We start from the raw sequence: 56,551 nt of genomic DNA on the forward strand, positions 1-56,551 counted from the left end.
GGCGTCCTGTCGCCGTTCGCCCATCCGCTGTTCAGCTCGATGATCGGGGTGGCCGTCGCGTACGCGGCCCAGCGCGAAGGGCCCGAGCGGGTCTTCCTGGTGCTGGCCGGCTGGTCGGGGGCGATGATCCTGCACGGCCTGTGGAACGGCCTGGCCTCCTACGGCGGCTTCCCCGGGCTCGTGGTGGCCTACCTGGCGCTGCTGGTGGTGCTCGTCGTGCTGATCGGCGTGGTGTTCAGGGACCGGCGGCGCATCGTCGCGCTCATCCAGACCTACCTGCCGCCGTACGAGCCGACCAAGCTGGTCGGGGCGGCCGACATCTACATGTTGTCCACGTTCGCCAGGCGCCGCCAGGCCAGGCAGTGGGCCAGGGCCTACGGCGGCAAGAAGGGCGTGCGCGCGATGCGCGACTACCAGCTCGCCGCCACCGAGCTGGGCCTGCTGCACGAGCGGGCGGCCCGCCACATGGTCGACGAGCAGGCCTTCCACGAGGAGCAGCGCGCCCTGCTGGAGTGCATGAGCACCGCCCGCGCCGACTTCCCGGTGCCGCCCGTGCACGCCCGCCGCATGTCCAGGGGCACCCCGCCGCCCGGCTACGCGCCCGGCGCGCCGCCGCCGCGCTGAGCCAAGATCTCGGTCAGCGAGACCTCGCGCGGCCCGGGGTAGACCGGGTCGGAGTGCAGCAGCAGCGCGTCGACGACGGCCTTGCCGGTGGCCAGCAGCTCGCGGGTGGCGTAGACGTACGTGGTGGCCGCCCACTGGCGGGTGGAGTCGTCGCCCACGCCGAACGTCTCCAGCCCGGCCGTCCGGCACAGCGCCACGGCCCTCGGCAGGTGGAAGACCTGGGTGACGACGGTGACGCGTTCGGCGCCGAACACCCGGCGGGCCCGTACGCAGGAGTCCCAGGTGTCGAATCCGGCGTAGTCGAGCACGATCACGCCCGCCGGCACGCCCCTGCGTACCAGGTAGTCGCGCATGGCGGTGGGCTCGTCGTAGTCCTTGCGGCTGTTGTCGCCCGACAGCAGCAGCGCGCGCACCTTGCCCGCCCGGTAGAGCTCGGCGGCGACGTCGAGCCGCCGGGCCAGCATGGGCGTGGGCTGCGCGCCCCACAGGCCCGCGCCGAGCACCAGCGCGGCCTGCGTGGACGGCACCCGGCCCAGCCAGCCGCCCGTGTCGGCCACCACGCGGTGGGGCGAGCTGTCGAGCCAGGCCCACGTCATGGGCGCCAGGGCGAGCACGCTGACCAGCACCAGCCCCTGGTACGCGCGGCGCAGCAGCCTGCGCGAGAGCCTAGGAAATCGCAGCACACCCCATACCCTCGCACAAGGGGTCAGACCGTGGCGGGCGCTTCCGCAGGAGCGGCGGCGGCCGGGGCCTCCAGCGGGCCTCGGGTGCGCAGCGCGGTGACCACCCGCAACGCGGCGATCCACACCAGCGAGGCGCCGAGCACGTGCAGCAGCACCAGTGCGGCCGGCACGGCCAGGAAGTACTGGGTGTAGCCGATCACGCCCTGGGCCAGCTCGACCGCGAACAGCCCGAGCGCGGCCCGCCTGGCCGGTCGCGGCGCGCCGGTCACGCGCAGCGCGAACAGCAGCGCGAAGGTCAGGCCGACGACGACGTAGACGATGTCGGCGTGCAGCCGGGCCACGGTCTCGATGTCGAAGCCGAACCGGGAGGCGATGACGTCGCCCGAGTGCGGGCCCGTGCCGCTGACCACCACGCCCGCCACCAGCAGCACGGCCGTGGCCGCGAGCAGCGCGTAGCCGAGCAGCCGGATGTCGCGGTGGGCGACCCCGGCGGCCGGGCCGTCGCCCTCGCCGGCGCGGGCGTAGAGCATCCAGCAGGCGGCGATCAGGGCCATGGAGATCAGGAAGTGCATGCCGACCGTGAACGGGCTGAGCGCGCTCCTGACCACCAGCCCGCCCCACAGGGCCTGGGCCAGCACGCCCGCCGGTTGCAGCAGCGCCAGGCGCACCAGCGCCCGCCGGCGGGGGGCCAGGCGCAGCGCCGCGAGCACGCACGCCGCGCCCACCGCGAGCACCAGGAACGTCAGCAGCCGGTTGCCGAACTCGATGAGCATCGTGAGCATCGACATCTCGGGATGGGCGATCGGCACGAAGCTGTCGGGAGTGCACCTCGGCCAGGTCGGGCAGCCGAGCCCGGAACCGGTCACCCGCACCCCCGCGCCGGTCACCGCGATGCCCGCGTTGGCCACCACGGAGGCCAGCGCCCAGCCGCGCATCGAGCGCGTGGTCGGCGCCCAGAACGAGCGCAGGGCGCGGACGAGGACGTTGGGGCGGCCGGTGGATTCCTTCACGTCAACGATGGTACGGGCCAGGTGGGACGGTCCCGTCAGGGGCTTCTCCACAGCCTGACAATGTGACATGTTACTCCTGGCGGCTTCCTCGACCCGGCCCGGAGGGGTTCACAAGGTGATCACTACTGTCGACTACCACACGGGCGGCGAGCCGTTCCGGATCGTCACCGCGGGCGTGCCCGAGATCCCCGGCGCGGACGTGCTCACCCGGCGGGAGAACGCCCCCGGCCACGCCGACCACGTCCGGCGGCTGCTGTGCCACGAGCCGCGCGGGCACGCCGACATGTACGGCTGCTTCCTGGTCCCGCCCGACGACGCCGGGGCGCATCTGGGCGTGCTGTTCTGGCACAAGGACGGCTTCTCCACCGCCTGCGGGCACGGCACGATCGCGCTCGGGGCGTACGCGGTGCACGAGGGGCTGGTCGAGGCCGATCCCGACGGGGAGACCGACGTGGTGGTGGACGTGCCGTCGGGGCGGGTCAGGGCCCGGGTGCGGTGCTCGGGCGGACGGGTGGAGGGGGTGACGTTCGTGAGCGTCCCGTCGTACGTGATCGCGCGGGACGTGGAGGCCGCCGGGAGCAAGGTTGACATTTCATATGGCGGGGCGATTTATGCGTCTGTTTCGGCGAGGTCGCTGGGGTTGTCCGTCGAGCCGCGCCATCTGACCGCCCTCGTCGAGCACGCCCGCCGCCTCAAGACCGCCCTGGCCGGCCACCCCGCCACCCGCCACCCGCGCGACGACCGGCTCTCCGGCGTCTACGGCGTGATCTTCCACGAGGACCTGCCGGGCGACGAGCCGCCGGACGCCGCCGGGAGCGTCCGCCAGCGCAACGTCACCGTCTTCGCCGACGGCGAGGTGGACCGGTCGCCGTGCGGCTCGGGCACCGCCGCCAGGATGGCGCTGCTGCACGAGGAGGGCCTGCGCGGCACGCTGGTCCACGAGAGCATCGTCGGGTCCGTCTTCCGGGCGCGCGTGGCCGGGGTGACGCCCGAGGGCATCGTGCCGGAGATCGAGGGCATGGCCTACCGCACCGGCAGGCACGTCTTCGAGCTCGATCCCGCCGACCCGATCGGAACGGGGTTCACGCTGCGATGAGCGACCTGCCCTACATCGACGGGGAGACCCTGGAGCGTCTGGTGCCGGTCGGGCGCGCGGTGGCCGTGCTCGAACAGGCCCTGCGCGCCGGGCTCGACCCCGAGCTGACGCCCCGGCGGCCCGTCGTGGACCTGCCGGCCGGGCAGCTCCTGCTCATGCCCGCGGCCGCCGGGCGCTACGCCGGGGTCAAGGCCGTCACCGTCACGCCCGCCAACCCCGGACGCGGGCTGCCCCGCGTCCAGGGCACGTACCTGCTGCTGGACGGCGACACCCTGGCCCCGCTGGCCGCCCTGGACGGCATCGCGCTCACGTCCCTGCGCACGCCCGCCGTCTCCGCGCTGGCCGTCGCGCACCTGGCCGAGCCGAACGCCCGCCGCCTGGTGGTGTTCGGCAGCGGGCCGCAGGCGTACGGCCACGTCCTGGCCCTGCGCGAGGTACGTCCCGTCGAGCACGTCACGGTCGTCGGCCGCGACCCCGCCCGCGCCGCCGCCCTGGCCGGCCGCTGCCGCGACCTGGGCCTGACCGCGCAGGCCCATGGCGCGGACGCCCCGGCGGCGGCGGACGCGGTCCGGGCCGCCGACCTCGTCGCCTGCTGCACCACCGCCGCCGAGCCGCTGTTCCCCGGTAAGCTCGCCCGCGACGGCGTCACCGTGGTCGCGGTCGGGTCGCACGAGCCCGGCGTCCGGGAACTCGACGGCGACCTCGTCGCCCGCGCCACCGTGGTCGTCGAGGCCAGGTCGGCCGCCCTGGAGGAGGCCGGCGACGTGATCATCCCGATCCGCCACGGTACGATCACCTCTGGTCATCTCGCCGGAAACCTCGCCGAGCTGATCGCCGGAGGGGTGGTGGCCGGTCCCGGCCCGCGGGTGTTCAAGAGCACCGGCATGGCGTGGGAGGACCTGGTGGTGGCCGCGGCCGCGTACGAGGCGTGGAAGTAGGAGGGAAGGCGGATGACTGCCGAGGACCGGCTCGACCTGCCCATGGTGGGGGAGCGGCAGAGCCTGCGCGAGCAGGTCGCGCATGCGCTGCGGGCCGCGCTGATCACCGGTGAGATGCGGCCAGGGGTGGTCTACTCCGCGCCCGTGCTCGCCGCGCAGTTCGGCGTCTCGGCCACGCCGGTCCGCGAGGCGATGCTCGACCTGGCGAAGGAGGGCCTGGTCGAGGCCGTGCGCAACAAGGGCTTCCGGGTGACCGAGCTGTCCGACCGCGACCTCGACGAGCTGACCCAGATCCGCGAGCTGATCGAGGTGCCCACCGTCTCGCGGTTGGCCGACAGCGCCCGTGCCGAGGAGTTCGAACGGCTGCGCCCGGTCGCCCAGGAGATCGTCTCGGCCGCCGACCGGGGCGACCTGCTCGCCTACATCGACGCCGACCTGCGCTTCCACCTGGAGCTGCTGGCCCTGTCCGGCAACGTCCACCTGGTGGGCGTGGTGCGCGACCTGCGCAACCGGGCCCGGCTCTACGGCCTGTCCCAGCTCGCCGAGCGCGGCTCGCTGACCGACTCCGCCCGGGAGCACCTGGCCCTGCTCGACGCGCTCAAGAGCGGCGACGGCGCGGCGGTCGGCCACCTCATGGGCGAGCACATCGGCCACGTCCGGGGCATCTGGGCCGAGCACTGACCCGGCCGCGATTCTTTGCCGTCCGAATTTAGAAGGTTTGTCCGTTTTGGGGTAATGTGTTTGTGAAAGCTTTCACGAACTGATCTACGTGAAGCTGCACAAGCCCGGTCACGCGGAAGCCCGCTCCGCTGGCCTTCCCCGGGCTCGGCGACCCGCCCACCTGAAGCCGAGCCCTCCGCCGCGCGCCCGAGAGAACCCCATCCCCGCGGGCGCGCGGCGGCACCCTATCGCCCGTTCATCCGGGTGGAGCCCAGGCTCGCGGCCACGACGCACACGATCGCCGCCCACTGCTGCACGTGCAGGACCTCGCCCAGCACCAGCACACCCGCCATCGCCGCCACCGCCGGTTCGAGGCTCATGAGAATGCCGAACACGTGCTTGGGCATGCGCCGCAGCGCGTGGAGCTCCAGCGAGTACGGGATCACCGACGACAGCAGCCCCACGCCCAGCCCGATCAGCAGCAGGGACGGCTGCAACAGGTCGGCGCCGCCGGTCGTGACGCCCACCGGCGCGATCACCAGCGCAGAGACGATCATCGCGAACGACAGCCCGGTGGTGCCGGGGAACCGCCCTCCGGCCGCGGCCGACAGCAGGATGTAGCCCGCCCAGCACGCGCCCGCCACCAGGGCGAACCCGATGCCGATCCACCAGCTCGCCGACGCCTGCTGCCCCCAGGGCGCCAGCAGCGCCACGCCGAGGCCCGCCAGGCCGATCCAGGCCAGGTCGAGCCTGCGCCGGGAGGCGGCCACGGCCACGCCCAGCGGGCCGAGGAACTCGATCGCCACCGCGACGCCCATCGGCAGCCGCGACAGGGCCTCGTAGTAGGACAGGTTCATCAGGGCGAGCGTCAGGCCGAAGCCGACCCCGACCGCCCAGTCGCGCCACGCCAGCCCCTTGAGCTTCGGCCTGGCCACCGCCGCCATGATCAGACCGCCGGCGGCGATGCGCAGGAACACCACGGCGCTCGGCGGCAGGACGGAGAACAGCTCCTTGGCGAACGCGGCGCCGAGCTGCACCGAGACGATGGACAGCAGGACGAGCGACGAGGGCGGGATCGAGTCCGCGGCCTGGCGCAGCAGGCGCCCGGGCCGGGGCAGCGCCTGCCGGCGATCGAAGGGATCGTCGAGGGCGAAGTCGGTCACGGAACACCTCGGAGGAAGCTGGGACAGTCGTCAGAGAGTACTGACCTCGTACGACATCTCCGCACAGGGGGGTGGCGCGCCCCTCACTCCCAGCGGAACAGGCGCGAGACCAGGGCCAGGGTCAGCACGGCCCAGCCGGCCAGGACGAGCACGGGCCCCAGCGGCAGCGCCGCCCCCTGGGCGAGCACCGCGCGCAGGCCGCCGGTCAGCGCCGAGATCGGCAGCAGCTCCAGGACCGGCCGCGCGCCCTCGGGGAACTTCGACAGCGGGAACACCACCCCGCCCGCCCCCAGCAGCACCAGGTAGACCAGGTTGGCCGCGGCCAGCGTCGCCTCGGCCCGCAGCGTGCCCGCCATGAGCAGCCCGAGGCCGCTGAAGGCCGCCGTGCCCAGCACGACCAGCACCGCGGCGGCCAGGAACGACCCGTGGGGCCGCCAGCCCAGCGCCAGCCCGACGGCCACGATCACCGCGGCCTGGATGACCTCCACGGCCACCACCGCGCCCGTCTTGGCCAGCATGAGGCCGGCCCTGGACAGCGGGGTCGCGCCCAGCCGCTTCAGCACGCCGTAGCGGCGCTCGAAGCCGGTGCCGATGGCCTGCCCGGTGAAGGCGGTGGACATGACGGCCAGCGCCAGCACGCCGGGGACCAGGAAGTCGACCCGCCGGCCGCCGCCGACGTCGACCAGCGGCGCCAGCGAGAAACCGACCAGCAGCAGCACCGGGATGATCAGCGTGAGCAGGAGCTGCTCGCCGTTGCGGAGCATCGTGCGGACCTCGGAGCCGGCCTGCGCGAGCACCATGCGCGGGAAGGGCGCGGCGCCCGGAGCGGGCGAGAGGTCGAGCGCGGGCGTCATCGCAGCTCCCTGCCGGTCAGTTCGAGGAAGACGTCTTCGAGGGTGCGGCGCTCGATGCGCAGGTCGTCGGCCGTGACGCCCTCGGCCGCGCACCAGGCCGTGACCGTGGCCAGCAGCTCGGGCCCGACCTGGCCCTCGATGATGTAGTGGCCGGCGGGCGACTCCTTGGCCGCGCTGCCCGCCGGGAGCGCGTTGAGCAGCTCCTCCAGCGTGAGCCCCGGCCTGGCCCTGAACCTGAGCTGCCGCTCGGCCCCGGTCAGCGAGGCCGGGCTGCCCTCGGCCACCACCCGCCCCCTGTCGATGATCACAACGTGGTCGGCCAGCCGCTCGGCCTCCTCCATGTGGTGGGTGGTCAGCACCACCGACACCCCGGCGGTGCGCAGCTCGCCGACCAGCTCCCAGCAGGCGTGCCGGGCCTGCGGGTCGAGACCGGCGGTCGGCTCGTCGAGGAAGACCAGCTCCGGCCTGCCGATCACGGCCGCGGCCAGCGAGAGCCGCTGCTGCTGCCCGCCCGAAAGCCGCCGGTAGGCGGTGCGCGCGTGCTCGGCCAGCCCGAGCCGGGTCAGCAGCGCGCCGGGGTCGTGGGGACGGGCGTAGAAGCGCGAGACCAGGTGCAGCCACTCGGCGCAGCGCATCGCCGGCGGCACCCCGCCGGCCTGGAGCATCACCCCGACGCGCGGGCGCAGCTCGGGCAGCGTGGGCGACAGGCCGAGCACCCGCACCGTGCCGGAGTCGGCCTTGCGGAACCCCTCGCAGATCTCGACCGTGGACGTCTTGCCCGCGCCGTTGGGCCCGAGGACGGCGGTGACCGCGCCGCGGCCGGCCCGCAGGGTGAGGCCGTCGAGGGCGGTCCTGCCGCCGTAGCGTTTGACCAGGTCGACGATCTCGACGGCTGGGGAATCCATGGCACGAGTTTAGGGACTGCGCCGGGCGGTCCGGCCCCCAGGTACGCGCCCGGCGAACGGGGGGCGGGCCCCCTGCCCGGAAATGGACGGCTCTTGACCGGACCGTTCCCCGCGAAGGCGTGAGAACGGGGGGAAGCGCGGCGATGAGCTCCACGTCTGAGGAGGTTGCATGTCGCGACGCAGTGAGTACGACCCAGGAGTCCCGTGCTGGGTGGACCTGGCCAGCACCGACGTCCCCGGCTCGGTCCGGTTCTACGGGGACCTGTTCGGCTGGCGGGCCGACATGGTGGACGACCCGGCGGCCGGCGGCTACGGGATGTTCGTCCACGAGGGCAGCAAGGTCGCCGGGATCGGCCCCGCCCGCGACGGCGGCCCCGCCTCGATGTGGAACACCTACGTCGCCACCGACGACGCCGCTGCCCTGGCCGGCCGGGTCAGGGACGCCGGCGGGACCGTCGTGGCCGAGCCCATGGCGATCTTCGAGGAGGGCACCATGACCGTCCTGCTGGCCCCGGACGGCTCCTACGCCGGAGCCTGGCAGGCGGCCGCCCACGCGGGGGCCGAGCTGGTCAACGAGCCCGGCGCGTTCTGCTGGAACGAGCTGTACACGCGCGACGTGCCGGCCGCCGAGCGCTTCTACGCGGCGGTCTTCGGCTGGACGTCGCGCACGTCGGACCTGGGCGGCATGGCCTACACCGAATGGACGGCGGGGGAGACGGGCGTGGCGGGCATGATGCCGATGCCCGAGGAGGCCCCGGCGGACCTGCCGTCCTTCTGGCTGACCTACTTCGCGGTCGCCGACCTCGACGTGGCCCTGCACACCGCCGCCGACGCGGGCGCGGACGTGCTCACCTGCGTGACCGAGGCGCCGCCCGGCCGGTTCGCGCAGCTGATCGACCCGCAGGGCGCGGCCTTCGGGGTCATCCAACTGAACGAAACAGCATGAAATATCTGATAACCGGGAATTAGGAGGACCGAATCCCGGTTTGATCCCTCGGCCCTCGTGGGTCATCGGCCTGCGAGGGAGAGGGGTTCGGGCATGTCCGTGGCAGAAGCCGCGTCCGCCGCCATTGGAAGCAAGGGCGAGGCCAAGGGCGGGAGGCGGGGGCTGCTGTTGGTCATCCTGGGCGCGCTGTCGGCGATCGGCCCGCTGTCCATCGACATGTACCTGCCCGCCCTGCCCGCCATCACCGAGGAGATGCTCAGCGCTCCGGCGCAGGTCCAGCTCACCCTCACCGCGTGCCTCATCGGCGTCTCCGTCGGCCAGGTCGTCGCCGGGCCGGTCAGCGACGTGCGCGGGCGCCGCGTCCCGCTGATCGTGGGCGTGGCCGGGTTCATGGTGGCCTCGCTGCTGTGCGCGTTCGCGCCCTCGGTGCCCGTGCTGATCGTGCTGCGGCTGCTCCAGGGCGTCCTGGGCGGTGCCGCGCTGGTCATCGTGCGCGCGGTCGTCCGCGACCTGTACGACGGCGCCGCCATCGCCCGCATCTTCGCCACGCTCATGCTGGTCAGCGGCCTGGCCCCGATCCTGGCCCCCATCGCGGGGGCCCAGCTGCTCGCCTTCACCTCCTGGCGCGGCGTGTTCGTGGCGCTCAGCCTCGCCGGGCTCGTGCTGCTGCTGGCCGTGCTGCCGGGCGTGCGCGAGACGCTGCCCGCCGGTCAGCGCGAGAGCGGCGGGCTCGCGCATACCGTGCGCACCTTCTGGCAGCTTCTGCGCGACCGCTCGTTCATGGGCTGCGCGCTCACCGCCGGGCTGGCCTTCGCGGCGATGTTCGGCTACATCTCCGGCTCGCCGTTCGTGCTCCAGCAGGTGTACGGCGCCACCCCGCAGCAGTACTCGCTCATCTTCGGCCTCAACGCGCTCGGCCTGACCGTGATGGCTCAGGTCGGCGGCCGCCTGTCGGGCCGCGTGGAGCCCGCCCGCCTGGTCGTCGCCGGGCTGGTCACCGCCCTGGTGGGCGCGGGGCTGCTGCTGACCGCCGCGCTCAGCGGGCTCGGCCTGGCCGGCATCGTGGCGGGCCTGTTCGTGATCATGCTGGGCCAGGGGCTCGTCCTGCCCGGCACCGGCGCGCTGGCCCTGGCCGGGCAGCCCGCCCAGATCGCGGGCAGCGCCTCGGCGCTGCTCGGCGTGATGCAGTTCGCGCTGGGCGCCGTGGCGGCCCCGCTGGTCGGCCTGGCGGGCGAGGGCACGGCCCTGCCGATGGCCTGCGTGATGCTCGGGCTGATCACGTGCTCGGCGCTCGCGTTCGCCCTTCTGGGACGCCGAAAGGTTAGGTAAGCCTAACCTGCGTGAGGAATTCCATTGGTGGCCTGCTCCGATTCGTTTGTGAACCGGGAAGGAATTACGGCACACTGATGTTGTGAAAAACATGCCCACGATCGAGCCCGGTAGCGAGCGCAGCACACGCGCGCGTGTCGCCAGGCTGATCCTCGAGCATGGTCCCGTGACGGCCGCCTCGCTCGGCGAGCGGCTGGGGCTGACGCCCGCCGCGGTGCGCAGGCACCTCGACGCGTTGCTGGCCGAGGGAATGATAGAGCCTCGCACGGTCAGGCCGCGCGGTCAGCGTGGGCGCGGACGGCCCGCCAAGCTGTTCGCCATCACCGACGCGGGGCGCAGTGCTTTCGAGCACGCCTATGACGACCTCGCCGGGAGCGCACTCCGCTTCCTGGCCGAGCGCATGGGGCGAGAAGCCGTGACCGACTTCGCCCGCTCGCAGGTGTCGAGCCTGCTGACGCGGCTGGAGCCGGTCATGCGGACGGTGCCGGCGGACCAGCGCGTACAGGTGCTGGCGCAGGCGCTGTCGGCAGAGGGGTACGCCGCCTCGGCCAGCAAGGCCAAGTCGGGCGGCGACCAGCTCTGCCAGCACCACTGCCCGGTGGCTCACGCGGCCGCGGAGTTCCCGCAGCTCTGCGAGGCCGAGACGGAGGCGTTCGCGCAACTGCTCGGCACCCCGGTGCAGCGCCTGGCCACGATCGCGCACGGCGACGGGGTCTGCACGACCCACGTGAGCCCGAAGTCGCTGGCTGAATCCGCACACAGAGACAAGAGCAAGGAGACCGGAAGGTGACTGTCACCGACCGCCCGGAGCTGGAAGGCCTCGGGAATTACAAGTTCGGCTGGGCCGACCCGGATGCCGCGGGCGCGGCGGCCAAGCGTGGCCTGTCCGAGGAGGTCGTCCGCAACATCTCCGCGCTCAAGAACGAGCCGGAGTGGATGCTCGACCTTCGCCTGAAGGGCCTCCGCCTGTTCGACAAGAAGCCGCTGCCCACCTGGGGCTCCGACCTCACCGGCATCGACTTCGACAACATCAAGTACTTCGTGCGCTCGACCGAGAAGCAGGCCGCTTCCTGGGACGAGCTGCCCGCCGACATCAAGAACACCTACGACAAGCTCGGCATCCCCGAGGCGGAGAAGCAGCGCCTCATCGCCGGCGTCGCGGCCCAGTACGAGTCGGAGGTCGTCTACCACAAGATCCGTGAGGACCTTGAGGAGAAGGGCGTCATCTTCGTCGACACCGACACGGGCCTGAAGGAGCACGAGGAGCTCTTCAAGGAGTACTTCGGCTCGGTGATCCCGGTCGGCGACAACAAGTTCGCCGCGCTCAACACCTCCGTGTGGTCCGGTGGCTCGTTCATCTACGTGCCGCCGAACGTCGAGGTCGAGATCCCGCTGCAGGCCTACTTCCGGATCAACACCGAGAACATGGGCCAGTTCGAGCGGACCCTGATCGTCGTGGACGAGAACTCCTACGTCCACTACGTCGAGGGCTGCACCGCGCCGATCTACTCCTCCGACTCGCTGCACAGCGCGGTCGTCGAGATCATCGTGAAGAAGAACGCCCGCTGCCGTTACACGACCATCCAGAACTGGTCGAACAACGTCTACAACCTGGTCACCAAGCGCGCCGTCGCCTACGAGGGCGCGACCATGGAGTGGATCGACGGCAACATCGGCTCCAAGGTCACGATGAAGTACCCGGCCGTCTACCTGATGGGCGAGCACGCCAAGGGCGAGACGCTGAGCGTCGCCTTCGCCGGCGAGGGCCAGCACCAGGACGCCGGCTCCAAGATGGTGCACCTGGCGCCCAACACCAGCTCCAGCGTCATCTCCAAGTCGGTGGCGCGCGGCGGCGGCCGCACCTCCTACCGCGGTCTCGTGCAGATCGAGGAGGGCGCCCACGGCAGCGCCAGCACCGTCAAGTGCGACGCGCTCCTGGTCGACCAGATCAGCCGCTCCGACACCTACCCGTACGTCGACGTGCGCGAGGACGACGTCTCGATGGGCCACGAGGCCACGGTCTCCAAGGTCAGCGAGGACCAGCTCTTCTACCTCATGAGCCGCGGGCTCGGCGAGGACGAGGCGATGGCGATGATCGTGCGCGGCTTCGTCGAGCCGATCGCCCGTGAGCTGCCCATGGAATACGCGCTCGAGCTCAACCGGCTGATCGAGCTGCAGATGGAAGGAGCCGTCGGCTGATGGGCCTGAACGAGAAGCCCCTGTCGACCCTGCACGAGAAGGCGTCCTTCGACCTGGGCGACTTCGAGGTCCCGAACGGGCGCGAGGAGTCGTGGCGCTTCACGCCGCTCTCCCGCCTGAAGGGCCTGCACAACGGCAAGGCCGACCCCGTGGGCCACGTGCGCCTCGACGTCGAGGCCGCGCCCGAGGTCGTCGTGGAGACGGTCGGGCGCGACGACGCCCGCGTCGGCAAGGCGTTCACGCCCACCGACCGGGTCAGCGCGCAGGCGTGGAACAGCTTCGAGAAGGCGACCGTGATCACGGTGCCGCGCGAGGCCGTCACGTCGCGGCCGACCGTGCTCACCCTGACCGGTGAGGGCGACGGCGCCGCCTACGGCCACATCGTGGTCAAGGTGGAGCCGATGGCCGAGGCCGTGGTCGTGCTCGACCACAAGGGCAGCGCCGTCTACGCCGACAACATCGAGTTCGTCGTCGGCGACGGCGCCGACCTCAAGGTCGTCAGCCTCCAGGACTGGGACGACGACGCCGTCCACGTCTCCCACCACCACGCCCAGCTCGCCAAGGACGCCACCTTCCGCAGCTTCGTGGTGACCCTCGGCGGCGACCTGGTCCGGCTCTCGCCCAGCGTGGCCTACACCGCGCCGGGCGGCGACGCCGACATGTCGGGCGTCTACTTCGTCGACGCCGGCCAGCACCTGGAGCACCGCCTCCTGGTCGACCACTCCCAGCCCAACTGCAAGAGCAACGTCGACTACCGCGGCGCGCTGCAGGGGCAGGACGCGCACGCCGTCTGGATCGGCGACGTGATCATCAGGGTCGAGGCCGAGGGCACCGACACCTACGAGCTCAACCGCAACCTCCTCCTCACCGACGGCGCCCGCGCCGACTCGGTCCCCAACCTGGAGATCCTCACCGGCGAGGTCGCCGGAGCCGGGCACGCCTCGGCCTCGGGCCGCCTCGACGACGAGCACATCTTCTACCTCCAGGCCCGCGGCATCCCCTACGACGAGGCCCGCCGCCTGGTCATCAGGGGCTTCCTCGGCCAGCTCATCGAGAAGATCCAGATCGAGGAGATCCGCGACCGGGTGCTGGCCGCGGTGGAGGCGGAGCTCGCGCGATGAGTTTCGAGAAGGTCTGCCAGATCGCCGACATCCCCGACGGCGGCGTCATCGGCGTCGAGGTCGGGGAGACCCCGGTGGCGCTGGTGCGCAAGGGCGACGACGTCTTCGCCCTGCACGACGTCTGCTCGCACGCCGAGGTGAAGCTCAGCGAGGGCGAGGTCTACGACGGCACGCTGGAGTGCTGGCTGCACGGCTCGTGCTTCGACGTGCGCTCCGGCAAGCCGACCGGCCCGCCCGCCACCAAGCCCGTGAACGTCTACACAGTCAAGATCGACGGCGATGACGTCCTCGTCTCGCTCTCGAAGGAGTCATAACAACATGTCCACCCTAGAGATCCGTGACCTCAAGGTCGCCGTCGAGGACAAGGAAATCCTGCGCGGCGTCAACCTGACGGTGAAGTCCGGCGAGACGCACGCCATCATGGGCCCCAACGGCTCGGGCAAGTCCACGCTCGCCTACGCGATCGCCGGTCACCCCAAGTACACGATCACCGGCGGCCAGGTGCTGCTCGACGGCGTCGACCTGCTGGAGCTGTCGGTCGACGAGCGCGCCCGCGCCGGCCTGTTCCTCGCCATGCAGTACCCGGTCGAGGTCCCCGGCGTGTCGGTGTCGAACTTCCTGCGCTCGGCCGTCACCTCGGTCCGCGGTGAGGCGCCCAAGCTGCGCGAGTTCGCCAAGGACCTCAAGGCCGGCATGGACGCGCTGTCCATCGACGCCGCCTTCGCCCAGCGCAACCTCAACGAGGGCTTCTCCGGCGGCGAGAAGAAGCGCCACGAGATCCTCCAGCTCGAACTGCTCAAGCCGAAGATCGCCGTGCTCGACGAGACCGACTCCGGCCTCGACGTCGACGCGCTGCGCGTGGTCTCCGAGGGCATCAACCGCTTCCGCTCCACGGGCGAGACCGGCGTGCTGCTGATCACCCACTACACCCGAATCCTGCGGTACGTGAAGCCCGACTTCGTGCACGTCTTCGCCGGCGGCCGGATCGTCGAGGAGGGTGGGCCGGAGCTGGCCGACAAGCTTGAGGCCGAGGGCTACGAGCAGTACACGAAGGCGTCTGCATGACTTCCACCAGCTTGGACGTGGAGAAGATCAGGAAGGACTTCCCGGTCTTCTCCCGCGAGCTGCCCGACGGGCGACCGCTCGTCTACCTCGACTCGGGCAACTCCTCACAGAAGCCCAACCAGGTCATCGACACCATGCGCGACCACCTGGCGCTGCACTACAGCAACGTCGGGCGGGCCATGCACGTCCTCGGTGCGGAGTCGACCGAGGCGTACGAGGGCGCGCGCGACAAGGTGGCGGCGTTCGTCGGGGCGGGCTCGCGCGATGAGGTGATCTTCACCAAGAACGCCTCCGAGGCCCTCAACCTCGTGGCCTACTCCTTCGGCAACCCCGCCAACACCGACCCCCGCTTCGCCCTCGGCCCCGGCGACGAGATCGTCATCTCCGAGATGGAGCACCACTCCAACATCGTGCCGTGGCAGATGCTCGCGCAGCGCACCGGCGCGACGCTGAAGTGGTTCGGCGTCACCGACGACGGGCGGCTCGACTTCGACCCGGCCGTCGTCACCGAGCGGACGAAGATCGTCTCGATCGCCCACCAGTCGAACGTGCTCGGCACGGTCAACCCGGTCGCCGCGGTGGCCGCGCGGGCGCACGAGGTCGGCGCGCTGATCATGCTCGACGCCTCCCAGTCCGTGCCGCACCACCCGGTGGACATGGCCGCGCTGGGCGCCGACTTCGTGGCCTTCACCGGTCACAAGATGGTCGGCCCCTCGGGCATCGGCGTGTTGTGGGGCCGTACCGAGCTGCTGGAGGCCATGCCCCCGTTCCTGGGCGGCGGCGAGATGATCGAGGCGGTCTGGATGGACCGCTCGACGTACGCGCCGATCCCGCACAAGTTCGAGGCGGGCACGCCGCCCATCGTCGAGGCCATCGGCCTGGGCGCGGCGGTCGACTACCTCACCGGGGTCGGCATGGACGCCATCGAGGCGCACGAGCGCTCGCTGACGGCCTACGCCCTCGACGCCCTGCGCGAGGTGCCGTCGCTGCGCCTGATCGGGCCCGACTCGCTCGACCAGCGCGGCAGCACGCTGTCGTTCACGCTGGAAGGCATACACCCCCACGATGTGGGGCAGATCCTGGACGACCAGTTCGGGGTGGCCGTACGCGTCGGGCACCATTGCGCGCGCCCGCTGCACCTGCGGTTCGGAATACCGGCGACCACCCGGGCGTCGTTCTACCTGTACAACACCACGGGCGAGATCGACGCCCTGGTGCGCGGCCTCCATCACGTTCAGAAGGTGTTCGCATAGCCATGATCGGCGAGTCGATGTACCAGGAGCTGATCCTGGAACACTACAAGCACCCGCAGGGGCGGGGGCTGCGCGAGCCGTACGACGCGGAGGTTCACCACGTGAACCCGACGTGCGGCGACGAGATCACGCTGCGGGTCAGGGTGGGCGACGCCGGTAAGATCGAAGACGTCTCCTACGACGGCCAGGGCTGTTCGATCAGCCAGGCGGCCGCCTCCGTGCTGCACGAGCTGACCACCGGCTCGACGGTCGAGGAGTCGCTGTCGGTGGTCGACGAGTTCACCCGGCTCATGCAGGGCCGGGGGCAGGTCGAGGCCGACGAGGAGGTGCTCGGGGACGCGGTGGCGTTCGCGGGCGTGGCCAAGTTCCCGGCGCGCGTCAAGTGCGCGCTGCTGTCGTGGATGGCCTACAAGGACGCTGTTGTGAGGAGTGCCCGATGAGCAAGCCTGTGGAGACTCCGACCGGTTTCGACGGTGACACCACCGTCGAGGAGGTCATGGAGGCGCTCAAGGACGTCGTCGACCCCGAGCTCGGCATCAACGTCGTGGACCTGGGGCTGATCTACGGGCTCAACCTCGACCCGTCCGAGGGTGGTCAGCCGGTGGCCACCATCGACATGACGCTGACCAGCGCGGCCTGCCCGCTGACCGACGTCATCGAGGACCAGGCCCACTCGGCCCTTGAGGGCATGGTCTCCGACGTCAAGATCAACTGGGTCTGGCTGCCGCCGTGGGGCCCTGACAAAATCACTGACGAGGGGCGTGAGCAGCTCCGTATGCTAGGCTTCAACGTCTGATCTTTAGCTGAAATGGCTGGCGTTCGGCGTCAGCCGTTTCAGTGTGCCAAGGAGGGGTTTCGGAAGGTCCGTAACCAGCCAGGGAATATCCGCTAACATCCCCGGCGTTGGCACCAGGTATACACCAGACGCCTCATCTCGCGTCATCGCGCCGCCTGCGGCCGGTGCCCCGGTGTATCTCCCCTGTGAAGTCCCGCCTCGATGGCGGGCGTACTGCAACGTGTACGGCATCAGGCCGTATGTCCCGGCTCGTCCTTTCGCAGAAGTGACGCGCCACTTCGACTGAAAGGCACGAATTTCGTGACCATGCTTGACTCTGTCATGCCCGCGTTCGACGAGACCGCCCCCGAGACGGGCCCGTCGGAGTTCGAACTGCTCGGCCTTCCCAAGCCGCTCATCAGCGGTCTGGCCAAGCAGGGCATCGACAGCCCTTTCCCCATCCAGAGTGCGACGATCCCCGACGTGCTGGCCGGCCATGACGTCCTCGGCCGCGGCCAGACCGGCTCGGGCAAGACCCTGGCCTTCGGTTTGCCGACCATGGCGCGTATCGCGGGGGTGCGGCCCGCTCCCGGCCACCCGCGCGCGATGATCCTTGTGCCCACCCGTGAGCTGGCGCTTCAGGTGCACGACGCGCTCGAACCGCTCGGACGCGGCCTCGGGCTGCGGATGAAGGTCGTCGTCGGCGGCATGTCCATGGGCAAGCAGATCGAGGCGCTGCGCCGCGGCGTCGACATCGTGATCGCCACCCCGGGCCGCCTGGGCGACCTGATCCGGCAGGGCGAGTGCTCGCTCGCGCAGGTCGAGGTCTCCGTCCTGGACGAGGCCGACCACATGTGCGACCTCGGCTTCTTCCCGGTCGTCACCGAGCTGCTGGCCCAGACCGCGCCCGAGGGGCAGCGACTGCTGTTCTCGGCCACCCTCGACGGCGACGTCGACAAGCTGGTGCGCCGCTTCCTCAAGGACCCGATCACCCACTCCGTGGCCCCGGCGACCTCTCCGGTCGACACCATGGAGCACCACGTGATGCAGGTCACGCGTGACGACAAGTTCGACGTCACGGCCGAGATCGCCAACCGCGAGGGCCGGACGATCATCTTCGTCCGCACCCAGCACGGCGTCGACCGGCTGTGCAAGCAGCTGGCCCGGGTCGGCATCAAGTCCGGCGGCCTGCACGGCGGCAAGCGCCAGAACCAGCGCACCCGCATCCTGGCCGAGTTCCGCGAGGGCTCGATCAACGTGTTGGTCTGCACCGACGTCGCGGCCCGCGGCATCCACGTCGACAACATCAGCCTGGTGCTGCACGTCGACCCGCCGCAGGACCACAAGAGCTACCTGCACCGCGGCGGTCGTACCGCCCGCGCGGGTGAGAAGGGCACCGTCGTCACGCTGGTGCTGCCCAACGAGCGCCGCTCGACCGACGCGCTGACCAGGCGCGCCGGGATCCACCCGTTCCGGCTCAAGGCCACCCCGGGGCACCCCCGGCTGGCCGAGGTGACCGGGGCCAGGACGCCGAGCGGCGAGGCCATCCCCGTGTGGGAGCCCGACGTGCGCAAGCCGCTGCGCCCGCGCCGTGAGGGCGGTCACGGCGGCGCCGAGCGTCGGGGCGGGCGTCGTCCGCGCCGCGAGTTCGACGGCGAGCGTCGTCCGCGCCGGCACGAGGACGGTTCCTTCGCCGGTGGCGACGACCGCCGTCCGCGCCGCCACGAGGAGTCCGGTGGCGAGGACCGTCGTCCGCGCCGGCACGCCGAGGGCGAGCGGCCGTTCGGCGGCGGGCAGCGCTCCTCCGAGCCGCGCACGTTCGGCGACGACCGCAGGCGCGGCGGCTTCCGCTCCGACGACCGTCCCGCGCGTCAGGACGACCGCGGCGGGTTCCGTCCCGCCGACGACCGTCCCGCCCGTCAGGACGACCGTGGCGGTTTCCGCTCCGACGACCGGCCGTTCCGTCAGGACGACCGCGGCTACCGGTCCGAGGGCCCGCGTGGCGGCGGCTACCGTGACGGCCAGCGCGGCGGCGGTTTCCGGTCCGACGACCGTGGCCGCTTCGGCGCCGACCGCGGCCGTCCGGTCTCGGGCGACCGTGACCGGCCCGCCCGCTCCGACGAGCGCGCCCCCCGCGACGGCTTCCGCTCCGGCGGCGGCTACCGTTCCGAGGAGCGCGGCAACGGCGGGTTCCGCCGCAACAACGGCGGCGGCGGCCGCCGCTTCGAGCGCTGATCCCGCCTGAACGACCGACTGCCCGTCGCGCCTCCCTCCGGGGAAGGCGCGGCGGGCTTCGTCGTTCCCGGGGACGTCACGAGGTCGGGACGTCACGAGGTCAGGGCGTCAAGGGCGCGGTCCACGTCGTCGGGGGTGTTGTAGACGTGGAAGCCCGCGCGGACGCGGCCGGCGCGTACGGCGGCGCGGATGCCGGCCGCCGCCAGCCGCTCGCCCGGAGCCTCCACCGACACGATCGCCGAGTCGGACGCCTCCAGCCCGAGCCCGGCCCGGAAGCGGTTGGCCAGCGCGACGTCGTGCTCGTGGACGCGCTGGACGCCGATCTCGTTGAGCAGTTCGATCGCGGGCGCCGCGCCCACGTAGCAGAACCAGGCCGGCGACAGGTCGAAGGCGCGGGCGTCGGAGGCCAGCCGCAGCGGCGGCCCGTAGAAGGAGCCGCCCGGGTCCTCGCCGGCGTACCAGTTGGCCGCCAGCGGGCGCATCCGGGAGCGCACCCGGGGAGACAGGTAGCCGAACGCGGCCCCGCGCGGCGCCATGAGCCACTTGTACGCCGCGCACGCCAGCACGTCGATCCCGTCGGCCACCGACACCGGCAGCCACCCGCACGCCTGGGAGCCGTCGGCGATGACCAGCGCGTCATGGGCGCGGGCGGCGGCGACGACGTCGTGCAGCGGCGTGACGTAGCCGGTGGCCGACTGCACGAGGCTGAAGGCGACGGCGTCGGTCCGGCTCGTGACGGCGTCGGCCAGGCGGTCGGCCGGCACGGTCTCGACCTCGGCCGCCACCGCCCACGGGAACAGGTTGCTGGTGAACTCGATCTCCGGCACCAGCACCCGCGCCCCCGGCGGCAGCGCGGTGGCCACCGTGGACATGATCTGCGACACCGTCGAGCCGATCGTCACGTCGGCGGGGTCGGCGTCGACCAGGTGCGCGAAGGCCGTGCGGGCCCGGCCGACGGAGGCGTCCCAGGGCGTCCAGTCGCTGCTGCCGTGCCGCCACTGGGTCAGCACGGCCTGCAGCTCCTCGAAGGCCGGACGCGGCGGAAGGCCGTACGAAGGGGTGTTGAGCCAGCCCGGATCGGCGTCCCAGAGCTTGCCCACGGTCGCGATGTCCATGACCACCAGCCTAGAACGGCCCTCCCCGGCCAAGCCGCCCCCGTACGGCGGGCAGGAAGTCGCCGTCTCGCGTGGCGGACTCCGGGCGGTGTCATCGTCGTGCGCAGACTAGGCTTGTCAGGCACGCCAACCGACCGACGAGAGAGACCATGAAGACCTTCGAAGAGCTGTTCGCCGAGCTGTCAGACAAGGCGCGTACCAGGCCCGCGGGCTCGGGCACCGTGGCCGCGCTCGACGCCGGCGTGCATGCCATCGGCAAGAAGGTCGTCGAGGAGGCCGCCGAGAGCTGGATGGCCGCCGAGCACGAGTCGAACGACAGGGCGGCGGAGGAGATCTCCCAGCTCCTCTACCACGTGCAGGTGCTCATGATCGCCAAGGGCATCGGGCTCGACGAGGTGTACAAGCATCTCTAGGGCGCTTCCGCGCCCGCCCCGGCGTCCCGTCGATCCATGAGTGAGGAAGAAGACCCGAACATGCTGCGTCTGGCAGTACCGAACAAGGGCGCGCTCAGCGATGCCGCCCAGAACATGCTCAAGGAGGCCGGCTACCGGCCCCGCAGGGACAGCAAGGAACTCGTCGTCCTCGACGAGGACAACGGCTGCGAGCTGTTCTTCCTGCGTCCCCGCGACATCGCCGTCTACGTCGGGGAGGGCACCCTCGACCTCGGCATCACCGGCCGCGACATGCTGATCGACTCCGGCGCGCCGGTCGAGGAGATCATGCCGCTCGGCTTCGGCGGCTCCACCTTCCGCCTGGCCGCCAAGGCGGGCACGATGTCGTCGGTCAAAGACCTCGACGGGCAGCGCATCGCCACCTCCTACGCGGGGCTGCTCGACAAGTACCTGTCCGACCAGGGCGTCGACGCCCGCGTGATCAAGCTCGACGGCGCCGTCGAGACCGCGATCCGGCTCGGTGTCGCCGACGCGGTCGCCGACGTCGTGGAGACCGGCACCACGCTGCGCAACGTCGGCCTGGAGGTGTTCGGCGACCCGATCATGCGTTCCGAGGGCGTGCTGATCAAGCGGCAGAGCGCGCCGGAGACGCCGGGCATGGGCCAGCTCGTACGCCGCCTCCAGGGCGTCGTGCACGCCCGCGACTTCGTCATGATGGACTACGACATCCGCGCCGAGCGCATCGAGGAGGCCATCGCCCTCACACCCGGCATGGAGGGGCCCACGGTCTCGCCGCTCCACCGCGAGGGCTGGGTCGCCGTCCGGGCCATGGTCCGGCGCAAGGGCCACCAGCAGGTGATGGACCAGCTCTGGGACATCGGCGCGCGGGCCATCCTGGTCACCGACATCTACGCCTGCCGCCTCTGACAAATGTCACGGTCAACCCCGGAAGGATCGCACTAACGGGGAAAAGGCCGCGCCCGTAGCGTTTGCTGACATGAACGCCATCGTGTTCGACCAGGTCAGCAAGCGCTACGGGGACGTGCTTGCCGTCGACGACCTCTCGCTCGCCATCGAGCCGGGCAAGACCGTGGCCCTGCTCGGCCCCAACGGCGCGGGCAAGTCCACGTCGATCAACATGCTGCTCGGCCTGCTGCGGCCCAGCAGCGGCACGGTCACCATCCACGGCCGCTCGCCCGAGCACGCGGTGCGGGCCGGTGAGCTGGGCGCGATGCTCCAGAACGGCGCCCTCATCCCCGAGCTGTCGGTCAAGGAACTCATCGACCTGGTCCGCAGGCTCTACCCCGACCCGCTGCCGCTGGAGGAGATCCTCAAGCTGGCCGACCTGTCGGAGCTGGTCAAGCGGCGCGCGAACAAGCTGTCCGGCGGCCAGACGCAGCGCGTGCGGTTCGCTCTGGCCATCGCGGGCGCGCCGAAGATCCTGCTGCTGGACGAGCCGACCGCGGCCATGGACGTGGAGTCCAGGCTGCGCTTCTGGGCCAGCATGCACGACTACGCCGCCGGCGGCAGGACCGTGCTGTTCGCCACCCACTACCTGGAGGAGGCCGACGAGCACTCCGACCGGGTGATCGTCATCGCCCGCGGCCGGCTGGCCGCCGACGGCACCGCCGCCGAGATCAAGGCGGGCGTGGGCGGGCAGGTCGTCCGCTTCACCCTGGGCGACCAGCCCGCGGCCGGGCTCGACCGGCTGCCCGGCGTCACCGCCGTCGAGGTCGCCGCCGGCACCGCCACGCTGCACACCTCCGACCCCGACGCGACCGTGGCCGCCCTGTACCGGGGCACCGAGCTCGACATCCGGGGCATCCAGCTCGCCGGCGCCGACCTCGAAGACGCCTTCCTCGCGCTCACCAGGGAGTCCTGATGCTGTTCTACGCCAAGACCGAGGCCATGCGCATGCTGCGCAACCGGCGCTACATCATCTTCGTCGTGGTCTTCCCGGTCGTGCTGTACCTGATCAACGCCAACATCTACGGCAAGCAGACCGACGGCGCCGGCGTGCGCTACAGCGTCGTGCTGATGGTCTCCATGGCCGCGTACGGGGCGCTGGCCTCGTCGATGATGAGCTCGGCGGTGCCGTGGGCGACCGAACGCCAGTCCGGCTGGCTGCGCCAGCTCCAGATCACCCCGCTGCCGAACTGGATGATCATCGCCACCAAGCTCGGCACCGCCATGCTGCTCGTGCTGCCCTCGCTGCTGCTGGTGGCCGTCGTCGGCGTCGTCCAGCAGGGCGTGTCGATGCCGGTCGGCCAGTGGGTGCCGCTGATGCTGGCCATGTGGCTGGGGACGATCCCGTTCATCGCGCTGGGCCTGGCGATCGGGTCGCTGCTGACGGCCGACGCGGCGCAGCCGGCCTCGATGATCTGCATGTTCGTGCTGGCGATCGCGGGCGGCCTGTGGTTCCCGCCCGAGGTGTTCGGCGAGACCATGCGGACCGTCGCCAACGTCATGCCCTCCTACCACTACGCCAGCCTCGGCTGGAGCATCGTCGCCGGGCACGGCGTGGAGCTGACGGACGTGCTGGTCGTCGCCGGATGGGCGGTCGTCCTGGGCGGGGCTGCCGCCTACCTCTACCGCCGGGCTACTGTTCGGGCATGAGTTTCGCCGACAAGCTGCACTTCGGGGACGGGCGGCCCTCGCCCAGACGAAGGCTGCTCGGCATGTCCGTCGGCATGGTCTACCTCGTCTTCCCGATCGCCGAGATCGTCGCGGGCGGCGTCACGGGCGCCCGCGCGGTGTGGGGGGCCGTGGCGCTGCTCGCCTTCGTCGGCTGCTTCGTCGGCACGGTGGTCAGCGCCAAGAGCTTCCACGAGCGCTCGCGGGCCACCTTCCCCCTGCTCGCGGTGACCTCGTCGATCGCGCTGGTCAGCGCGTTCGCCTTCGGCGGCGCCTGGCTCACCCTGCCGGTCTACACGGTCGTGCTCTACGGGTTCACCCTGCCGCCCGCCTGGGCGCTGGCCGGGGTGGGCGTGAACCTGGCGGTGGTCGTGGCGGCCGGGCTGGTGACCGGCGACGAGTTCGCCGGCGTCATCGTCCTGGGGCTTCAGGTCGTCACGCTGGGGGTGCTGTTCATCAGCATCCGCAACAGCAGGGTGCTGACGATGAGGCTGCACGAGGCGCAGGGCGAGGTGGCCAGGCTGGCGGCCACCGAGGAGCGCCTGCGCATCGCCCGCGACCTGCATGACCTGCTCGGCCACAGCCTGTCGCTGATCGTGCTCAAGAGCGAGCTGGCCGGGCGGCTGGCCGAGGAGTCGCCGCAGGTGCGGCAGGAGATCGCCGACATCGAGTCCGTCGCCAGGCAGGCGCTGGTGGAGGTGCGCGAGGCGGTCACCGGCTACCGGCAGCGCAGCCTGTCGGAGGAGCTCGACGGCGCGCGGTCGGTGCTGCGGGCGGCGGGCGTGCGGGCCGAGGTGCGGGTGTCCGGAACGCCGCTGCCCGACCTGCTCGACGGGCTGTTCGGCTGGGGGGTGCGCGAGGGCGTCACCAACGTCGTGCGGCACGCGCGGGCCGCCCGTTGCGAGATCCAGGTGACGTACGACGGATCAAGCGCCACCCTGGAGATCATGGACGACGGACGCGGCGGCGAGCCGCAGGGCACCGGCAGCGGGCTCAGCGGCCTGCGCGAACGGGTGACGGGCGCGGGCGGCACCATGGAGGCCGGCAGCGCGCCCAAGGGCGGGTTCCGGTTGCGGGTGCTCGTCCCGGCCCAGGTGGGGACGGCCGCGTGATCCGGGTGATGCTGGCCGAGGACCAGGGGATGATCCGCGGCGCGCTGGCCTCGCTGCTCGGCCTGGAGCCCGACATCGAGGTCGTCGGCGAGGCCGCCGACGGGAACGAGGCCGTCGCCGTCGCGCTCGCCGTGAGCCCCGACATCGCGCTGCTGGACATCGAGATGCCCGGCAAGGACGGGCTCACCGCCGCCGCCGAGATCGCCGGCCGGGTGCCGGGCTGCCGGGTGATGATCCTGACGACGTTCGGGCGGCCCGGCTACCTGCGGACCGCGATGGAGGCCGGGGCGGTGGCGTTCCTGGTCAAGGACAGTCCGGCCAAGGACCTCGCGGCGGCCATCCGCCGGGTGCAGGCGGGGGAGCGGGTCATCGACCCGGGGCTGGCCGCGGCGGCGCTGAGCGCGGGGCCGAACCCGCTGTCGGCGCGCGAACGCGACGTGCTGGCCGCCGCCGCCGACGGCTCCACGATCGGGGACATCGCCCTGCGCCTGCACCTGTCGGAGGGCACCGTGCGCAACTACCTGTCCTCGGCCATCCAGAAGACGCACGCGCGCAACCGCATCGAGGCCGTGCGCCGGGCCAGGGCGCAGGGCTGGGTCTGAGGCCGGGCCTCAGGCCGGGTCCGGCCGGGGCTCAGGTCCGCATCGCGGCGATCTGCCGGATCAGGTCCGCCACCCGGACGATGCCCAGGCAGCGATTGAGCTCGTCGGTCACCACCAGGTCGTCGTAGACGCGGGCCGCGTCCCGGCCCGCCGCCTGCATGGCGGCGATGGCCGGGGTCGTCCTCGGGACGGTGCGCGGCGGGTCGGCCAGGCGCTGGGCGGGCTTGGAGCCGTGCAGGGCGTGCCCGTACCGGGCGGCGAACGACAGCAGGAAGCGGCTGCGGTCGAGGCTGCCCTTGGGACGTTGGTACTCGTCCACCAGGATGACGCTGGTGATCGTGGACTCGTGCCCGAACGCCGCCACCGCCTCCTCCGCCCTGGCCCCGGCCGGCAGCGTCACCGCCGGGAGCAGCATCTCCTGCACGCGCGGCCCGAGCATCAGCGTGTCCGGCGACTCGTCGGCCACGGGCAGCGGCACCCGGATCTTGCCGTCCGGGCCGGGAGCCAGCAGCGGGCCGTGGGCCAGGCGCACGCCCAGCCCCCTGGCCACCGACACCTGCCCCTCGCGCTCGACGCCGGGGGCCAGCACGTGCGCGCCGATCCCGCGGGCCAGCGTCACCACCGCGCGCGCCACCGCCGCCGCCCGGTGGTCGCCCGGCAGCCTGGTCACCAGCTCCTCGTCCAGCGCCAGCAGGTACGGCGCGGAGTCGGTGACGACGTCCAGCGCCGGGCCGCCCGCGCCCACGTCGGCGAAGCCCAGCAGGTAGCCGATCGTGCGCAGCCCGTCGAGGCCGACCTTCAGCAGCGGGCGGTCCGACTCCTGGCACGATCCAGTGAGCATCAGGATCGCCTCCCGGGGGTGCCTGCCCGCCCGCCGGAGGGCCTCGTGGAGGGGGGCCAGCGCCCCGGCGCCCGCGAGCACCACGTGCAGGGGCAGTTCCAGCACCATGGGCAGCGGTGCCGCCCGGAGGACGCCCGCCGGGTCGACGACCGCGGGCTGCGCGATGACTGCCCCGGTGTCAAGATCCACCATGGGGCTGGTGAGCAGGGAGGACACGTTCAGATGATCCGGCCGGCACGGGTACGGCAGAAGTCCCCCGAAACGAAGTTCACCGACATTTCCGCTATAGTTCCCCCCTTTCCGTGAAGGGAATGTCGTTCGGTTACCCTTCCCGCATGAGCGCGCGTCCGGCCAGAGGCGGCGGCCGGTGGGTGACGGTGCCGCCCGAGCGCGTGCACCCCTGGATCGACGGGTTCGCCGCCCGCCACGGGCCCTTCGAGGCCACCGGCGACGACCGCGTGGTCCGCCTGACCGCCGTCGACGGCGCGCTGGCCGAGCTGCACGCGCCGTTCCCGCCCATGGCCCCCGGCCCGCCGTACGTGACCGGGCTGGTCGCGCACGCGCGGGCCGCGCGGCGGGTGGGCGTCCTGCTGGTGCGGCTCGGCGGTTACGCGGCCGGGGTGTTCCACGGCGCCGAGCTGCTGGAGTCCAAGGTCGGCTCCCGGCTGGTGCAGGGGCGTACGGCGGCCGGCGGGTGGTCGCAGCAGCGCTTCGCCAGGAGGCGGCAGAAGCAGGCGGCCCAGGCGTTCGACAGCGCGGCGGACACGGCCGTGCGGGTGCTCGTGCCGCGGCTGGGGGAGCTGGCGGCGGTGGTGCTGGGCGGCGACCGGCGGGCGGTCGACACGCTGCGCGGCGACCGGCGGCTCGCGCCGGTGTTCGCGCTGGAGAGCGAGCCGTTCCTGACGGTGCCCGACCCGCGGCTCGCGGTCCTGCGCGAGACGCCCGCCCAGTTCCGTGCCGTACGGATCCGCGTGGTCGACCCGTCCTGAGGCGACCACGCGGTAGTCGGTGGCGGGGTCGGGAGGCCGGGGGAGCGGTCGGTCGGTGGCGCGGGCAGAAGGCCGGGGAGCGGTCAGGAGGCGGGGAGGAAGGCGTCGGCGTGGTCGGCGAGGAAGGCGGCCAGGGTGCGCGGCGGCCGGCCGGTGACCTCCTCGACGGTCGTGGTGATCTCCGCCCAGCCGGTCCGGCTCAGCGTCGCCTGCGCGGTGGCCAGCTCGGTGGCGAACGGCTCCGGGATGCCCTGCCCGGCCAGCCGCGCGGCCATCTCCGGCACCGGCAGGTCCACGTAGGAGACGGGACGCCCGAGCACGCCGGTCATCGTCGCGGCGATCTCCTCGTGGCTGGGCGACTCGGGCCCGGTCAGCAGGTAGGAGCCCGAGGCCCCCACCGGCCGGGTCAGCAGGGCGGCGGCCACGGCGGCGATGTCCCTGGCGTCGATGTAGTTCATGCCGCCGGTGCCCCAGGAGCCGTGGAAACGGTCGCCGCGCACCTCACCGAGGAGGTTCTGCATGAACCCGGTCGGCTGGAGGATCGCGTGCGGCACGCCCGAGGCCCGCAGGTGCTCGTCGACCTCGCCGTGGGGTCCGGCGCTGAGCGCGGCTCCGGGGGCGGCGTCGCGTACGGAGACCTCGACGATCTGCGCCACGCCCGCCTCGGCGGCCAGGTCGATCACCTCGTTGAGCCGCTCGGCGAACGCGGGGAACGGCGAGCTGTTGAGGAACAGCCGGTCGCCGGGGGACAGCAGCCTGCCGATCGTCTCCGGGGCGGTGAAGTCGCCGACGGCGTGCCGTACGCCCAGGTCGGCGGGCTTACGGGACACCGCGAGCACGTCCTGGCCGGCGAGCTGGGCGACCAGGGCCCGGCCGATGGAACCGGTCGCGCCGGTGATCACGATCATGATGGCCTCCTAAGTGGAATCTCTTCGTCCGCTTGGCTGGACGGTACACTAAGCGGAAACAATTCGTCCACTTAGGAGGTCGCCACGTGCGCGCGGACGCCAGAAGGAACCTGGTCAAGATCCTCGACGCCGCCGCCCAGGTCATGGCCGAACGCGGCGTCAACGCGCCCATGGAGCTCATCGCGCGGCACGCGGGCGTCGGCGTGGGCACCCTCTACCGCCGCTTCCCCGACCGCGAGGCGCTCATCGCCGCGCTCGGCGAGCATTACGTCCAGTCGCTGGCCGAGGCCCTGGAACACGCCACGGACGGCGAGCGGGACGCCTGGAGCGCGCTGCGCGGCTTCGTGCTGTGGGCCGCCGCCCCCGGACGCGTCGCGCTGGCCGCCGCGCTGGCCCACCTGCCGCAGGAGGCGATCGCGGGCACGGCGGAGTTCGCCGAGAGCAAGGAGCGCTGGCTCGGCCTGCTCCAGGGGCTCGTCCGCCGGGCCCAGTCGGAGGGTGGCATGCGTCACGACGTGACCTGGGAGGACGTCGTCAGCCTGCTCAACGTCTTCACCTGCCATCCGGACGGGTTGCCCGGTCCGGTGGCCGCCCGTCCGGAGAAGTATCTGCACCTCATGCTCGACGGGATGGCCGCCGGCGCGGCGACCCCTCTTCCCGGCTGAGACCGCCCGTCCCACGCGTACCGCGGGGCACCTGGAGCCCCTATAAGCAGAGGTAGCGCCTGGCACGGGGGCCCTACACTGATCTGTATGCATACTCCCGATTGACCGGCGGTCGCACGCCCAATCCTCGTTTCCTAGCTCGGGAGTGTCCGCCAACATGATCATCGCCAGTGACATCGAGCTGCGCGCGGGCGCGCGTCTGCTCATCGAGAACGCCTCCTTCCGGGTCAACCCCGGCGACAAGATAGGTCTGGTCGGCCGCAACGGCGCGGGCAAGACCACGCTGACCAAGGTGCTCGCGGGCGAGGCGCTGCCCGCCGCGGGCGCGGTCACCTCCTCCGGCAGCATCGGCTACCTGCCCCAGGACCCCCGTCAGGGCGACCTGCAGGTGCTGGCGCGCGACCGCATCCTGTCCGCGCGCGGCCTCGACGAGGTCCTGCGCAAGCTGCGCGAGGCCGAGGTCGGCATGTCCTCGGCCGACGAGCGCACCCGCGAGAAGGCCGTCAGGAAGTACGGCCGGCTCGAAGACCAGATGCACGTGCTGGGCGGCTACGCGGCCGAGTCCGAGGCCGCCTCCATCGCCTCCAGCCTCGGTCTGCCCGACCGGGTCCTCGGCCAGACGTTGCAAACGCTTTCCGGCGGTCAGCGGCGTCGCGTGGAATTGGCGCGAATTCTTTTCAGCGGAGCGGAAACTCTCCTTCTAGACGAGCCGACAAACCACCTAGATGCGGACTCAATCGGGTGGCTTCGTGATTTTTTGCGCTCTCATCAAGGTGGCTTGGTGATCATCAGTCACGACGTCGGCCTTCTTGAAGCCACGGTCAACAAGGTCCTCCACCTCGACGCCAACCGCTCGATGATCGACCACTACAACGTCGGCTGGACGGCCTACCTGGCCCAGCGCGAGACCGACGAGAAGCGCAGGAAGCGCGAGCGGGCCAACGCCGAGAAGCAGGCGGGCGCGCTGCTGGCCCAGGCCGACAAGATGCGCGCCAAGGCCACCAAGGCCAAGGCGGCCCAGGACATGATGCGCCGGGCCCACCGCCTGCTGGCCGGCACCGAGGAGGAGCGCCAGAGCGACAAGGTCGCCCGCCTGCGCTTCCCCGAGCCCCGGCCGTGCGGCCGCACGCCGCTCATGGCCGAGGGCCTGTCGAAGTCCTACGGCTCCCTTGAGGTGTTCACCGACGTCAACGTGGCCATCGACCGAGGTCACAGGGTCGTCATCCTCGGCCTCAACGGCGCCGGCAAGACCACGCTGCTGCGCATACTCGGCGGCATCGAGTCCCCCGACACCGGCGACCTCAAGCCCGGCCACGGCCTGAAGGTCGGCTACTACGCCCAGGAGCACGAGACTCTCGACCCTTCTCGTACGCTGCTGGAGAACATGCGTTCGGCGGGCGGCGAGTTCACCGACACCGAGTTGCGCAAGGTCCTCGGCTCGTTCCTGTTCTCCGGCGACGACGTCGACAAGCCCGCCGGTGTCCTGTCCGGCGGCGAGAAGACCCGGCTGGCGCTGGCCATCCTGGTGTTGTCGAGCGCCAACGTCCTGCTGCTCGACGAGCCCACGAACAACCTCGATCCGGTCAGCCGCGAGCAGGTTCTCAACGCTCTGAGGTCGTATTCAGGAGCAATCGTCCTCGTCACCCATGACGAGGGTGCCGTTGACGCCTTGTCACCGGATAGGGTGATCTTGCTGCCTGACGGAACTGAAGACGCGTGGAGCGACGAATTTTCCGATCTTGTGGCACTTGCCTGATCTTAATTTGAGTGGGTACGGATCTTTTCCCGTGGAGTAGGTAGCCGATCCCGCTGAAATGACTGATCATGGCGGAGTAACGCTGCGGAAGTCCGGCACTACAGGAGGTACTCGTGGCCGAGACACTGAAGAAGGGCACCCGGGTCACCGGGGCCGACCGGGAAAAACTGGCCGGCGATCTCAAGAAGCGCTATGCGCAGGGCGAGAGCATCCGCGCCCTGGCCGCTTCGACCGGTCGGTCCTACGGGTTCATCCACCGCATCCTTAGCGAGTCCGGTGTGACTCTGCGCGGGCGCGGCGGGGCGACTCGAGGCAAGTCCAAGCGCTGACGGCTGCCTCGGTACGTGCGACCGCAGCCGCCCGTCCCTTGTCAGTCGCTGTCGCGCCCGAGCCAGAATCATATTCTGTAAGCTCGGGCGCGACGGTCAGCCTTGGTCTCGCACCCCGTGCGCGACCGGACGGAGGGAGCAGGCGATGGCGGAAGCACAGGCGCAACAGCGCGGGGGGAACGCGGAGGACGTCTCTGCCGAAAGGCTGGCGGAGATCGGGCTTCGTCATGAGGTGGACGGTGAGATAGCGACGATCACGCTGGACCGGCCGGAAAAGCGCAACGCACAGACGTTCGCGACATGGTCGGCGCTGGCTCGCATCGGCGAGAGCCTGCCCGAGCAGGTGCGCGTCGTCGTCGTCAAAGGTGAGGGACCGTCCTTCTCGGCAGGAATCGACCTGCGGATGTTCACACCAGAGGGAGTGCCCGGACAGGGCTCGTTCAGTTCGGCCGCCGCAACCGACGGCGAGACCTTCGAGCAGCGCATACGTCAGGCCCAGGACGGGTTCCTGTGGCTGCGCCGCCCGGAGATCGTCTCCATCGCCGCCGTGCAGGGGCACGCGATCGGCGCGGGGTTCCAGCTCGCGCTCGCCTGTGACCTGCGCATCGTGGCCGACGACGTCACCTTCTGCATGAAAGAGCCCGCACTGGGCCTGGTCCCGGATCTGACGGGGACCAAACCGCTGGTCGAGCTGGTCGGACTGGCCAAGGCGATCGACATCTGCCTGACCGCCAGGAACGTGTACGCCGAGGAGGCCATGCGCATCGGCCTCGCGGAGCAGGTGGTCGCCGGGGGCGACCTGGACAAGACCGTACAGAACAAGATCGCGGAGCTGCTGTCGACGAACCGGGACGCGGCGGTGGCGACGAAGCGCCTCCTCCAGGGGGCGCGGGCGCGCTCCCTGGAGGAGCAGAGTGCGGCCGAGGGCAGGGAACAGGCCAAGCGCATCAGATCCCTGTTCGGACCGCGTTAGAGCCACCGCTCGGGGGCGGGGCTCTGGTTCGCCGTGAGCGGATCGTGGAATCGCCGGGTGTCCTCGTGACGCTGACCCGGGGGAGGAGGAGGGATCCCCCGTATGGCGATGATGGGAGGGGGCTTCGGCCCTCATGTCTGGACGTCGCTGCGCCGTGACGGCTCGGTGACCAAGCAGCGCATCGCGCCGGGCACGGTCCGGCGCATCGGGCGGCACGCGCGCCCGCACACCAGGAAGATCGTGGCGTTCCTGCTGCTCGTGACGGTGGGGGCGGTGATCGTGGTCGCCAACCCGCTGCTGATGAAGGCGATCATCGACGACGGCATCCTGACCGGGCGCACCGGCGTGGTGATCGGCCTGGCCGTGGCCATCGCCGCGCTCGCGGTCCTCGACGCCGGGCTGACGCTGGCGCAACGCTGGTTCTCCGCGCGCATCGGCGAGGGGCTCATCTACGACCTGCGCACCGAGGTGTTCGACCACGTGCAGCGCATGCCGGTGGCCTTCTTCATGCGGGCCCAGACCGGCGCGCTGGTCAGCAGGCTCAACAGCGACGTGATCGGCGCCCAGCGGGCGCTGACCAGCACGTTGTCGTCGGTGGTGTCCAACGTGGTCAGCCTGGTCCTGGTGCTGGGCGCGATGCTGGCGCTGTCGTGGCAGGTGACGCTGGTCGCGCTGGTGCTGCTGCCGATCTTCATCGTGCCCGCCAAGTACGTCGGCCGGCGCATGTCCGCGCTCACCCGCGAGCAGATGCAGCTCGACGCCGAGATGAGCTCGGTCACCACCGAACGCTTCAACGTGGCCGGCGCCATGGTCGCCAAGCTCTACGGCCGGCCCGAGGACGACGCGGCCACCTACGCCGCCCGCGCGGCCCGCGTCCGCGACGTCGGCGTGACCGTCGGCATGTACGGCACGGTGTTCCGGGTCGCGCTCGGCCTGGTCGCCGCCCTGGCCACCGCGCTGGTCTACGGCATCGGCGGCGTGCTCGCCGTCGGGGGCGCCTTCGAGCTGGGCACCCTGGTGGCCCTGACCGCCCTGCTGATGCGCCTGTACGGCCCGCTGACGTCCCTGTCCAACGTGCACGTCGACGTGATGACGGCGCTGGTCAGCTTCGACCGCGTCTTCGAGATCCTCGACCTCAAGCCGATGGTCGCCCAGCGGCCCGGCGCGCGGCCGGTGCCCGAGGGGCCGGTCACCATCGACTTCGACGACGTGCGCTTCCGCTACCCGTCGGCCGAGGAGGTCTCGCTGGCCTCGCTGGAGTCGGTGGCCCGGCAGGACTCCGGGGGGCCGTCGCAGGAGGTGCTCAAGGGCGTCTCGTTCACCGCCCGTCCCGGGGAGATGATCGCCCTGGTCGGCCACTCCGGCGCGGGCAAGACCACCATCACCTCCCTGGTCTCCCGCCTCTACGACGTCGGCGCGGGGGCCGTCCGGATCAACGGGCTCGACGTGCGCGAGGCCACGCTCGACTCGCTGCGCGACACCGTCGGCGTCGTCATGCAGGACGCCCACCTCTTCCACGACACGATCGGCGCCAACCTCCGCTACGCCCGGCCCGGCGCGAGCGACGAGGAGATCCGGGACGCCCTGCGCGCCGCGCAGATCGGCGACCTCGTCGAGGGGCTGCCCGACGGGCTCGACACCGTCGTCGGCGACCGCGGCTACCGGCTGTCCGGCGGCGAGAAGCAGCGGCTCGCGCTGGCCAGGCTGCTGCTGAAGGCGCCGCGGGTGGTCGTGCTCGACGAGGCGACCGCGCACCTCGACTCCGAGTCCGAGGCGGCCGTGCAGCTCGCGCTCAAGAAGGCCCTGCAGGGCCGTACGTCGCTGGTCATCGCCCACCGGCTGTCCACGATCAGGGAGGCCGACGAGATCCTCGTCGTGCACGACGGGCGCGTGGCCGAGCGCGGCCGGCACGAGGAGCTGCTGGAGCGCGGCGGTCACTACGCCGAGCTCTACCGCACGCAGTTCAGCTCGGGAGGTAGCCCAGCCGGGTGAGCTCCTGGCGGGCCACCTTCTCCACCAGCTCCAGGTCGGCCGGCCGCAGCCGCTCGCGCCAGGCGCCGACCTCGGGGGCGCGGGAGCCGTACAGGGCGATCTTGGACACCCGCGTCTCCAGGAAGCCGGTGAGCGCGGCGATCGTCTCGGCGGGCTTGAGCGCCAGGTCCTCGTAGCGGACGGTGAGGAGCTGCTGCTCGGGCAGTTCCCGGCGCAGCTCGGCGCTCAGCCGCACGGCGCTGCGCCAGCGCAGCGCCGCCTTGCCCGCCGTGGGCATGCCCTTCCACCGGTCGAGGTGCTCGTCCTTGTTGACGCCGAGGAAGGTGTTGGGGAACTCGGTGCTCTCGGAGAGCATCGCGGGCTTGAACCAGGCCAGGCACGCCGGGTCGCCGAGCATGCCGGCGACGGCGTCCCTGCCGTCCCTGATCAACTGGACGAAACGGGCGTCGGGGAACGCCTGGAGCAGCACGAGCGCGCTGTAGAGCAGGTCGGGGCTGCCGTCGCCGAACCGCGTCACCTCCTCCGCCGCCACGCACGGGCCGCTGCCGGTCACGCCGCCCGCCTCCCGGCACGGCTCGGCGCACTGCGCGCACGAACGCGGGGAGACCTGCCAGGACTCGGCCAGCGCGTCGCGCAGCACGCGGACCGCCCCCGACGTGCGGCCGATGGAGGGTTTGCGGGCGAAGGCGTACACGACGTGCGCCACGTTCGCGCGGCCCGTCGTGACGTGGAAGCCCGGGGAGCGTTTCAGGGCACGGGCCAGCAGGTCCGCGCCGGAGTGCGGGGCACCGAGCAGGAAGACGGGCCTGCGGACCTTGATGCCGTTGACCACGAGGATGTGGGGCGGAAGTCGCATACTGGACCACAAGTGTGACACCGTTTGGCAGGTGAACGAGCCAATCAGCGTTTCGGTGCTTACGCGGGCCCCGGCGCTCCCAGGCGTCCAGGAGTTGATCGATGCAGCAAGGTGACACCGTCGCGATCGTCATGCCGTCGGGGCCGCCCTCGGCCGTCCTGCTCGGGCGGGGTGTCGAGCGGCTGGAGGCCCGCGGTCTGAAGGTGGTGGCCGGGCCGCACGCGCTCGACCGCCAGGACCTCGACTACCTGGCCGGTGAGGACGCCGCCCGCGCCGCCGACCTCCAGGCCGCCTGGTGCGACCCGGCCGTCTCGGTGGTCTTCTGCGGCAGGGGCGGCTACGGCGCGGCCAGGCTGCTCGACCTGCTCGACTGGGACGCCATGCGCGCGGCCGGGCCGAAGGTGCTCGTCGGGTCGAGCGACATCACGGCCCTGCACAACGCCTTCGCGATCGAGCTGGGCGTGCCGACGCTGCACGGCCCGATGCCGGCCTGCGACCTCATCGCCGGCGAGCAGGGCCCCGAGCCGAGCTCGTGGGAGAGCCTGTGGGCGGCGCTGGCCGGGGAGCGCGCGACCGTGCGCGGCGACCGGGTGCTGGTGCCCGGCCGGGCCGAGGGCGTGCTCACCGGCGGCAACCTGTCGCTGCTCGCCTCGATGTGCGGCACCCGGTACCAGCCCTCGTTCGACGGCAGGCTGGTGCTGCTGGAGGACATCGGGGAGGAGCCGTACCGGATCGACCGGATGGTGACGCAACTGCTCCAGGCGGGGGCGTTCGACGGGGTGCGCGGGATCGTGCTGGGGTCGTGGGTGGACTGCGGCGATCCGTACCCGGTGCTGGTGGACCGGCTGGCGCCGCTCGGGGTGCCCGTGGTGGCCGGGCTTCCGGTGGGACACGGGTCACCACAGATGAGCGTGTGGCTGGGGGAGCTTGGGGCTATCGATACCGAATCGTGCTCCCTGGCTGGTCCGTTCCGCGACGGGGAGCAGGCAAGGTAGGAAGACACGTAAAGGGACGAACCCGACAGAGGGGACGGTGTGTGAGCTTCTTCAGGCGCGACCCTGAGCCCTCCCGCCGGCCGATCGAGGACGTCGACCTCGACTCCCTGCTCGGCCTCGTGGCGGAGTCCCTGCGGTTCGTGTGCGAGTTCGCCCGCGACGGCGCGTCGCTGACCCTGCGCGGCGACGGCATCGCCGAGCTGGTCGTGAAGCTGACCGGGCTGCGCCGCGAGGCCGGGCGCCGGGCCAGGGAGGACTGGCCGGTGCTGGTCTCCGAGCACCTCGCGCACGCCCTCGCCACCGCCGACGAGCGCTACGACGCCTGCGACCTCGACCAGGTCGCGTCCCTGCTGCGCACCCGGGTGGAGGCCGTCGACGAGGTCGCCGACCTGACCCGGGTGGTGGGGCGGCACCTCAACGCCGACCTGGTGGAGCTGCTGACCGTCGGCTCCCGCCTGGTGCGGCCCGAGGAGGCCGGCTGCTGGCCCGTCCCGACCGCTCAGGCGCTCGACCTGGCCGTCGCGAACGTCCGGCGGGAGGAGCGGCTGCGGGCCGAGAGCATCGAGCTGGGCGGCACGCCGGTGACCCGGCTGACCGGCATGACCCCGGCGGCCGCCACCCATCTGCGCTGGCTCGGCGACCACCTCGCGGTGCCCGCCGACGGGGTGCTGGTGGTGCTGCCGGACCCGTACACGATGCTGGTGCACCCGGTGGACGGCATCGGGGTGGTGCGGGCCATCGAGCGGCTGCGGGTGCACGCGGCGCGTACGGGTGGGCTGAGCTCGCAGGTCTACTGGTGGCACCAGGGGCGGCTGACGCTGATCCGGGCCGACATCGTGGTGCAGCAGGGGCAGACGAGGCTGGTGGTGGCGCCGCCGCCGGAGTTCGCCCGCATCATCGCCCGCCTGGCCGTCTGACCCGCCGGACGGCTCACCGGCCCCGCGGCGGGTGTTCCCCGTGGCGCAGGGCCGCGCAGCGGGCGCGGACCGACTCCGCCTGGGCGTCCCCGAGGGTGTCGTAGCACTCCAGAGCCCGCCTCCAGGCGTTCAGGGCCTTGGCGGGGTCGCCGGCGGCGGCGTGCGTGTCGCCGAGCCGCACCAGCGTCTCCGCGGCCGGGTGCGGGTCGTCGCAGCCCAGCAGGAGCTCGGCCGCCCGCTCGTAGCAGGCCACGGCCCGTCCGTGGTCGCCCATGGCGTCCAGGACGTAGGCGACGCTGTCCCAGGCGTGGCCCTCGCCCTGGGCGTAGCCGAGGTCGGCCAGGATGCGCTGCGCCCGGCTGCAGTCCGCGTACGCCTGGTCGTACTCGCGGCGCTGGGCGCGCCACCAGCCGGCGTTGTTCAGCGCGCGGGCCTGGCCGATGGCGTCGCCGCCCGCCTCGAACAGCTCCAGGGCCCGCAGCGCGTGGCGCAGCTCCTCGCCGGGCCGCACCCGGCTGACCGGAACGGCCAGGCCGAGGTGCAGGTGCGCCTCCAGGACCGGCTCCCCGAGGTCGCGGTGCAGCTCGACGGCCCGCTCGAAGTGCGCGACCGCCTGCTGGTCGGCACCGAGCTTGGCGTGGGCGCGGGCCAGGCGGCTGTGACAGCCCGCCTGGGCCAGGAGGTCGCCGAGCCGCTCCGCGCACTCCAGCGCCACCTCCTGGACGCCCAGGATCTCCTCCCAGGGGCCGCGGCGCTGCATGAACTCGCCGAACCCCCAGGCGAGCTGCCAGGCGTGCCGGTCCAGCCCGGCCCGCGCCGCCTCCGCCACCAGCGCGGGCAGCGCCACCGACTCGGCGGCGTACCAGCGCAGGGCCTCCTCCGGGGCGGTGAAGCGCTCGACGGTGACGCCGCGGGCGGGCCGCGCCGGCGCGAGGTGCTCGCGGTGCGGGTAGCAGGCGGCGCTGGCCGCGCAGGCCGAGTGCAGGTAGTGGTCCAGCAGGCGGCGCGTGGCGGCCCGGCGGGTGGCCGGGCGGTCGGCGGCCCGTGCCTGCTCGGCGGCGTACGCGCGCAGCAGGTCGTGCAGGCGCGGCCGGCCGCGGGCCGACAGCTCGACCAGGTTGGCGCGGTCGAGCTGGTCGACGAGCCCGCGGGTGCGCTCCACGGGCAGGCCGGCCAGGCTCGCGACCGCGGCCAGCGCGAGGTGCGGTCCGGCCTGGCCGCCGAGCCGGCGGAACAGCCGCGCGGCCTCCTCGGGCAGCTCGCGGTAGGACCGGCCGAACACGGTCCGCAGGTCGATCGCGGGATCGGTGTCGGCGAACGGCTCCAGATCCGCACCCGCGCGGTCCAGACCGGCGGCGATCTCGGCCAGGGGGAGGTCGGAGCGGCGGACCGTACGGGCCGCCACGATGGCCAGGGCCAGCGGCAGGCGGCCGCACCTGTCGACGATCAGCTCCGCGGCCTCGGGTTCGGCGGCCAGGCGGTCCGCGCCCACCCGGGCGGCCAGCAGGCCGTGCGCCTCGTCGGCGGACAGGACGTCCAGGTGCAGCAGGGACGCGCCCACGGTGACCGACAGCGCGGGCAGCTCCGTCCGGCTGGTGATCACGGTCAGGCAGCCGGGCGCCGTGGCCAGGAGCGGGGTGACCTGCTCGGCGGCGCGGACGTCGTCCAGCACGACGAGCACCCGGCGGGTGGCCAGCAGGCTGCGGTAGAGCCCGGTCCGGTCCTCGACGCCCGGCGGGATCCGGGTCTCCGGCACGCCGAGCGCGCCCAGGAAGCGGGACAGGACGGCTGAGGCGTCGGCCGGGTCGAGGGCGCCGAGGTGGGCGTGGAGCTGGCCGCCGGGGAACCGGTCGCGGTGGTGGTGCGCCCAGTGCAGCGCCAGCGAGGACTTGCCGACGCCGGGCGGTCCCGAGATCACGCAGACGGCCGCGGAGCCGGCCAGTCGCTCCAGCTCGGCCTTGCGGCCCACGAAACCGGCGAGCCGGGCGGGCAACTGCGCGGGAACCGGCGGCGCGTCCACGCCCGGCGCGGTCCCGCCCGGAGCGTCCCCGCCCGGAGCGTCCCCGCCCGGAGCGTCCCCGCCCGGCGGGCCTGGCCGGGGCTCCGGTGCCGCCTGACGGCGTGTTCCGGTTGTCCGGCCTGTCCCGCCTGTTCGGAGGAGCAGGTGGTGGAGGTCGCGGAGGGCGGCGCCGGGTTCGACGCCCAGTTCCTCGGCGAGGGTGCGGCGTACGCCGGCGTAGCGGGCCAGTGCCTCGGCGGTCCGGCCGCCCTCGTGCAGCGCCTCGATGAGCGCGACGGCCACCAGCTCGTCCAGCGGGTACGCCTCGGCCAGCGGCGACAGTGCCGCGACCGCGGCCCCGGGGTCCTCGGCCGACACCGTACGGGCCCAGCGCAGCACGACCTCCTTGCGCTCCTCCCACAACCGCCGGCGCACCCGTTCGGTCCACTCGCCCGGTAGCCCGGTCAGCGGGTCGCCGCGCCACAACGCCAGCGCCTCCTCCAGCGGCGGACGAGGATCGGCCGCCGTCGCCGCCACCTCGGCCAGGCTCCGGAAGCGCCGCAGATCCACGCCCGGCTCGGCCACGTCGAGCTGATAGCCGCCGACCCGGCGCAGCACGCGGCCCTCGTCGCCGAGCACCTCGCGACGCAGCCGGGTGATGATCGTGTACAGCGTGTTCCGCGCGCCCGGCGGCACGCGTTCGCCCCAGATCCGGGCCTCCAGCGTCTCGGCGGGCACGACCCGGCCCACCTCCCAGGCCAGCGCGGCGAGCGCGAGCGCGGCCTGCGGAGGCCGTACCGGCCTGGTCTGATCCGCGCGCTCCAGCTCCACCGGTCCGAGCAACCGAATCATCATGATCTTCGAGCCTAATCAAGGGGGACCGGTTCATCCCGCGTTGTCACGTCTTCGAGACGGCATTGAGAAGTCATTGAGAAATCGCTCAGACGGCCGGGTGAGGCTGCCCGGGTCAGTTCGTCCTCCCGCCGGGCCGGATCCGGCGGGGATCACGGAAGGCAGGGGTACATGCGTATTCTCACCGGACTCTGCGACCGTCTCGTCGCGCGTCTCGTCCCCCAGGTGACCGCCGCGGCGGCCGGTTGCTGGGTCGAGCGGAAGAACGGTCTGTGCCGCCGCTGCTGCGACTACGGCGACAAGGGCGTCAGGTGCAACGGCTGGTCGACGTACTGCCTGTAGGCACCGCGATCTGACGTGACGGGCCGGGCTCCGCCGACGGGGTCCGGCCCGCTGTCCCCCGTGACGAGGAGGTCTCAGTGATTCACGCCCTGGCGGCGGCCGTGCTGGTGCTGGCGGCGCTGACCGTGCTCAACCTGATGGTGGGCCTGGGGATCGTCCGCCGGTTGCGGGCGCACGCCGAACGGCTCGACGCCCTGGACGGATCCGCCGGCGGCCCGCCGCCCTCGCTCGAACCCGGCGACACGGCCGCGGAGTTCCTGCCGGGGGCCGACCTGCCCGCGCGCACGCTGGTCGGCTTCTTCTCCCCGTCCTGCGCGCCGTGCGAGGAACTGGCCCCCCGGTTCGCCGAACTGGCCGCCACGATGCCGCGCGCGCAGGTCGTCGCCGTGATCGCGGGCCCGCCCGGCGAGGCGGAGCCCATGCGCGCACTGCTCGACCCGGTGGCCACGGTCTTCGCCGGCGAGCCCGACGGAGGGCAGCCGGCGCGGGCGTTCAAGGTCGAGGTCTTCCCCAAGGTCTTCCTCGTCGACGACAGCCGTACCGTGCTCGCGGCCGGACACGACCTGGCCGGCGTGACGGCGGTCGCGCGTGGCTGAGCGGTCCGGGCCGCTCGCGGTGGCCCGGCTGGCCTGGAGCAGCGCGCCGGCCATGGTCGTCGGCTACCTGGCGGCCACCCTGGCGCAGGCCGCCGTCCCGATCGCGGCGGCCTGGTTCACCAAGAGCGTGTTCGACGTGCTGACCGCCCACGGCGGATCGGTGACGGGCCCGGCGCTCGGGCTGGCGGCGAGCGGGCTGGCCGCCGGCGTGCTGCCGAGCCTGTCCGGCTACGCCAACGCCGCCCTGGGCAGGGCCGCCGGGCTGCGCGCCACCGACCGGCTGTTCGCCGCCACCGAACGCTTCGCCGGACTGCGCCACTTCGAGGACCCCGCGTTCCTGGACCGGCTGCGGCTGGCGCAGCAGGCCACCGTCACCTGTCCCACGCTGCTCGGGTCCGCCTTCGACGTCGGCAGGGCCGCGCTGACGGTCACCGGGTTCCTCGGCGTGCTGGCCGTGGTCGATCCCTGGCTGGCGGCCGTCGTGCTGGCCTCGCTGGTGCCGGCGCTCGCCGTACAGCTGCGCCTGGCCAGGAGGCAGGTGGCGATGCTCTGGCAGACCAGCCATGCCGAGCGGCGGGAGCTGTTCTACGGCCAGCTCCTGACCAGCGCCGAGGCCGCCAAGGAGGTCCGGCTGTTCGGCATCGGCGGGTTCCTGCGCGGGCGGATGCTGACCGAACGGGCCCGCATCGACCGCGCCGAGCGCCGCCTCGACCTGCGCCGCCTGGCCGCGAACGGCGCGCTCGAACTGCTGGCGGCGCTGGTGGCCGGAGGCGGGCTGCTCTGGGCGGGCGTGGCGGCGGGCGCGGGCCGGATCGGCGTCGGCGACGTGGCCATGTTCATCGGCGCGATGGCCGGCACACAGGCGGGGCTCAACACGATGGTGCAGATGATCGCGCAGATGGCGCAGAGCCTGCGCCTGTTCGGCCACTACCTGGACGTCGCCGGCACCCCCTCCGACCTGCCCGTGGCGGCGGCCCCGGCGCCGGAGCTGCGGCACGGCATCGAACTGCGCGACGTGTGGTTCCGCTACGGCGACGAGCATCCCTGGATCCTGCGGGGCGTGAGCCTGTTCATCCCGCGCGGCCACAGCCTCGCCCTGGTCGGCCTGAACGGCGCGGGCAAGAGCACCCTGGTCAAGCTGCTGTGCCGCTTCTACGACCCCACCAGGGGCACGATCCTGTGGGACGGGACCGACCTGCGCCGCCTCGACCCGGCCACCCTGCGCGCCCGCATCGGCGCCGTCTTCCAGGACCACATGGCCTACGACCTGACCGCCGCCGAGAACATCGGCCTGGGCAACCTCGCCCAGCTCGGCCACCGGCCCGCCATCGAGGCCGCGGCCCGGCGGGCCGGCGTGCACGACACGCTCGCCGCCCTCCCGCACGGCTACCGAACCCCGCTGACCAGGCTCTTCGTCGGCGACGACGGAGAGGGAGGCGGCGCGCAGGCCGGGGTCGAGCTGTCGGGCGGGCAGTGGCAGCGCGTCGCCATAGCCCGCGCGCTGCTGCGCGACGCCCCCGACCTGATGATCCTCGACGAGCCCAGCTCCGGCCTGGACCCCGAGGCCGAGCACGACGTGCACGTCCGGATGCGGGCCGGGCGGGCGGGGCGTACCGGGCTGCTCGTCTCGCACCGGCTCAACACCGTCCGCGACGCCGACCTCATCGTCGTGCTGGAGGAGGGACGGGTGGCCGAGCGGGGACGGCACGAGGAGCTGATGGCCAGGCAGGGCCCCTACGCCCGGCTGTTCACCCTGCAGTCCGCCGGTTACGTCGAGGAGCCGGCCGGATGAGCTACCTGGCCGGGCTCGTGCTGGTGGTGGCCGCCGCCGCCTTGGTGTGGGCGCGACGGCGGTTCCTGTCGGTACGGGTCGAGGGCGTCAGCATGGAGCCGACGCTGCGGCCGGGGCAGCGGCTGCTGGCCCGGCGGGCCGAGGGGACGACCGGCGACATCGTGATCGTGCGCAACCCGAACGCCACCGCCCCCAACCCGCCGTTGCTGGTCAAGCGGCTGGTCGCGGGCGGGGGCGAGCGGCTGCCCGCCGTCCTGGGCGGCGGGCTCGTGCCCGCCGGGCGGATCGCCGTCCTGGGTGACAACCCGCGGCGCAGCGTGGATTCGCGGCACTTCGGTCTGCTGCGCGCCTCCGACGTGGTGGCGGTCGTCAGGTCCCGGCAGCGGGGGAGCGGCGGCACGCCGGGCTGACGCGCGGACCTCCCCGGGCCCGGCGGCCCGGGAGGTCCGGCCCGCTACGGGGCCTGGTGTCCCACGTAGTCGCGCAGGTGCACGGCGGTGAGCGAGTCGCCCTCCGCCACGAGCCGCGCCGGGGTGCCGGTGAACACCACCTGGCCGCCGTCGTGGCCGGCGCCCGGACCGAGGTCGATGATCCAGTCGGCGTGGGCCATCACGGCCTGGTGGTGCTCGATCACGATGACCGTGTTGCCGTCGTCCACCAGCCGGTCCAGCAGGGCCAGCAACTTGTCCACGTCGGCCAGGTGCAGGCCCGTGGTGGGCTCGTCCAGCACGTACGTGGTGCCGTTCCTGGCCATGTTGATGGCCAGCTTGAGCCGCTGGCGCTCGCCGCCCGACAGCGTGGTGAGCGGCTGGCCGAGCCCGACGTAGCCCAGGCCGACCGAGTGGAGGCGGTCGAGGATCGTCCTGGCCTGGCCGGTGGTGAAGAACTCGCGCGCCTCGGCCACCGGCATCTCCAGGACCTCGCTGATGTTCTTGCCGCGCAGCCGGTACGTCAGCACCTCCGGCGTGAACCGCCGGCCCTCGCACGCCTCGCACACCGACGCCACGTCGGCCATCATCGCCAGCTCGGTGTAGATCAGGCCGATGCCCTTGCAGGCCGGGCAGGCGCCTTCGGAGTTCGCGCTGAACAGGGCCGGCTTGACCCCGTTGGCCTTGGCGAACGCCGTGCGGATGGGGTCGAGCACGCCCGTGTACGTGGCCGGGTTGCTGCGCCTGGACCCGCGGATCGCCGACTGGTCGGCGACCACCACGCCCTCGCGGCCGGAGACGTATCCGTGGATGAGCGAGCTCTTGCCCGAGCCGGCCACGCCCGTGACGACGGTGAGCACCCCGAGCGGGATGTCCACGTCGACGCCGCGCAGGTTGTGCAGGGTCGCGCCGCGGACCTCCAGGTGCCCCTTGGCCGGGCGGACGCCGGTGCGCAGCGCGGCCCGGTGGCCGAGGTAGCGGCCGGTCAGGGTGCCGGAGTCGCGCAGCCCGCCGAGGTCGCCGGCGTAGCAGATGCGGCCGCCCCCGGTGCCCGCGCCGGGACCGAGGTCCACGACGTGGTCGGCGATCTCGATCACCTCGGGCTTGTGCTCGACCACGAGCACGGTGTTGCCCTTGTCGCGGAGCTGGAGCAGCAGGTTGTTCATCCGCTGGATGTCGTGCGGGTGCAGCCCGGCGGTCGGCTCGTCGAAGACGTAGGTGACGTCGGTCAGGCTGGAGGTCAGGTGCCGCACCATCTTCACGCGCTGGGCCTCGCCGCCCGACAGCGTGCCGGACTCGCGGTCGAGGCTGAGGTAGCCCAGGCCGATCTCGACCAGCGAGTCCAGCGTGTCGCGCAGCCCGAGCAGCACCGGGCCGACGCTCGGCTCGTCGATGCCCTTGACGAACTCGGCCAGGTCGTTGATCTGCATGGCCGAGCAGTCGGCGATGTTGTGGCCGCCGATGAGGGAGGACCTGGCGGCCTCGTTCAGGCGTGAGCCGCCGCAGGCGGTGCAGCCGGTCAGCTTGAGCGCCCGGTCGGCGAAGGCGCGCGCCTGCGGCTGCATCGACTCGCGGTCCTTGGCCAGGTACTGGCGCTTGACCTTGGTGACGAGCCCCTCGTAGGTGAAGTTGCTCGTGCCGTACTTGATCTTCGTGGCGGGCTTGTCGAGCAGGTCCGCCCACTGCTCGGGGGTGAAGTCGCGCAGCTTGGTGTCGGGGTCGTACAGGCCGGAGCCGACCATGATCTGCCAGTACCAGGTGTCCACCGCGAAACCGGGGACCTTGATCGCGCCCTCGTTCAGGGTCCTGTCCCGGTCGACCAGCTCGTCGACGTCGACGCCGGCGACCTTGCCGAGCCCCTCGCACTCGGGGCACATGCCCTCGGCGCGGTTGAAGCTGAACGCGAACGGCGGCCCGACCTGCGGAGAGCCGAGCCGGCTGAACAGGATCCGCAACATCGTGTACGTGTCGGTGGCGGTGCCCACGGTCGAGCGGGCGTTGGCGCCCATCCGCTCCTGGTCCACGATGATCGCCGCGCTCAGGTTCCGCAGCGAGTCGACGTCCGGACGGGCGAGGCTCGGCATGAAGTTCTGGACGAACGTGGTGTACGTCTCGTCGATCAGCCGCCGGGACTCCGCGGCGATCGTGTCGAAGACGAGCGAGGACTTCCCGGACCCGGACACGCCGGTGAACACGGTGAGGCGGCGCTTGGGCAGGTCGAGGTCGACGCCGGTGAGGTTGTTCTCGCGGGCGCCGCGTACCTGGATGATGTCGTGGCTGTCGGCGGCGGTGTGATCGGAGGAGCGGGCGCGTACGGCGTCGGTCTTGGCGCTGGTGGCCACGGAATCCCTTCTTGTCACATCAAATGGGGAGCAGGGTAGGCGATCGTACCGTACGCCATACGGTGGCCGTGGGCTCCTGGAAAACCGGCGATCAGCGGGACCGGGCGATCAACGACGTGACGAGCGAGGCGGCCAGCGGCAGCAGCGTCAGGCCGGCCAGGAACAGCAGCCCGACCGGCCACAACCCCTGCCCGCCCGACCGCAGCTCGCCCACCACCCCGGCGGCGAAGTGCACGAAGAACGGCGCGGCGGCGACGGCCCCCCACAGCGGATGCGGGACGGCCCACGCGGCGAGCCCGGCCAGGACCGCCAGCGCGGCGAAGGCCGGAAGCAGCGCGGGCGAGTCGAGGACGTCCTTGGGAGCGTCCGGGGCGACCGCGCGCGCGGTCAGCACGCACACGGCGACGGCGGCGACGCCTCCGGCGATCAGGATCACTGCCCACAGCAGGGCGGAACGCGGCATCTCACTCCTCACACTGGTCCTGAGGGCCAGCATGCCCGCGCCGGGCCCGGGGACACGAGCGCTCACCTACTCAACCCGCCTGAGGAGAACAGGCAAGCGTCGGCTCGACCCGCCTGGGGAGAGCAGGCAAGCAGGCGGGCCGCCTGGCTCAGCCCGGCTGAGGGGAGCCGGCGAGTTCTTCGGCCTCCAGGCGGGCCGAGGCCGCCGCCGCGTGGTCGCCCGCCGCCGTGTACGCCTCGGCCAGGCTGCCCAGCGCCCCCGCCAGGAACTCCTGCCACCCCCGCGTGCGCCACAGCCGCACCGACTCCTCCAGGTGCGTGACCGCCTCGCCCACCCGGCCCTCGGCCAGGTCCACCCCGCCCAGCACCCACAGCGCGTCGGCCCGGTGGTGGGCCAGCCGGTGGGAGCGGCTCAGCAGCTCGGCCGCCTCGGCGACCGCCCTGGCCCGCGGGTCGTGGTGCCCGGCGTACAGCTTGGCCAGCGCGACCAGGCCCATCGCCTCCAGCAGCGGGTCGCGGATCTGCCGGTAGATGGCCAGCGCCCGGACCATGTACTCCAGCCCGGCCTCGAACTCCTTGGCGTGGGCGTGGGCGAGCCCGAGGAACTGCAGGGTCGTGGCCTCGAAACGCGGGTTGCCGAGCTTGGTGGCCAGGTCGAGGCCGCGCAGCAGGTGGACGATGGCCATCTTGATGTCCCTGGTGCCGTAGGCCACGGCCATGCACACGTGCGCCCTGGCCTCGCCGCCCTGGTGGCCGCTGCGTTCGGCCAGTTCCAGCGCGAGGCGGCCCGAGCGCAGGCCCTGCGCCATGTCGCCCCTGGCGGCCTCGCCCCAGGCGCGCAGCACGTACGCGTCCGACAGGCCGCGCCGCTCGTCCAGGTCGGTGAACAGGGCGATGAGTTGTTCGGCGCCGTCGTACTGGGCGGCCATGGCCTCGCCGGTCTCGGTCCAGGTGGTGGCGTGCATGAGGCCGCGCCTGATCACCGCCTCACCCAGCCGGTCGCCGGCGGCCAGGCACGCGGCCAGCACCCGCTCGTGCAGCGCCCGCCAGTCGTCGAACAGGCCGCTCACGTCGAAGTAGCGCTCGGCGCAGCAGGCGGTGTCCCAGGCGACCTCGGCCAGGCCGAGCGCGCACGCCTGCCGGATCGCCGCGACCAGCGCGGTGCGTTCGGTGTCGAACCAGGCCATCGGGTCCTGCCGGATCTCCCACGGCGTGCCGTCGGGCGAGCTCCAGCGCGCGGCCGAGCCGTGGATGATGGCCGAGGAGCTGCCCTGGACGCGCTCGGTCGCCTGCTCGGCCAGCGCGAGCCAGCCGCCGAAGGCCCGGCCGAGCGCCGCCGCGACCGCCTCGGGCCGGTCCTCCAGCTCGGCGCGCTCGCGGGCGTACAGGCGGACGAGGTCGTGGAAGCGGTAGCGCGGCTGCCCGGCCGGGTCGACGCCGCTGATCAGCACGAGCTGGCTGTCCACCAGCGACTCCACCAGCTCCTCGCCCACCGGTACGGGCACGTCCAGCAGCGCGCCCGCCACCCATCCGGCGAAGTCGGGCACCTCCAGCGCGCCGAGCAGCCGGAAGGCCCGCCGCGCGGCCGGTTCCAGCCCCACGTAGCTGAGCGCCAGGCTGGCCCGGACCGCCAGGTCGCCGGTCGCGAACTGGTCGAGCCGCCGCCGCTCGTCCTTGAGCTGGCCGGCCAGCCGGGTCAGCGGCCAGTGCGGCCGGGCCACCAGCCGGGCCCCGGCCACCCGCACGGCCAGCGGGATCCCGTCGGAGAGCCGGACGATCTCCGCCGCCGCCTCGGGCTCGGCCTGCACGCGTCCGGCGCCGGCGATCCTGGCCAGCAGGCGCACGCCCTGCCGCAGGTGCAGCACCGACAGCTCGATCAGGGCCGCGCCGGACAGGCCGCTCAGCCTGGCCCTGCTGGTGATGACGACGGCGCAGCCGGACGTGCCGGGCAGCAGCGGGCGCACCTGCTGCTCGGAGGCGGCGTTGTCGAGCACGATCAGCATGCGCCGCTCGGCCAGGCTGCTGCGGAACAGCGCGGCCCGCTCGTCCACGGTCTCGGGCAGGGTGGAGCGCGGCACGCCGAGCGCGGTGAGGAAGGCGGCCAGCACCTGGCCGGGGTCGGCGGGGTTGGCCTCGGCGCCGTGCAGGTTCGTGTGCAGCTGGCCGTCGGGGTAGTGGCGGGCGATGCGGTGCGCGGCGTGCACGGCCAGCGTGGTCTTGCCGACGCCGCCCATGCCCGCGATCACGCACATGCGCACCTGGCCGGGGCCCTGCGGCGGTTCGTCGCCGAGGAGGGCGGTGAGCTGGGCGAGCTGCTCGTCGCGGCCGGTGAAGTCGGAGATGTCGGTCGGGAGCTGGGCGGGCGGCCGCGCGGCGGGCGTCGCGGCGCCGGCGGGGGCCGGGTCGAGGGTGCCGGTGAGGATGGCCTGGTGCAGGCGGTTGAGCTCGTCGCCGGGGTCCAGGCCCAGCTCGGCGGCGAACACCCGGCGGGCCTCGCGGTAGGTGGCCAGCGCCTCGGCCTGCCGTCCTGACCTGGCCAGGGCGAGCATGAGCTGGCGGCGCGGGCGTTCGCGCAGGGGGTGCTCGGCGACCAGCTCGGTCAGCTCCGCGATGAGCACGGCGTGCAGGCCGCGGGCCAGGTCCGCCTCGATCCGCTGCTCCAGCGCCGCCAGGCGCTCCTCCTCCAGGCGGCGGGCGTGGTCGCGGAGCCCGGCGGTGAGGTTCAGCCCCGCGTACGCGGGGCCGCGCCACAGCTCCAGCGCCTGGCGCAGTAGCGCGGCGGCCCGTTCGTGGTCGCCGCCGGTCAGCGCGGCGCCGCCCCGGCCGGCCAGGGTCTCGAAGCGTTCGGCGTCCAGCTCGCCCGGGTGCACGGCCAGGACGAAGCCGGCGTCGGTGCGGGTGATGCGGTCCTGGCCGAGCGTGCGGCGGAGCTGGTGGACGTACAGGCGGAGGTTGTCGGCGGCGGTGCGTGGCGGGCGCTGCTGCCACAGGGCCTCGATGAGGGTGGCGGGGGAGACCGGGCGGCCGGCCCGGCACAGGAGCTCGGCCAGCAGGGTGCGCTGCTTGCCGACGCCGAGCGGCAGCGGCCCTTGGTCACCCGAGACGTGAAGCGGCCCAAGTACGGCGAACTCCATCGCGCTCCCGGCAAGGACGTTGGTGCACAAGGAAGATCAAAGCTGCTTCAATGTGCATCAACGTCCGACTCCCGTCAACCCTGTGCCGACCGGGAGAAAAGGGCACCGGCGGGAGCCTTTCGTGGTAGCTCCCGCCGGTGGCTCATCCTAGGTCACGGGTGGCCGAAGGCGACCACCGAAAGGAAGTACGCGTACGCGATGCTGCGACATGTCCCCTTGAAGAAGTAGTGGGAGCAGACGCCCCAGTAAAGGACGTAATAGAAGATGTAGTCCACCTGGTACTTGCTATGGACGTACCCCATGTTGCGCAGGGCGTACCCGTAGTCGTGCATCATGCACGCCTGGCGGAAGTCGTAGCCGAGCGGCTTGTCGGGGGACTTGGTGCAGTAGTCGTAGTACACGCCGCGCACCCACCAGCCGGCCGGCGTCTTCTTCCACTGCACGTAACGCCAGCTCCCGTGGTAGTAGGCGTAGCTGACGCCGCAGTGGTTGAAGGCGAAGTGCCAGAAGTTGGTGCACCAGTACCACTTCTTGCCGTCCAGGTCGGCGTTGGAGGTCGGCGACTGGTTGGCGTAGTCGTAGGCGTTGGCGCTGCCGCCCTCCACCGGGTCGGTCTGCAGGAACCGTCCCAGCTTGGGCTGGTAGAGCCGGACGCCCATGAGGATCGTGCCGTCGGGGGTGTCGGCGGCCCGCTCGGCCGCGCCGTGCCAGCCGTACCGCATCGCCGGCTGGCCGGCGCGCGGGTTGCCGAACTCGTCGAAGTCCAGCGCCAGCGGCACGCCGCCGGCGTAGACCACGTTGATGTCGTCGTGCAGGTTCGTCAGTTGCAGCCGCACGTCCCCGGTCGCCGAGGTGACCGCGGCCAGGCCGCCGGAGATGGAGTGCACGTTCCTGGTGACGGCGCCGCCCTCCACGACCCAGGCGGGCGTGTCGTCGTCGGCGTCGAAGTGCTCGACCCGCTTGCCGGCCGGGCTCCACGTGCCGCCGGACAGCTGCTCCAGCGTGGTGGTGTTGCGGCGCAGCTCCGGGTCCAGCGTGTACGACTGTCGCACCGAGCCGGACGTCATCTGCCTGACCAGGTCGGTGGTGTAGTACTCCGCCTTCAGCCCGGCCGGCGTGGCCGTCGTGCGGCCGTAGGCGTCGTACTCGTAACCGGCGTCGGCCAGCCGGTCGCCGCCGTCGTAGGCGTGGTTCTCGGTGACCGCCCCCGAGCCGTCGCAGGCGCTCGTGGTCAGCCCTGTCCTGTTGGAGTTGGCGTCGTAGCCGTAGGCCCGGCGCGAGCAGGTGCCGCTGACGGTGTCGTCCACCGAGGCGATCCTGCCCAGCTTGTCGTAGCCGATCTTCTGCGCGGACAGCCCGTTGTGCGTGACCTGCTGGCCGTGGATCGACCAGGTCACCGAGTCGTCCAGCAGCCGCACCCCGGCCGCCGTCTGGTAGACGCGGGTGGAGGGCGCGCCCGACGGGTCGCGGGTGAGGTCGTAGGAGATGCCTCCCGGCAGGTTCTCGTGGCTGATCGAGCCGTCGACGGTGTACGTGGCGGTGAACGTCCCGGCCACCGAGTCGGTCATGGTGGCCAGCGCGCCGCGCACGTCGTCGTAGGCGTAGGTGACCGTCGAGGGGGCGCCGTCGGTCTTCTTGGTGATGCGGTCGAGGGCGTCGTACTCGACCCTGGTCACGCCGCCGTCGGCGTCGGTGTAGGCCGTCTGGCGGCCCAGCGCGTCGTACTCGCGGATGATCACGGTCCCGTTGGAGGCCGTGGTCCTGACGGCCCGTCCGGCCGCGTCGTAGGTGGTGCTCACCTCTGGCACCGCCGTGCCGGCCCCGCCGCTCACGACGGTCTTGACGATGTCGCCCGCCGGGTTGTACGTGGTCGTCGTGGTCCTGGTCACCCCGTTGGCCGTCTCGGTCACCGACGACACGCGGCCGCCGGGCTCGTAGGCGTACACCTTGGTGACCAGCTCGGCCGGACGGGTGCCGTTGTCGCCGACGCCCGTCTTCGACTTCGTCCGGCACAGCTGCCCGGCCCACTCGGCCCTGCCGCCGCACGCGCCGGTGCCGTCGGAGGTGTAGTACTCGCTGGTCGTGGTGCCCGCGTCGTCGCCGGACGACTTCGGCATCGTGGTGGCGACCACCCGGCCGTCGGAGTCGTACACGGTCGTCTTGGTGATCGCCAGACCGCCGGGGTCCTCCACGGTCTTGACGCTCTTACCGGTGTTCCAGTCGTAGTACGTCCGGTTCGTCCGCACGTCGGCGTCGGAGGCCGCGCCGGGCACGTACGCGCCCACCGCGACTGTCGTGGCCAGGTTCGACACCTTGGCGTCGGCCGGCCGGCCCTCGTCGAAGGTGTTGACCGTGTGCTTCCTGGCCGCGGCCTGCGTGCCGTTCAGCGTGACCAGGTGCAGCGGGCCCAGCTCGGAGACCATCCGCTGCCCGTCGGAGCTGTAGGCGGACTCCTCGGCCAGCAGCCGCGCCCGGTCGGCGGTCGAGGCGTTGAGCAGCCCGAGCCGGGTCAGCTCGGTCCCGGCGTTCGGCGACTGCCCGAGGGCGAGCGCCCTGTTGCCCGCCGACAGCGACAGCACCGTGTTGCCCTGCGCGTCGTACTGGCTGGTCGAGACCGCGCCGCCGGGCTCCACCCGGTTGACCGTCTGGCCGGAGGCGTTCAGGTAGGTGATCGTGGCGCGGCCGTAGTCGGAGGCGGCCAGCCCGCCCCGCCCGGTGTGGTTGGCCGGCACCTGGTCGGCCGGGAAGATCGCGGTCGCGTCCACCGGGGAGTCGCTCTGCCCCCAGGCGGCCGTGGCCGTCTCGCCCAGCCCGTACGGCGCCCCGGCCCCGCTGATCGGCACGTCGTAGACCACCGACGTGACCGCGGTGCCGTTCGTCTCGCTCGGCGTGCCGGGCCGCAGCGTCGGCCGGGAGACGGCCAGCAGCATGCCGTCCGCGGCGGTGTCGGCGTTGCCCGCCTTGCCGTAGGTGAACGTCCACGGCAGCTCGCCCGGCGGGGTGTAGCGGTTCACCCGGCCGCCGAGGTCGTAGTCGTAGCGCGTCCTGATCTCGGGGGTGGCCGGGTTCCACTGCTCGCGCAGGCGGCCCAGGTCGTCGTAGCGGTACTCCGACAGGCCCATCGGCGCGCTCGCGCCGCCCTCCCACAGGCTGATCGCCTTGACCTGCCCGGCCACGTCGCCGAGCTGCGCGCCCGCGGTCGTGGTCGTGGCGTAGTCCAGCTTGATCAGCCGGCAGCCCTGGGGCAGGCTCGCCAGCGTGTCCACGTCGCAGTCGGCCTGCGTGTACGACGGCGCGATGATCTTGACTGGCCGGGCCAGCGCCTTGCCGTCGGAGCCGGTCACCGACTGCCACACGAACGCCGTGCTGCCCTTGCCGCTGGCCGGGTAGACCGCCCGCACCAGATAGATCGGCGCCGCGGCGTCCACCTTGGCGAACACCGTGCGCTCGGCCGAGTTCGTGTCCGACAGGGTGTAGCGGTCGGCCGCGGCGTCGAAGGTCAGCTTCAGGCTCGCCGCGTCCTGCTGCGGCTCGTACGAGCCGTCGGCGTTCTTGGTGAAGGCCAGCGCCGAGCCCTCGCCGCTCAGCTCCACCGAGGTGGAGGAGGTGGCCCGGAGCTGGGCGAACGTGCCCTGGCCCGACTGGGCGAGCCCGGTCGGCGTCCACTCGGTGCCGAAGACGGCCGCCACGCCCGGCAGCGCCGAGCCCTTGCGCGGGTCACGCGAGGAGAACGAGCGCATCAGGCCGATGCCGTACACATTGGCGTCGGTCGCGGCCATCCTGAAGTCGCCGGTGAGCGTGTTGACCGAGCCCGGGCCGACCGGCTGGGTGGAGGCGCCCTCGCCGTCCCGGTCCACGACCAGGTCCACCGGCTGGGAGGCGGCCGTGCCCGAGGAGCTGGTGAACTCGGCCCTGATCTCGATCGAGCCGTCCTCGGTCAGCGTGTGCGTGGTGTCCCAGACCAGCTCGGGCGAGGCGCCCGCGCTCATCGCCACCGGCCAGGCGACCGCCGACCCGTCGGACTTCCTGCGCACGTCGGCCGCCGGCACCTGGTGCCAGGAGTCGGCCTCGCCGCGCCGGTAGGAGAAGGTGACCGCGCTCAGCCCCGCGCTGCCCGTCGCCGCCAGGACCGTCCGGCGGGCGGTGGACTGCCCGTCCTTGGGCGAGGTGACCGCCGAGCCGCCCGCGTTGAACGCGTACGTCGTCGCCTCCGACAGGTTGCCCGCCTTGTCCTTGACCCACGCCTTGAGGGTGTGCGGGCCGTCGGCGGGCGGCGTCCAGCTCACGGTGTGCGGGGAGCCGCTGCTCGCCGCCGACTGCTGGGTGCCGCCGTCGAAGGACCACGACACCGAGGACACGTCGGCCGAGGCCGGTGTGATGGTGAACTGGCCGGCCTGACCGGCGCCCTTGGCCCACGCGTCCTCGGGGTAGTCGCCGGAGGACACCTCGGGGGCGGGCGGCGGGGCGGCGTCCACCGTGAACGCGAACCAGGCCGACCAGGGGCCGTAGTCGGTGCCGTCATGGGAGCGCACCCGCCAGGCGTAGGACGTGCTCGCCAGGGCCGTGCCGACCTTCCAGGACGCGGTGGCGCCGTTCGCGACGTTCGCGGCCGAGCCGCCGGTCACCTTGGTCGCGTGGTCGGCCGTCCAGACCTCGAAGTCGGCCCGCTGCGCCTGCCCGTCGGCGTCGCTCACCTTGGCCGACAACGTCGGCTGCGCCGCGCCCACCATGGCCGGGCTGGCGCACACCGAGCAGGGCGCGACGGCCAGGGCCGACGGCGTGCCCGGCAGCGAGTTGTAGGTGATGGCGATGTTCGGGTTGTTGGCGAAGCGCTTCCAGTAGTAGTTGTCGGTCTCGCTCCCGGCCTTGACCATGAAGGTGACCGACGTGCCGTTCGCGCTCACCACGCTCTGCACGGCGCTGGTGACGTCCCAGCCGACCCAGGCCGCCGGGCAGGTCGACGCGCCGCCCTGACCGGCCGACGACCAGCCGTAGGCGACGTTCTTGGCGCCGACGTTCAGGTTCGAGGCGGGCTGGTTGTTCCACGTGGTGCCCGAGCCGACGGCGGCGGTCCTGTGCAGCTCGACGTTCCGCGCCGAGCAGGACCAGGCCCACGTCTCCTTGATGTTGAAGGTGGCCGCCGTGATGTGCTTGCCGGCCAGGCCCGACAGGCCCATGTTGAAGAACGAGCGCCGCTTGTAGCCGCCGCCGTTGCTGGTGCCGGCCGTCGCGTCGTTCGTCGAGTTCCAGTACGCGCTGGTGGGATAGGCCGAGTCCACGTACGTCCAGCCGGACTTGGCCGAGGTGAAGCTCGGGTCGATCGTCACCGGGAAGACCGTGGCGGGGTCGGCCAGCAGGGCGGCGTCGGGGGTGACGCGCAGCTCGCGGCCCGACAGCCGCACGCCCATCCTGGCCCGCCGGCCCGGCTGGGCGGCCAGCGCCGGGGTGGCCGGGTTGCGGGTCATGGCCGACTCGGTGGCGGCGTCCCACATCTCCGGGGGCGCCGAGCCGAACACCGGCTCGCCCTCGGCGTCGAGGATCGAGACGTTGCCGTGCTTGTCGGTCCTGGCCTCGCCCTTCTTCACCGACGTGGCGAACGTCAGCTCCTTCAGCGCCGGGTTCGCCGCCGCCTGCCGGGTCTTGACGACGAGCTTCTCGGCGAAGCCGTCCACGTCCGCGGTCAGCACCAGGTCCACGCCCGGCAGCACCTCGGGGTAGGTGGCGGTGGCGCCGTCCAGCACCGGCTTGGGCAGGGCGCCGAGCGGCGCGCCGAGGCTGAGCCGGGTGCCCCGCTCGGTGGCGGTCACCAGCGGGCCGTCGCCGCCGCCGGAGAAGCGGTAGGAGACCGCGGCGGCCTTCGGCGCCACCGTGCCGTCCTGGTCCAGGGCGAGCGTCGGGTCGGCGGGCACCCACGCCTCGCCCCGCCTGACCCGGACCGGGCGGTAGCGGTGCTCCTGGGTGACCGTGCCGGCCGGGTTGACGAAGAACTCGTCGGTCTCGGTGGTCAGCGAGACCGCCTTGATCCGCTTGCCGCAGACCGTGGCGGCCAGCCGGGCGGAGATCTCGGTGGGCATCTCGTCCGGGCAGACCGCGGTCGCCGCGGCCTTGGCGGGCGCGGGCGGGGCGGCCCGCGCGGGGAGCGGCGCGAGGGCCGTGGACGTCAGCAACAGGACGAGGATCGGCGGTAAGGGAGTCAGCCGCCTGCGTTTCTTCAACACCGTCCAACCTCCGCGGGGGGTGTAAGGCTGTTCGGTGCTCAGCGTGATCAGCGGCTGTATAGGCGGCGTATAGATCCCGTAGACGGCCGAAAACCCGTTGCGGCGCGGCGCGGGCGGCTGTTGTACTTCCCGGCGGCACCAGTAACCGGCCGGAGGAGCGGCACGATGAGAACAGCGTTCATGACCTTTCAGCACAGGAATCCCACCTATTCAGAGGGCATGACGCTTCTTGACATCTCCGCGTACCGAGACGTTTCCGCATGTAGATAGACCCGCCCGGCAGGCGCTGCGCCACCTGCTCCCCGGCCCGCGCGCCGCGCTCGCGCTGGCCGCCGCCACCGCCGCGGCCACGGCGTTGCCGCTGGCCGCGCCCCAGATCACCCGCCGCTTCGTCGACGACGCCGCCGGCGGCGCCGGGCTGCGCCACCTGATCCTGATCGCGCTCGGCTACCTCGCCCTGGCCGCCGCCGGTCAGGCCGCCCGCATGGCCACCGCGTGGCTCGCCGGCCGCCTGGCCTGGGATGGCACCAACCGCCTGCGCGAACACCTGGCCGGGCATGCGCTCGGCCTCGACCTGGCCTTCCACGCCCGCCACTCGCCCGGCGAGCTGATCGAACGCGTGGACGGCGACGTGGCGGCCGTGGCCGCCTTCGTCGTCGCCTTCGTGCTCGACGTCGTGGCCGGGCTGCTGCTGCTGGCCGGTGTGCTCGCCGTCGTGTTCACCGTCGACTGGCGGCTGGGCGCGGCGCTGCTGGCGTACTGCCTGGCGGCCGGGCTCGGGATGGCCGTCGCGCAGCGGCTCGCCGTGCCGTCGGCGACCCGGTCGCGGGAGGCGAGCGCCGCGCTCTACGGCCACCTCGAAGAGCGGCTGGCCGGGGCCGAGGACCTGCGGGCCAACGGCGCCGGTCGGCACGCGCTCGGCCGCTTCCACCAGGTGGCCGGGGCGTGGTTCCGCGCCGAGTGGCACGGCTCCCGCATCGCGGGCGGCCTGCTCGCGGCCACGAACGTGGCGTTCGCGGCCGGGACCGCGCTGATGCTCGCCCTGGCCGCCTGGCTGCTGGACGCGGGCGCGCTCACGGTCGGGGCCGCCGTGCTGCTCTTCCAGTACACGATGATGATCCGCACGCCGTTCGAGCGGCTCATCGACCAGCTCAGGCAGTTCCAGGGGGCGCTGGCCGGGTTCGCCCGCATCGGCGCCCTGCTGGCCGAGCGGCCCGCGCTGCCCGCGCCCGCCGCGCCCCGGACGCTGCCCGCCTCCGGCGCGCTCGCCCTGCGGCTGGACGACGTGAGCTTCGCCTATCCCGACGACGGCGAGACCACGCTGTCGGGCATCACCCTCACCCTGGCCCCCGGCGAACGCCTGGGCCTGGTGGGACGCACCGGCAGCGGCAAGACCACCCTCGCCAAGTTGCTGCTGCGCCTGTACGACCCGACCGGCGGCACGGTCGCGCTCGGCGGTCTGGACCTGCGCGAGGCCGACCCGGAGTCGCTGCGCCGCCGGGTCGGCGTGGTCACCCAGGACGTCCGGCTGTTCGCCGGCAGCGTCCGCGACAACCTCACCCTGTTCGGCGCGCTCTCCGGTGACGACGACGACCGCCTGCGGGACGTGCTGGCCGGGGTGGGGCTGGGCGGCTGGCTGGCGGCCCTGCCCGGCGGGCTCGACGGCGAACCCGGCGGCCTGTCCGCCGGCGAGGCGCAGCTGCTCGCCTTCGCGCGGGCGTTCCTGGCCGACCCCGGCCTGGTCATTCTCGACGAGGCGTCCAGCAGGCTCGACCCGGCCACCGAACGGCACGTCGAGGACGGCGTACGGCGGCTGCTGGACGGGCGGACCGGCGTGCTCATCGCCCACCGGCTCTCCTCCCTGGCCCACGTGGACAAGGTCGCCGTGCTGGACGGCGGCAAGCTCGTCGAGTACGGCCGCCGCGCCGACCTGGCCGCCGACCCGCACAGCAGGTTCGGCAGGCTCCTGGACGCCGCGGGGGTGAGCCGATGAGCCCGCGCCGGGCCCTGGGCGTGACGGGCCGCCTGATCGGCTTCGACCCGCGCCTGTACGTGCTCCAGATCCTGCTGTGGCTGCCGGTCCACGTGCTCCCGCTCGGCGGCGGGCTGGTGCTGCGGCAGCTCTTCGACCAGGTCAGCGGGCACAGCCCGGCGACGTTGCGCCAGTCGTTGTGGCTGTGCGCGGCGTTCGCGGGCGTCGAGTTGCTGCGCGGCGTCGTCCTGACGTTCGCCTGGGCCTACGGCTCCTACTGGTGGGACGCGGCGGCCACCCTGCTGCGCGCCAACGTGCTGGGCTCGGTGCTGACGGCGCGCGGCCCGGTCGCCGCCCGCCTGCCGAGCTCCCCGGGCGAGTCGCTGGCCCGGCTGCGCGACGACGTGGCCGAGCTGGTGGAGCTCGCCGACGAGTCGGTCCCCCTGGCCGGAGGCGTGCTGTTCGGCGGGGCGGCGCTGGCC

General features: G+C 72.6%; 49 protein-coding genes (2 of these 49 only partly in view). 35 read left to right on the forward strand and 14 right to left on the reverse strand.

What is annotated here, in order from left to right; translation table 11 throughout:
* Positions 1-624, forward strand: partial view of a PrsW family intramembrane metalloprotease gene (locus ACIA8R_RS47870; RefSeq protein WP_364098435.1) — the 3' portion only. 573 nt of this gene lie to the left of the window's left edge; only the last 624 of its 1,197 coding nucleotides appear in the window; its start codon lies off the left edge, out of view; its stop codon occupies positions 622-624.
* Here ACIA8R_RS47870 and ACIA8R_RS47875 read toward each other — a convergent pair.
* A complete protein-coding gene (locus ACIA8R_RS47875) occupies positions 594-1,307 on the reverse strand; it encodes a vancomycin high temperature exclusion protein (RefSeq protein ID WP_397044585.1) in 714 nt (237 codons plus the stop codon). The genes ACIA8R_RS47870 and ACIA8R_RS47875 overlap by 31 nt on opposite strands.
* A gap of 23 nt (positions 1,308-1,330) precedes the next feature.
* On the reverse strand, positions 1,331-2,317 hold the full coding sequence (locus ACIA8R_RS47880; protein ID WP_397044587.1) for a heme A synthase: 987 nt from the start codon (positions 2,315-2,317) through the stop codon (positions 1,331-1,333).
* Positions 2,318-2,432: 115 nt separating this feature from the next.
* Here ACIA8R_RS47880 and ACIA8R_RS47885 point away from each other — a divergent pair, with 115 nt between their 5' ends.
* Genes ACIA8R_RS47885 through ACIA8R_RS47895 form a run of 3 tightly spaced genes read left to right on the forward strand, consistent with a single transcriptional unit; the run spans position 2,433 to position 5,032 of the window.
* The gene (locus tag ACIA8R_RS47885; RefSeq protein WP_397044589.1) at positions 2,433-3,413 is read left to right on the forward strand and encodes a proline racemase family protein; all 981 of its coding nucleotides are present in this window, start codon (positions 2,433-2,435) and stop codon (positions 3,411-3,413) included.
* On the forward strand, positions 3,410-4,351 hold the full coding sequence (locus ACIA8R_RS47890) for an ornithine cyclodeaminase family protein (RefSeq protein ID WP_397044591.1): 942 nt from the start codon (positions 3,410-3,412) through the stop codon (positions 4,349-4,351). The genes ACIA8R_RS47885 and ACIA8R_RS47890 overlap by 4 nt, the downstream gene beginning before the upstream one ends.
* A 12-nt stretch (positions 4,352-4,363) precedes the next feature.
* On the forward strand, positions 4,364-5,032 hold the full coding sequence (locus tag ACIA8R_RS47895) for a GntR family transcriptional regulator (RefSeq protein ID WP_357705759.1): 669 nt from the start codon (positions 4,364-4,366) through the stop codon (positions 5,030-5,032).
* Between the two features lie 224 nt (positions 5,033-5,256).
* Here the strand turns inward: ACIA8R_RS47895 and ACIA8R_RS47900 are convergent, their stop codons facing one another.
* The 3 genes from ACIA8R_RS47900 to ACIA8R_RS47910 all read right to left on the reverse strand — a co-directional run bounded on the left by ACIA8R_RS47900 (position 5,257) and on the right by ACIA8R_RS47910 (position 7,933).
* Complete coding sequence (locus ACIA8R_RS47900) at positions 5,257-6,174, reverse strand: EamA family transporter (protein WP_397044593.1); 918 nt, start codon at positions 6,172-6,174, stop codon at positions 5,257-5,259.
* An 83-nt stretch (positions 6,175-6,257) separates the two neighbouring features.
* Positions 6,258-7,028 carry an ABC transporter permease gene (locus ACIA8R_RS47905; RefSeq protein ID WP_357705761.1) on the reverse strand — a complete coding sequence of 257 codons (771 nt, stop codon included), beginning with the start codon at positions 7,026-7,028 and terminating at the stop codon, positions 6,258-6,260.
* Complete coding sequence (locus ACIA8R_RS47910; protein WP_357705762.1) at positions 7,025-7,933, reverse strand: ABC transporter ATP-binding protein; 909 nt, start codon at positions 7,931-7,933, stop codon at positions 7,025-7,027. The genes ACIA8R_RS47905 and ACIA8R_RS47910 overlap by 4 nt, the downstream gene beginning before the upstream one ends.
* Before the next feature lie 169 nt (positions 7,934-8,102).
* Here ACIA8R_RS47910 and ACIA8R_RS47915 point away from each other — a divergent pair, with 169 nt between their 5' ends.
* The 11 genes from ACIA8R_RS47915 to ACIA8R_RS47965 all read left to right on the forward strand — a co-directional run bounded on the left by ACIA8R_RS47915 (position 8,103) and on the right by ACIA8R_RS47965 (position 18,856).
* Positions 8,103-8,879 carry a VOC family protein gene (locus ACIA8R_RS47915; RefSeq protein WP_397044595.1) on the forward strand — a complete coding sequence of 259 codons (777 nt, stop codon included), beginning with the start codon at positions 8,103-8,105 and terminating at the stop codon, positions 8,877-8,879.
* Positions 8,880-8,972: 93 nt separating this feature from the next.
* The gene (locus tag ACIA8R_RS47920; RefSeq protein ID WP_397044597.1) at positions 8,973-10,208 is read left to right on the forward strand and encodes a multidrug effflux MFS transporter; all 1,236 of its coding nucleotides are present in this window, start codon (positions 8,973-8,975) and stop codon (positions 10,206-10,208) included.
* Between the two features lie 91 nt (positions 10,209-10,299).
* A complete protein-coding gene (locus ACIA8R_RS47925) occupies positions 10,300-10,998 on the forward strand; it encodes a metalloregulator ArsR/SmtB family transcription factor (RefSeq protein WP_352328768.1) in 699 nt (232 codons plus the stop codon).
* Complete coding sequence (gene sufB, locus ACIA8R_RS47930; RefSeq protein ID WP_364098414.1) at positions 10,995-12,407, forward strand: Fe-S cluster assembly protein SufB; 1,413 nt, start codon at positions 10,995-10,997, stop codon at positions 12,405-12,407. Before ACIA8R_RS47925 ends, sufB begins: the two co-directional genes overlap by 4 nt.
* Positions 12,407-13,528 carry a Fe-S cluster assembly protein SufD gene (sufD, locus tag ACIA8R_RS47935; RefSeq protein ID WP_397044600.1) on the forward strand — a complete coding sequence of 374 codons (1,122 nt, stop codon included), beginning with the start codon at positions 12,407-12,409 and terminating at the stop codon, positions 13,526-13,528. The genes sufB and sufD overlap by 1 nt, the downstream gene beginning before the upstream one ends.
* Entirely contained in the window at positions 13,525-13,842 is a 318-nt protein-coding gene (locus ACIA8R_RS47940; protein ID WP_357705767.1) for a non-heme iron oxygenase ferredoxin subunit, read from the forward strand. Before sufD ends, ACIA8R_RS47940 begins: the two co-directional genes overlap by 4 nt.
* Positions 13,843-13,846: 4 nt before the next feature.
* Complete coding sequence (sufC, locus tag ACIA8R_RS47945) at positions 13,847-14,593, forward strand: Fe-S cluster assembly ATPase SufC (RefSeq protein WP_352325533.1); 747 nt, start codon at positions 13,847-13,849, stop codon at positions 14,591-14,593.
* On the forward strand, positions 14,590-15,846 hold the full coding sequence (locus tag ACIA8R_RS47950) for a cysteine desulfurase (RefSeq protein ID WP_357705768.1): 1,257 nt from the start codon (positions 14,590-14,592) through the stop codon (positions 15,844-15,846). The genes sufC and ACIA8R_RS47950 overlap by 4 nt, the downstream gene beginning before the upstream one ends.
* A 2-nt stretch (positions 15,847-15,848) precedes the next feature.
* Positions 15,849-16,286 (forward strand): Fe-S cluster assembly sulfur transfer protein SufU, encoded by a 438-nt coding sequence (gene sufU, locus ACIA8R_RS47955; RefSeq protein ID WP_357705769.1) that lies wholly within the window; start codon positions 15,849-15,851, stop codon positions 16,284-16,286.
* Complete coding sequence (locus ACIA8R_RS47960; protein ID WP_357705770.1) at positions 16,283-16,642, forward strand: metal-sulfur cluster assembly factor; 360 nt, start codon at positions 16,283-16,285, stop codon at positions 16,640-16,642. The genes sufU and ACIA8R_RS47960 overlap by 4 nt, the downstream gene beginning before the upstream one ends.
* Positions 16,643-16,948: 306 nt before the next feature.
* Positions 16,949-18,856, forward strand: a complete 1,908-nt coding sequence (locus ACIA8R_RS47965; RefSeq protein WP_397044603.1) for a DEAD/DEAH box helicase — start codon at positions 16,949-16,951, stop codon at positions 18,854-18,856.
* 92 nt (positions 18,857-18,948) lie between these two features.
* Here the strand turns inward: ACIA8R_RS47965 and ACIA8R_RS47970 are convergent, their stop codons facing one another.
* Positions 18,949-19,971 (reverse strand): aminotransferase class V-fold PLP-dependent enzyme, encoded by a 1,023-nt coding sequence (locus tag ACIA8R_RS47970; protein WP_397044605.1) that lies wholly within the window; start codon positions 19,969-19,971, stop codon positions 18,949-18,951.
* A 149-nt stretch (positions 19,972-20,120) separates the two neighbouring features.
* On the opposite strand from ACIA8R_RS47970, the gene ACIA8R_RS47975 reads away from it, so the two are divergent.
* From ACIA8R_RS47975 to ACIA8R_RS48000, 6 genes are all read left to right on the forward strand, one after another.
* On the forward strand, positions 20,121-20,384 hold the full coding sequence (locus ACIA8R_RS47975; protein ID WP_189652386.1) for a phosphoribosyl-ATP diphosphatase: 264 nt from the start codon (positions 20,121-20,123) through the stop codon (positions 20,382-20,384).
* Positions 20,385-20,444: 60 nt separating this feature from the next.
* Entirely contained in the window at positions 20,445-21,290 is an 846-nt protein-coding gene (gene hisG / locus ACIA8R_RS47980) for an ATP phosphoribosyltransferase (RefSeq protein ID WP_357705816.1), read from the forward strand.
* Between the two features lie 70 nt (positions 21,291-21,360).
* Positions 21,361-22,245, forward strand: coding sequence for an ABC transporter ATP-binding protein (locus ACIA8R_RS47985; protein WP_364098399.1), 885 nt, complete (start codon positions 21,361-21,363; stop codon positions 22,243-22,245).
* Positions 22,245-22,979, forward strand: coding sequence for an ABC transporter permease (locus tag ACIA8R_RS47990; protein ID WP_357705774.1), 735 nt, complete (start codon positions 22,245-22,247; stop codon positions 22,977-22,979). The genes ACIA8R_RS47985 and ACIA8R_RS47990 overlap by 1 nt, the downstream gene beginning before the upstream one ends.
* Positions 22,976-24,109 (forward strand): sensor histidine kinase, encoded by a 1,134-nt coding sequence (locus ACIA8R_RS47995; RefSeq protein ID WP_364098396.1) that lies wholly within the window; start codon positions 22,976-22,978, stop codon positions 24,107-24,109. The genes ACIA8R_RS47990 and ACIA8R_RS47995 overlap by 4 nt, the downstream gene beginning before the upstream one ends.
* On the forward strand, positions 24,106-24,711 hold the full coding sequence (locus tag ACIA8R_RS48000; protein ID WP_357705776.1) for a response regulator transcription factor: 606 nt from the start codon (positions 24,106-24,108) through the stop codon (positions 24,709-24,711). The genes ACIA8R_RS47995 and ACIA8R_RS48000 overlap by 4 nt, the downstream gene beginning before the upstream one ends.
* A gap of 31 nt (positions 24,712-24,742) precedes the next feature.
* Here the strand turns inward: ACIA8R_RS48000 and ACIA8R_RS48005 are convergent, their stop codons facing one another.
* Positions 24,743-25,768 carry an EAL domain-containing protein gene (locus ACIA8R_RS48005; RefSeq protein ID WP_397044609.1) on the reverse strand — a complete coding sequence of 342 codons (1,026 nt, stop codon included), beginning with the start codon at positions 25,766-25,768 and terminating at the stop codon, positions 24,743-24,745.
* Between the two features lie 119 nt (positions 25,769-25,887).
* Here ACIA8R_RS48005 and ACIA8R_RS48010 point away from each other — a divergent pair, with 119 nt between their 5' ends.
* Complete coding sequence (locus tag ACIA8R_RS48010) at positions 25,888-26,541, forward strand: acVLRF1 family peptidyl-tRNA hydrolase (RefSeq protein ID WP_397044611.1); 654 nt, start codon at positions 25,888-25,890, stop codon at positions 26,539-26,541.
* Between the two features lie 83 nt (positions 26,542-26,624).
* Here the strand turns inward: ACIA8R_RS48010 and ACIA8R_RS48015 are convergent, their stop codons facing one another.
* Positions 26,625-27,449: an NAD(P)H-binding protein gene (locus tag ACIA8R_RS48015; RefSeq protein WP_397044613.1), complete on the reverse strand. Its 825-nt coding sequence runs from the start codon at positions 27,447-27,449 to the stop codon at positions 26,625-26,627.
* 86 nt (positions 27,450-27,535) lie between these two features.
* Between ACIA8R_RS48015 and ACIA8R_RS48020 the strand changes: the two genes are divergently transcribed.
* The 5 genes from ACIA8R_RS48020 (at position 27,536) to ACIA8R_RS48040 (ending at position 33,164) form a co-directional block, all read left to right on the forward strand.
* Positions 27,536-28,114, forward strand: coding sequence for a TetR/AcrR family transcriptional regulator (locus tag ACIA8R_RS48020; protein WP_397044615.1), 579 nt, complete (start codon positions 27,536-27,538; stop codon positions 28,112-28,114).
* Between the two features lie 157 nt (positions 28,115-28,271).
* The gene (locus ACIA8R_RS48025; RefSeq protein ID WP_397044617.1) at positions 28,272-29,870 is read left to right on the forward strand and encodes an ABC-F family ATP-binding cassette domain-containing protein; all 1,599 of its coding nucleotides are present in this window, start codon (positions 28,272-28,274) and stop codon (positions 29,868-29,870) included.
* 113 nt (positions 29,871-29,983) lie between these two features.
* Positions 29,984-30,199 carry a helix-turn-helix domain-containing protein gene (locus tag ACIA8R_RS48030; protein WP_125642298.1) on the forward strand — a complete coding sequence of 72 codons (216 nt, stop codon included), beginning with the start codon at positions 29,984-29,986 and terminating at the stop codon, positions 30,197-30,199.
* A gap of 145 nt (positions 30,200-30,344) precedes the next feature.
* The gene (locus ACIA8R_RS48035; protein WP_364098379.1) at positions 30,345-31,172 is read left to right on the forward strand and encodes an enoyl-CoA hydratase/isomerase family protein; all 828 of its coding nucleotides are present in this window, start codon (positions 30,345-30,347) and stop codon (positions 31,170-31,172) included.
* 102 nt (positions 31,173-31,274) lie between these two features.
* Entirely contained in the window at positions 31,275-33,164 is a 1,890-nt protein-coding gene (locus ACIA8R_RS48040; protein ID WP_364098376.1) for an ABC transporter ATP-binding protein, read from the forward strand.
* Here the strand turns inward: ACIA8R_RS48040 and ACIA8R_RS48045 are convergent.
* Positions 33,136-34,020: a sulfotransferase family protein gene (locus tag ACIA8R_RS48045; RefSeq protein ID WP_397044619.1), complete on the reverse strand. Its 885-nt coding sequence runs from the start codon at positions 34,018-34,020 to the stop codon at positions 33,136-33,138. The genes ACIA8R_RS48040 and ACIA8R_RS48045 overlap by 29 nt on opposite strands.
* Before the next feature lie 101 nt (positions 34,021-34,121).
* On the opposite strand from ACIA8R_RS48045, the gene ACIA8R_RS48050 reads away from it, so the two are divergent.
* Both ACIA8R_RS48050 and ACIA8R_RS48055 read left to right on the forward strand, forming a co-directional pair.
* The gene (locus ACIA8R_RS48050; RefSeq protein WP_357705786.1) at positions 34,122-35,015 is read left to right on the forward strand and encodes an LD-carboxypeptidase; all 894 of its coding nucleotides are present in this window, start codon (positions 34,122-34,124) and stop codon (positions 35,013-35,015) included.
* Positions 35,016-35,056: 41 nt separating this feature from the next.
* Positions 35,057-35,932 (forward strand): hypothetical protein, encoded by an 876-nt coding sequence (locus ACIA8R_RS48055; RefSeq protein WP_397044621.1) that lies wholly within the window; start codon positions 35,057-35,059, stop codon positions 35,930-35,932.
* A 13-nt stretch (positions 35,933-35,945) separates the two neighbouring features.
* On the opposite strand, the gene ACIA8R_RS48060 is transcribed toward ACIA8R_RS48055, so the two are convergent.
* Positions 35,946-38,786 carry an AfsR/SARP family transcriptional regulator gene (locus ACIA8R_RS48060; protein WP_397044623.1) on the reverse strand — a complete coding sequence of 947 codons (2,841 nt, stop codon included), beginning with the start codon at positions 38,784-38,786 and terminating at the stop codon, positions 35,946-35,948.
* Positions 38,787-38,954: 168 nt separating this feature from the next.
* Between ACIA8R_RS48060 and ACIA8R_RS48065 the strand changes: the two genes are divergently transcribed.
* The 4 genes from ACIA8R_RS48065 (at position 38,955) to ACIA8R_RS48080 (ending at position 41,923) form a co-directional block, all read left to right on the forward strand.
* The gene (locus tag ACIA8R_RS48065) at positions 38,955-39,125 is read left to right on the forward strand and encodes a hypothetical protein (protein WP_357705789.1); all 171 of its coding nucleotides are present in this window, start codon (positions 38,955-38,957) and stop codon (positions 39,123-39,125) included.
* A gap of 77 nt (positions 39,126-39,202) precedes the next feature.
* Entirely contained in the window at positions 39,203-39,721 is a 519-nt protein-coding gene (locus tag ACIA8R_RS48070; RefSeq protein WP_364098361.1) for a hypothetical protein, read from the forward strand.
* Positions 39,714-41,513 carry an ABC transporter ATP-binding protein gene (locus ACIA8R_RS48075; RefSeq protein ID WP_397044626.1) on the forward strand — a complete coding sequence of 600 codons (1,800 nt, stop codon included), beginning with the start codon at positions 39,714-39,716 and terminating at the stop codon, positions 41,511-41,513. The genes ACIA8R_RS48070 and ACIA8R_RS48075 overlap by 8 nt, the downstream gene beginning before the upstream one ends.
* A complete protein-coding gene (locus ACIA8R_RS48080; RefSeq protein WP_397044628.1) occupies positions 41,510-41,923 on the forward strand; it encodes a S26 family signal peptidase in 414 nt (137 codons plus the stop codon). The genes ACIA8R_RS48075 and ACIA8R_RS48080 overlap by 4 nt, the downstream gene beginning before the upstream one ends.
* A gap of 44 nt (positions 41,924-41,967) precedes the next feature.
* Here ACIA8R_RS48080 and ACIA8R_RS48085 read toward each other — a convergent pair whose 3' ends face one another.
* From ACIA8R_RS48085 to ACIA8R_RS48100, 4 genes are all read right to left on the reverse strand, one after another.
* A complete protein-coding gene (locus ACIA8R_RS48085) occupies positions 41,968-44,283 on the reverse strand; it encodes an ATP-binding cassette domain-containing protein (RefSeq protein ID WP_397044630.1) in 2,316 nt (771 codons plus the stop codon).
* A gap of 91 nt (positions 44,284-44,374) precedes the next feature.
* Positions 44,375-44,746 carry a hypothetical protein gene (locus ACIA8R_RS48090; protein ID WP_397044632.1) on the reverse strand — a complete coding sequence of 124 codons (372 nt, stop codon included), beginning with the start codon at positions 44,744-44,746 and terminating at the stop codon, positions 44,375-44,377.
* A gap of 148 nt (positions 44,747-44,894) precedes the next feature.
* On the reverse strand, positions 44,895-47,879 hold the full coding sequence (locus tag ACIA8R_RS48095) for a BTAD domain-containing putative transcriptional regulator (protein WP_397044634.1): 2,985 nt from the start codon (positions 47,877-47,879) through the stop codon (positions 44,895-44,897).
* A 152-nt stretch (positions 47,880-48,031) separates the two neighbouring features.
* Complete coding sequence (locus tag ACIA8R_RS48100) at positions 48,032-54,046, reverse strand: phospholipase A2 (RefSeq protein ID WP_397044636.1); 6,015 nt, start codon at positions 54,044-54,046, stop codon at positions 48,032-48,034.
* A 280-nt stretch (positions 54,047-54,326) separates the two neighbouring features.
* Between ACIA8R_RS48100 and ACIA8R_RS48105 the strand changes: the two genes are divergently transcribed.
* Both ACIA8R_RS48105 and ACIA8R_RS48110 read left to right on the forward strand, forming a co-directional pair.
* A complete protein-coding gene (locus ACIA8R_RS48105) occupies positions 54,327-56,090 on the forward strand; it encodes an ABC transporter ATP-binding protein (RefSeq protein ID WP_397044638.1) in 1,764 nt (587 codons plus the stop codon).
* A protein-coding gene (locus ACIA8R_RS48110; protein WP_397044640.1) for an ABC transporter ATP-binding protein crosses the window boundary here: on the forward strand, positions 56,087-56,551 show its beginning. 1,320 nt of this gene lie beyond the right edge of the window; 465 of the gene's 1,785 nt are visible here — the first part of the coding sequence; it begins with the start codon at positions 56,087-56,089; its stop codon lies beyond the right edge, outside the window. The genes ACIA8R_RS48105 and ACIA8R_RS48110 overlap by 4 nt, the downstream gene beginning before the upstream one ends.

It is taken from the genome of Nonomuraea sp. NPDC051191, from assembly GCF_044455665.1.
In the GTDB taxonomy this organism is placed as follows: Bacteria; Actinomycetota; Actinomycetes; order Streptosporangiales; family Streptosporangiaceae; genus Nonomuraea.

What these genes read in the sequence shown, in the direction of transcription:
- ACIA8R_RS47890 (WP_397044591.1), top strand. Translation starts at nt 3,410, where the DNA reads ATGAGCGACCTGCCCTACATCGACGGGGAGACCCTGGAGCGTCTGGTG.
- ACIA8R_RS47895 (WP_357705759.1), top strand. Translation starts at nt 4,364, where the DNA reads ATGACTGCCGAGGACCGGCTCGACCTGCCCATGGTGGGGGAGCGGCAG.
- ACIA8R_RS47905 (WP_357705761.1), bottom strand. Translation starts at nt 7,028, where the DNA reads ATGACGCCCGCGCTCGACCTCTCGCCCGCTCCGGGCGCCGCGCCCTTC.
- ACIA8R_RS47910 (WP_357705762.1), bottom strand. Translation starts at nt 7,933, where the DNA reads ATGGATTCCCCAGCCGTCGAGATCGTCGACCTGGTCAAACGCTACGGC.
- ACIA8R_RS47915 (WP_397044595.1), top strand. Translation starts at nt 8,103, where the DNA reads ATGTCGCGACGCAGTGAGTACGACCCAGGAGTCCCGTGCTGGGTGGAC.
- ACIA8R_RS47920 (WP_397044597.1), top strand. Translation starts at nt 8,973, where the DNA reads ATGTCCGTGGCAGAAGCCGCGTCCGCCGCCATTGGAAGCAAGGGCGAG.
- ACIA8R_RS47925 (WP_352328768.1), top strand. Translation starts at nt 10,300, where the DNA reads ATGCCCACGATCGAGCCCGGTAGCGAGCGCAGCACACGCGCGCGTGTC.
- sufD (WP_397044600.1), top strand. Translation starts at nt 12,407, where the DNA reads ATGGGCCTGAACGAGAAGCCCCTGTCGACCCTGCACGAGAAGGCGTCC.
- ACIA8R_RS47940 (WP_357705767.1), top strand. Translation starts at nt 13,525, where the DNA reads ATGAGTTTCGAGAAGGTCTGCCAGATCGCCGACATCCCCGACGGCGGC.
- sufC (WP_352325533.1), top strand. Translation starts at nt 13,847, where the DNA reads ATGTCCACCCTAGAGATCCGTGACCTCAAGGTCGCCGTCGAGGACAAG.
- ACIA8R_RS47950 (WP_357705768.1), top strand. Translation starts at nt 14,590, where the DNA reads ATGACTTCCACCAGCTTGGACGTGGAGAAGATCAGGAAGGACTTCCCG.
- sufU (WP_357705769.1), top strand. Translation starts at nt 15,849, where the DNA reads ATGATCGGCGAGTCGATGTACCAGGAGCTGATCCTGGAACACTACAAG.
- ACIA8R_RS47960 (WP_357705770.1), top strand. Translation starts at nt 16,283, where the DNA reads ATGAGCAAGCCTGTGGAGACTCCGACCGGTTTCGACGGTGACACCACC.
- ACIA8R_RS47965 (WP_397044603.1), top strand. Translation starts at nt 16,949, where the DNA reads ATGCTTGACTCTGTCATGCCCGCGTTCGACGAGACCGCCCCCGAGACG.
- ACIA8R_RS47970 (WP_397044605.1), bottom strand. Translation starts at nt 19,971, where the DNA reads ATGGACATCGCGACCGTGGGCAAGCTCTGGGACGCCGATCCGGGCTGG.
- ACIA8R_RS47975 (WP_189652386.1), top strand. Translation starts at nt 20,121, where the DNA reads ATGAAGACCTTCGAAGAGCTGTTCGCCGAGCTGTCAGACAAGGCGCGT.
- hisG (WP_357705816.1), top strand. Translation starts at nt 20,445, where the DNA reads ATGCTGCGTCTGGCAGTACCGAACAAGGGCGCGCTCAGCGATGCCGCC.
- ACIA8R_RS47985 (WP_364098399.1), top strand. Translation starts at nt 21,361, where the DNA reads ATGAACGCCATCGTGTTCGACCAGGTCAGCAAGCGCTACGGGGACGTG.
- ACIA8R_RS47990 (WP_357705774.1), top strand. Translation starts at nt 22,245, where the DNA reads ATGCTGTTCTACGCCAAGACCGAGGCCATGCGCATGCTGCGCAACCGG.
- ACIA8R_RS47995 (WP_364098396.1), top strand. Translation starts at nt 22,976, where the DNA reads ATGAGTTTCGCCGACAAGCTGCACTTCGGGGACGGGCGGCCCTCGCCC.
- ACIA8R_RS48010 (WP_397044611.1), top strand. Translation starts at nt 25,888, where the DNA reads ATGAGCGCGCGTCCGGCCAGAGGCGGCGGCCGGTGGGTGACGGTGCCG.
- ACIA8R_RS48015 (WP_397044613.1), bottom strand. Translation starts at nt 27,449, where the DNA reads ATGATCGTGATCACCGGCGCGACCGGTTCCATCGGCCGGGCCCTGGTC.
- ACIA8R_RS48025 (WP_397044617.1), top strand. Translation starts at nt 28,272, where the DNA reads ATGATCATCGCCAGTGACATCGAGCTGCGCGCGGGCGCGCGTCTGCTC.
- ACIA8R_RS48035 (WP_364098379.1), top strand. Translation starts at nt 30,345, where the DNA reads ATGGCGGAAGCACAGGCGCAACAGCGCGGGGGGAACGCGGAGGACGTC.
- ACIA8R_RS48040 (WP_364098376.1), top strand. Translation starts at nt 31,275, where the DNA reads ATGGCGATGATGGGAGGGGGCTTCGGCCCTCATGTCTGGACGTCGCTG.
- ACIA8R_RS48045 (WP_397044619.1), bottom strand. Translation starts at nt 34,020, where the DNA reads ATGCGACTTCCGCCCCACATCCTCGTGGTCAACGGCATCAAGGTCCGC.
- ACIA8R_RS48050 (WP_357705786.1), top strand. Translation starts at nt 34,122, where the DNA reads ATGCAGCAAGGTGACACCGTCGCGATCGTCATGCCGTCGGGGCCGCCC.
- ACIA8R_RS48060 (WP_397044623.1), bottom strand. Translation starts at nt 38,786, where the DNA reads ATGATGATTCGGTTGCTCGGACCGGTGGAGCTGGAGCGCGCGGATCAG.
- ACIA8R_RS48065 (WP_357705789.1), top strand. Translation starts at nt 38,955, where the DNA reads ATGCGTATTCTCACCGGACTCTGCGACCGTCTCGTCGCGCGTCTCGTC.
- ACIA8R_RS48080 (WP_397044628.1), top strand. Translation starts at nt 41,510, where the DNA reads ATGAGCTACCTGGCCGGGCTCGTGCTGGTGGTGGCCGCCGCCGCCTTG.
- ACIA8R_RS48090 (WP_397044632.1), bottom strand. Translation starts at nt 44,746, where the DNA reads ATGCCGCGTTCCGCCCTGCTGTGGGCAGTGATCCTGATCGCCGGAGGC.
- ACIA8R_RS48095 (WP_397044634.1), bottom strand. Translation starts at nt 47,879, where the DNA reads ATGGAGTTCGCCGTACTTGGGCCGCTTCACGTCTCGGGTGACCAAGGG.